Raw genomic sequence first — 57,671 nt, forward strand, 5'->3', positions numbered from 1 at the left:
CGTCGATCGGGATCTACCGCCGGGTGGTCGAGGGCGCGGCCGACCGGATGGACGCCGAGATCAGGGCGGAGCTGCCGGAGCTGCTCTGGCTGCTGTCGATGGGCGTGGTGCTGTTCTGGGTGCACGACGACTCGGCGGGCTGCCGACGGACCCACCGGTTCATCGAGCTGACCGTGCCGCTGGTCGACCGGCTGGTCGGCCTCTCCCATCTGCCGGGTCTGCGGGGCGTGGCCAGGGACTTCATCGCCGGGGTGCACGAGCTGCGTTCCTGACGGTCCCCTCCTTCTGCGCCGCCCCCTCCCCTGACATACCGTCCGGTTGGTACGGTCAGATCGTTGACATCCCCCCGGTCGGGTACGGCAAGCTGGAACAGAATTTCATTCTGTACGGTGGCAGTGCAGTGCAGTGCGGTGGCAGGGATAAGGGCGCAGTGCAGTGCGGTGCGGTGGCAGGGATAAGGGCAGGGGCGGGACCGCGGCGTGGACCGCGGGGCGGAGCCCGGGCACGGAGCATGGGAGGCACATGATGGCGACGGGTGCACGCTGGGGGATGACGGTTCCCTTCTACGACCGCTCGCTGGCGAGCTCGAAGGACCTGGTGGCCGAGCTCCCCGGCCTCGGCTACACCGACGTGTGGTCGGCCGAGGTCAACGGCGTGGACGGCTTCACCCCGCTCGCGCTGGCCAACGAGTGGGCTCCCGGCCTGCGCCTCGGCAGCGCGATCGTCCCCGCCTCGACCCGGGGCCCCGGCCTGCTGGCCATGTCCGCCGCGACGCTCGCCGACCTCGCCCCGGACCGGTTCGTCCTGGGCATCGGGGCCTCCTCCCCGGCCATCGTCGAGCGCTGGAACGCCGGGGAGTTCACCCGGCCCTTCTCCCGGACCCGCGACACGCTGCGCTTCCTGAAGAAGGCCCTGGCGGGCGAGAAGGTCACCGAGAGGTACGAGACGTTCGAGGTCAAGGGCTTCAAGCTGGAGCGCGCCCCCAAGGTCGCCCCGAAGATCGTGCTGGCCGCACTGCGGCCCCGGATGCTCCACCTGGCGGCCGAGGAGGCCGACGGCGCGATCACCAACTGGCTCTCGCCGGAGGACGTCCGGCGGGTCCGTGCCGAGATCGGCCCGGAGACCGAGCTGGTCGCCCGGCTGTTCGTGTGCGTCAGCGAGGACGCGGAGAAGGTCCGGGAACTCGGCCGGTGGATGCTCGCCGGCTACCTGACCGTCCCGGTCTACGCGGCCTTCCACGACTGGCTGGGGCGCGGCGAGGTCCTGCGGCCGATGCACGAGGCGTGGGCCGCCGGGGACCGGCAGGCGGCCCTCGCGGCCATCCCCGACGAGGTCGTGGACGCGCTCATCGTGCACGGTGACGCGGCCACCTGCCGGGCCCGGATCCGCGAGTACGTCGCGAACGGCCTCGACACCCCGGTGCTCGCGCCCATCCCCGGCGGCGAGGTGCCGATCGCGCAGGCCGTACGGGATCTGGCGCCGGACGCGGAGTGAGCCGGGGCCGGTGCCGGACGCGGACGGGGCACGGCGCCGCGCGGAGGGCCCGGCCGCGCGGAGGGCCCGGCGGCGGGCGGATCCGACACGGGTCGGCGGGCGGCCGGTGCGGGGCCGTGGGAACCGGGAAGGATGATCACGCGTTATATCGTGAAAACGCGGGGTAGTGCGCGGTCCGGCGGACGCGTTCTGCGAGGAGGTTCCCGATGGCGAAGGCAGCACGGGCGGCACAGGCGTGGCGGGTGTACCGGGACGTGTCGAAGCCGGGGTCGCCCGGGCTCGGCGCGCGGCTGCGGGCGATGCCGCGGCTGGTCCGGTCGGCGATGGGCGGCCGGTACCCCGGCATGGGCCGGGGCAGGCTGGCGATGATGGGCCTCGGCGTGCTCTACATGGTCTCGCCCGTCGACCTCGTCCCGGACTTCCTGGCACTGGTCGGGGTGGCCGACGACTTCGGCGTCTTCCTCTGGCTGATGGGCTCGCTGCTCGGGGAGAGCGGGCGCTACGTCGAGTGGGAGCGCCGCGCCCTCACCGGGGCCGGCGGTCCCGCCGGGCGGATCGGCGGCTAGATCTGCTCCATTCTGAGCCACGCCCGGGACGGGAGCGGGTGGCCGAACAGGCGGGCGGCGTTGCCGTAGGCCACCCGGGCGATGTCGGCGGGCGGGAGGCTGCCGAGGTTGCGGGCGAGCGCCTGCTGGGTGTCGGGCCAGGTCGAGTCGGAGTGCGGGTAGCCGCTCTCCAGCAGGACGTGCTCCAGTCCGACCGCCAGGCGCACGCCCGACAGCGCGTGGTCGTCGAGCGTGCCGAAGAAGAAGTTGCGGCGCAGGACCTCGCTGGGCTTCAGCCCGCCCTCCCAGGCGGCCTCCCCGGCGACCGGGTGGTCCAGCGCGTAGTCGGCCCGCTCGGCGAGCATCGGCAGCCAGCCCACGCCGCCCTCCACGATCAGGATCCGCAGCGCGGGGAAGCGCAGCGGCACTCCCGACCAGAGCCAGTCGGCGCAGGCGAACATGGCGCTGGCCGGCATGAGCGTGGTGATCGCCTCGACGGGGGTGTCGGGTGAGGGCACCGGGGTCCAGGAGCCCGCGCCGGTGTGCAGGCAGACGACCGTGCCGGTCTCCTCGCAGGCGCGGAAGAACGGGTCCCAGTGCTCGCCGTGGATCGACGGCAGGCGCAGGCGGGTGGGGAACTCGGGGAACAGCACGGCCTTGAACCCGCGTGAGGCGTTGTCCCGGATCTCCTTGGCCGCGAGCTCGGGGTCGGTCAGCCACGGCAGCTGCAGGGCGATGATCCGCTCCGGGTAGGTGCCGGCCCAGACGTCGACGTGCCAGTCGTTCCAGGCCCGCAGGACCGCCAGGCCCAGCTCCTGGTCGCGGGTGCGGGAGAAGACCATGCCCGACTGGCCGGCGAGCATGCCGGGGAAGCAGAGCGCCGCCCAGACGCCCGCGCGGTCCATGTCCTGGACGCGGGCCTCGATGTCGTGGCAGCCCGGGCGCATCTGCTCGAACCGGACGGGGTCGAGCGTCCACTGCTCGCGCGGCAGGCCCGCGCCGACGTCGAGGCCGGCGCACGGGTAGGTGGCCCCGCCGTACCGCCAGACCTGGTGGCCCGACTCGGTCTCCACGACCTTGGGCGCGACCTCGGCGTACTTCGCCGGGAGGCGGCCCTCGAACAGGTCGGGCGGCTCGATCAGGTGGTCGTCGGCCGAGATGATCACATGGTCCCGCCGCCTGGGCTCGGGGTCGGGCAGTAGCGGCGCAGTCACGCGGTCAACGGTACGGCGTTGGCGTCACGCTGGACAAGCGATGGGGTCTCGTGTTGATCCCGAAGGTCAAGCGTTTACCGGCGGCCGGTGTCCGCCCGGCCTTCAGGACCCCTTCAGGACCCCTTCAGGAAGGGGACGCGGTCAGCGTCCCGGCGGTCTCGCGGGCGGCCTGCGCCTTCAGGTCGGCGGCCTCGCGGCGGATCAGCAGGGCCCATCCGCCGACGGCGACGCCGATGAACAGCCACCACTGCACGCCGTACGCCAGGTTGAGCCCGCCGCCCTCGCCGACCTCCGGCTCGGGCACCGGCGCGGGCGCGGCGGCGGCCTCCGGGGACTGCCGGACCAGCTCCACGAATCCGCCGAGCAGGCGGTACGGCAGGCCCGCGCCGAGCGTGGCGGGGTCGATCATCATGATCTGCCCGGAGGGGAGCCCTTTCAGGTCGCGGATGCCCGAGGTCTCCTCGGTCTCGGCGGGGCGGAGCCGTCCGGTGACGGTCACCCGGCCGGGGGCGGGCGCGGGCACCTCGGGGAGGGCGTCGGCGGTGGCGCCGGCCCGGACCCACCCCCGGTTCACCAGGACGGCCCGGCCGTCGCCGGTGACCAGCGGGGTGACCACGTAGAAGCCGACGGCCCCGTCCTGGACGCGGCGGCGGACCAGCAGTTGGTGGGCGGGGTCGAACGTGCCGGTCGCCGTCACCGTGCGGTACTTGTCCTGATCGCGCACGGTGCCGCCCACACCGGTGAGGGCCGTGACGGGGACCGGCGGCGCCTGGAGGTTGGCCGTGGTCCGGTCGCTGCCGGCCGACCGCTCCTCGTAGCGCCCGAACTGCCACCGGCCCAGGAGCACGAAGGCGGGGATGACCAGCAGCACCACGATGTGGAGTGCGATCCACCGGCGGGTCAGAAGGAAGCGGTACACGCCACCAAGGGTAGGCACCGCACCGACCGCCCCGTCCGCCGAGTGGCCCTCAGGGCGTGTCACCGCCGTGCGGAGGGGGTCCGTCAGGCCCCGCGCCCGTCGTCCGGTCCGGTGCGGCGGCCGGTGCGGCGGGCCGCGCGCCGGGGCCCGGCAGCGGGGTGACCTCCCGGGGGCCGGCGACCTCGTGGCCCTCGGCGCACCGGAAGTGCTGCTCGACGGGGGCGCCGCAGTCGCGGTGGGTGAGGAGCACCGGCGGGCCGTCGGAGCCCGACCGGTAGCGGTCGCCCCAGTGCATCAGCGCGACCATGATCGGATAGAGGTCGCGGCCCATCTCGGTCAGGCGGTACTCGTCGCGACGGCGCTGGCCGGGCTCGCGGTAGGGGACCTTGCGGAGCAGCCCTTCGTCCACCAGCCGGGCCAGCCGGGCGCTCAGCACCTGCCGCGGCGCCCCGGTGGCGGCCTGCATGTCGGCGAAGCGGCGCACCCCGCCGAAGGCCTCGCGGAGCACCAGGAAGGTCCACTTCTCGCCCACGACGGCCAGCGTGCGTTCGATCGAGCAGTTGTCCACCCGGAAGGGCATCGCGCCGAGGGTCGCCTCACTCATAGAGGCATCGTAGGCGGCCGTCGCAGCACCTCCAACGGAGCTAAGTCTATTTGACAGACTTAGATGATCCGGGAATTCTGAGTCCATGATGCGAACTCAGCTGGTGCGCCCGTACCGCGACCCGTCGCCGGCCGTACGGCCCGCGGTGCGGAGGGCGGACGCCGGGGATCGGCGGCCGGGGGCGGACGTCGAGGTGCGGAGGGTGGACGTCGAGGTCCGGCGGCCGGGGGCGGACGTCGAGGTGCGGCCGGCGCGGACGGACGACGAGGAGCGGATCCGCCGGTTCCTCGCCGGCCTGTCGCCGCGCACGCAGACCCTGCGCTTCTTCACCGGCCTGGGCCGTCCGGCCGCGAGCCTGGTCCGCGCCCTGCTGGTGGTGGACGAGCGGCGCGACGTGCTGCTGGCGGTCTGCGGGGACGAGGTGGTCGGGCATGCGATGAGCTCCGGCGACGGCGGTGCCGCGGTGGAGATCGCGGTGGTGGTGGCCGACGGCTGGCAGGGGCTCGGGCTCGGCTCCCGGCTGGTCCGCAGGCTGCTGCGCCGGGCGGAGGCGAAGGGGGCGCGGACGGTGGGGATGGACGTCATGGCGGAGAACCGCGGGGTGCTCGCCATGATCGGCAGGAAGTGGCCGGACGCGACCCTGCGGTCCTCCCTCGGGACGGTGGAGGTGACGGCGGCGGTGCGACGGGAGGTGCGGTAAGATCGCCGAGGTCCGGGGCGGTGGGCCGGCATTTGCGGAACAAGGTTCTGTTGCCGCACCATTGACCTCGTGAGGAATGCCAAGAACGGACGTGACGGCCGGACCCGGATCGTCGAGGGAGCCCTGCGGCGGTTCAGCCAGGACGGTGTCTCGGCGACCACGCTGGCCAGCCTCCGTCAGGAGAGCGGCGTCAGCGTCGGCAGCTTCTACCACCACTTCGCGAGCAAGGAACACGTCTTCGGCATGCTCTACGCCGAGACGCTGACCATGTACCAGGACGCCTTCCTGGCGGAGCTGCGCAGCCACGAGGGGGCGCGCGAGGGCGTCGAGGCCATCGTGGCGCTGCACATGTCCTGGTGCGGTGAGCACCGCGAGCGCGCCAACCTGCTGATCAGCGAGCGTCCGCCGAAGCGGGACGAGCCGGGCGGGCCGGAGGTCGCCGAGTCGCGCCGGGCCTTCTTCCGCAACGTCGCCGACTGGTGGCGGCCGCACATGAAGGCGGGCGTGCTCCAGCCGGTCCCTCCCACCATGTGCTACGTGCTCTGGCTCGGTCCGGCGGTGGAGATGTGCCGCCTGTGGTTCGCGGGGGCGCACCAGCCCACGGAGGAGGAGATCGCCGCCATGTGCGGAGCCGCCTGGCAGAGCCTGCGCAGGCACCCCTCCTGACGGCGGGGCCCGGCCGGTCCGGACCGTTCCACGGGGTTCGGGGAGGCGGCGCGGGGCGGAACGGGTGGCGCCGTCGGGCCGGCTGACGGGCGCCTACGGAGCGGCGCCGTCGGGCCGGCTGACGGGCGCCTACGGAGCGGCGCCGTCAGGCCGGCTGACGGGCGCCCACCAGATGGCGCCGTCCGGTGGGGACCCGCCAGACCTTCTCGTCCAGGGAGATGTCCAGGCGCAGATCCTGCCGGTGTCGCCGGAGGCCGGGCACGCGGACGCGGTCGCTCACGTCGAACCTGCCGCTCCGGGGGTAGCCGAACCCGAGCTCCCCGGGCAGGACGCGTAGTTCGTCCTGGTTCCCGCAGCGGGGGCAGGTCCAGGCGACCATGTCCCGCCCGCGGTTGTAGTCGTGGCAGGCGCGGAAGTACTCGTCGGGGCGGAAGCGGGACTCACAGGCCAGGCAGGGGATCAGCATGAGGGATCCTTCTGGGGTCGTGCGTGCGGGTACCAAGGATTACCGCCAAGCGCTTGAGGCCCGCTTACAGATCGCTTACCACTTTGCGTAACGATTTGGTCACTCTGAGTTCCATATGGTGAATGGTGGGACCATGGAGCCGTGAAAGATCCGCTGGTCCGGTTCCGCGAACTGCTGCTCGCGACCGGTTACACCATCGACGGCGTCCGTGAGCGTCTCGGCGACGTCGCCGCCGCCGCCCTCTCCCGCGAGGAGCTCGTCCCCGCCCTGCGCGCGACCCGGGACGGCGATCCGCTCGGCACACTGATCCGGCTGTGGTGGCTCGGCGTCCCGGTGGAGGGCTCCGCCCTTCCCCCGGGTCTGCCCGCGACCGAGCTGGCGGCCGCGGGTCTGCTGGCCGCGGACGGCTCCCGGATCGTGCCGCGGGTCCACCTGCAGCCGTGGGAGACCGGCGGCTACGTGGTCTCCGACCGGAAGGTCCGGCCCGGCGACCCCGCGCTCCGCGCCGACCACGTCGTCGGCGCGGGCGGGGCCTCGGCGAACCTCGCCCAGCTGGTCTCGCGCCGCCCGGTGGAGCGCGCCCTCGACCTGGGCACCGGGTGCGGCGTCCAGGTGCTGCACCTGGCCGGCCGGGCCGAGCGGATCACGGCCACCGACGTCAACCCGCGCGCGCTGGAGCTGGCGCGGCTGAGCTGGGCGCTGTCCGGGGTCGAGGGCGTGGACGCCCGGGAGGGGTCGCTCTTCGACCCGGTGGAGGGCGAGCGCTTCGACCTGGTCGTCTCCAACCCGCCCTTCGTGATCTCCCCTGCCGGGCGGTTCGCCTACCGGGAGTCCGGCTTCGAGGCCGACGGCTTCTGCCGCGACCTGGTACGGCGGGCGCCCGGCTTCCTCGTGCCCGGGGGGACCTGCCAGCTCCTGGCCAACTGGCTGCACGTCGAGGGGGAGGACTGGCGCGACCGGGTCGGCGGCTGGCTGGCCGGGACCGGGTGCGACGGCTGGGTGGTCCAGCGGGACGTCCAGGACCCGGCCGAGTACGTCGAGCTGTGGCTGCGTGACGCCGCCGAGCAGGGCACCGCCCGCTACCGCGAGCTCTACGACGACTGGCTCGGCTGGTTCGAGGAGATGCGCGTCACGGGCGTCGGCTTCGGCTGGATCACCCTGCACGACTCCGGCAGCCTCGACCCGGTCGTCCGGGTGGAGGAGTACGGCCGGCGGGTGGAGCTCCCCGTGGGCGGCTACGTGGAGGACGTGCTCGGCTCGATCGCCGCGGCGCACCGGGCCTCGGACGCGGAACTGCTGGCGGCCCGCCTGGTGGCGGACACGGGGCTGCTGGAGGAGCGGACCGGGGCGCCCGGGGCGGAGGACCCCGCCGTGATCGTGCTCCGGCAGACGCGCGGGCTGCTGCGCAGCGTGCGGGTGGGGACGGTGGAGGCGGCCCTCGCCGGGGTCTGCGACGGCGACTATCCACTGGAGCCCTTGCTGGCCGCGATCGCCGACCTGACCGGGGACGACTCCGCCGAGCTGCCGGTGAAGACCCTGGAGCGGGTCCGCTCTCTGATCGCCGAAGGGTTTTTCCACATATCCACAGGGCGATGATCCACAGGCTGTGGATATCCCGCGATCGGTTGTTGATCGGACGTTGAGCGGGGGGCGGGATGCTCTGCGGGTGGGCACGGATCCGGGGGAAAAGGACCCGTGCCCGCGTCCGGCCGGTCGTCGTGAGAGGCGGCCGGTCACCGTCCGGCGCACCGGTTGATCCCGGGCCCCCTGCGCGCCGCACGGCGACCTGACGACCGGCCGGACCACGTCCCCCGCACCGCGTCGACCCGACCGCGAGGGGGCTCCGGCGCCTGGACCGAGGAGCGAAGGAGCCCGCGAGGGGGCTCCGGCGCCTGGACCGAGGAGCGAAGGAGCGCAGCGGATGAGCGACGAGGGAAGGCGGCGGTCACCGGCCCCCGAGCCGCGGCGCGCAGCGTCGCCGTCGGCACAGGGCGGAGCCCGCCCGTGATCAATCATGTGTGGATGACGCGCCTCGACGACGCCCTATACGACGGGCTCGGCCCCGTCGTCGACCTGGCCGCGGTCGAGCAGGGTGCGCAGGTCCCCGGCCTCGGGGGCGCCCAGCCGGGAGAAGAGGTCGTGGGCGCGGACGAGGCAGGCGCGGCTGCGCCGGGACTCGCCGAGCCCGGAGAGCGCCCGGCCCAGCACCCATAGGGCCTGGGCCTCGCCGTACGGATGGCCGATCTCGCGGCTGACGGTGAGGGCCTGCTCGGCGTGGCGGGTCGCGTCGGAGAAGCGCCCGGCGGCGATGAGCGTCTCGGCCAGGCGCGAGCAGACCCGCTGCTCCCAGACCCGCTGGTTGCCCGCCCGGAAGAAGGCCAGGCACTCGGCGTGGTGGTGGACCGCCTCGTTCAGCCGCCCGACCCGGGACAGCACGATGCCCAGGTGGTAGCGGGCCCGGGCGGTGCCCGCGGCGGAACCGATCTCGCTGAAGACCGCCAGGCCCTGTTCGGCGGCGGCGATCGCCTCCTCGGGCTGGCCGAGGAACAGGTGGTCGCGAGCGGAGTAGCTGAGCGTCAGGGCCGCACCGCCCGGCGCGTCGTTCTCCCGGAACTCCGTGCGGGCCGCGTCGAACCAGGACAGGGCCTCGGTGTGGCGGCGCTGCCGTCCGACCACCACGGCCAGCGCGTTGAGGGCCTCCCCGGTGACGATCCGGTCGCCGTCCGCCGACAGCTCCAGCACGGTCCGGAACTCCTGCTCGGCCTCGGCCAGCCGGTTCGCGCCGAACAGCAGTCTGCCGTTCAGGTAGCGGCAACGCAGCTCGGCGGAGGTCGCGTCCACGCGGCGGGCGGCGGTGAGCACCTCGCGGATCCGCAGGTCGAACTCGCGGACGTGGCTGCCGGACTCCAGCAGCGGTTCCATGGCGAGCAGCAGGTCGGCGGCGGGAAGCAGGCCGGCGGCGTCCCGCGCGCCCGCGGAGGCCTGGGAGATGGACGCGAACAGCCCCTCCGCTTCGGCCGAGAGCCAGGTCACGGCCTCGTCGGCGGAGGAGAACACGTGCCCGCTCCCGGAGACGGCCAGCCGGTCGGCGACCGTGCTGCCCTCGTAGGCGAGCCGGTGCGCCGACCGTGCGGAGGCCAGGTAGAAGCCGAGCAACCGCCGCAGCGCCGCGGCACCGGACTCCGCGCCGGATTCCGCGCGGGGGTGCGCACCGGATTCCGCGCCGGATTCCGCACCGGATCCTGTGCCGGCCTCCGCGCCGGCCTCCGCGCCGGGCTCCGTCCCGGACCCGGTGCCGGACCCGGGACCGGACCCGGTGCCGGGAAGCGCGCCGGAGACGCGCTCGGCGGTCCGGCGGGCGAAGAGCTTGAGCAGGTCGTGGAAGCGGTAGCGGCCGGGGGCCGGGGCCTCCAGCAGACTGGCGTCCACCAGCGACTCCAGCGCGTCCTCGGCGTCCATCGGGTCCAGGTCCAGGACGGCCGAGGCGGCGGAGACCGAGATGTCCGGCCCGCCGGGCAGGGAGAGCAGCCGGAACGCCCGGGCCTGGGCCGGGGTGAGCTGGCCGTACCCGAGGGCGAAGGTCGACTCCACCGCGAGGTCGCCCACCCGCATCTCGTCCAGCCGGCGGCGCTCGTCGGCCAGCCGGGGGACCAGGGAGGCGACCGTCCAGGTGGGGCGGGCGGCCAGGCGGGCCGCGACGATCCGTACGGCCAGCGGGAGGAAGCCGCACGCGGCGACCACGTCCATCGCGGCGGCCCGCTCGGAGTCCACCCGCTCGGTCCCGGCGACCGCGCGCAGCAGCCCCAGCGCCTCGTCCGGCTCCATCACGTCGAGGTCGATCAGGCGCGCCGCGGGCAGGTCGGCCAGTTTGTGGCGGCTGGTCACGATCGCCGCGCATCCGGAGGATCCGGGGAGCAGGTGGCCGACCTGCGCGGCGTCGCGGGCGTTGTCGAGCAGGACCAGCATCCGGCGGTCGGCCAGCAGCGAGCGGAACAGCGCCGAGCGCTCGGCCAGGCCGTCCGGGATGACGTCGGGGGGCAGTCCCAGTCCGCGCAGGAAGGCGGCCAGCGCGGACTCCGGCGCGGTCGGCTCGTCGCCGTACCCGCGCAGGTCGGCGTAGAGCTGCCCGTCGGGGAAGCGGTCGTGCATCGCGTGGGCGACGTGCACCGCCAGGGCGGTCTTGCCGACGCCGCCGATGCCCGAGATGGCTGCGACGGGGACGCCCTCCGGGCCGCCCGTGCCGTCCTGCGCGGAGAGCAGGACGCGGAGCCGGTCGATGATCTGGCGGCGGCCGGTGAAGTCGCCCACGGCCGCGGGCAGCTGCGCCGGGCGGGGCAGTTCCGGGGGATCGAACCCCCCGTCCTTCCCGGAGGCGGAGCCGGTGACGGCCGCGGGCACGGGTGCGGGCGCGGGTGCGGCGGACCGTACCGGGGCAGCGGGAGGGGCGGTGAGGGCCGGGTCGCCGGAGAGGATGCGCCGGTGCAGGGCGGTCAGTTCGGGGCCGGGGTCGATGCCGAGTTCGTCGACGAGCGCCTGGCGGGTGTCGGTGAAGACCGCCAGGGCGTCCGCCTGCCGCCCGCACCGGTAGTAGGCGAGCATGAGCTGGGCGCGCAGCCGCTCGCGGAGCGGGTGGTCGCGGGTGAGCGCGAGCAGGTCGGAGACGACCTCGGCGTGCCGGCCGAGCTCCAGGTCGAGGTCCGTCAGGGTTTCCAGCGCGCTCATCCGGCACTCCGTCAGCCGGTCGCGCTGGTGCTCGACGTAGGGGCCGACGGCTCCGGCCAGCGGTTCACCGGTGCACAGCGCCAGGGCCGCGCGCAGGATCCCGGCGGCCCTGGCGGGGTCCCCGGCGCGGCGGGCCGCCTCCGCCTCCTGGATCCCGGCCTCGAAGCGGTTCAGGTCGAACCAGGCCCCGGCCAGGCGCAGCGCGTAGCCGCGGCCGACCGAGGTGAGCAGCGCCGGCGGGGTGCGGGGGGAGCGGTCCGGTTCGAGTACGGCGCGCAGCCGGGAGACGTAGGTGCGCAGCGCGCCGAGGGCGCGGGGAGGGGCCTCCTCGCCCCAGACGCCGTCGATCATCTCGGTCGGTGTCACGGCCCGGCCCTCGCGGACCAGCAGCATCGCCAGAATGGAACGTTGCAAGGGGGTTCCCAGATCCAGTTCGGCGCCGTCGCGCCATGCCTGGACGGGGCCGAGTACGGCGAAGCGCAGGCCGTTGTCGCCGTCCTGTGCAGCCATGTCCGGTATCTCCACCCTAATGGGAAGTTTTGTGCCCAAATAATAGATCCTTTGCCGCTCGCCCCATAGTTCGCCGGGACGACCGGCCGGTCGGATCGTTGATCGGCCGTTGATCGGGCGTTGAATCCCGGACGGGATGCTGGTGCCGCAGCCGAGCACGGCCCCTACGGGGGCGGCCGTGCCCGGCCGATGGGGGCGCGAAGGCGGCAGGGGGTGCCGCCGACGGAAAAGGCCCGCCCGGGAACGATTTCCGGGCGGGCCTTTTTCCGTTAATTCGAAGGTGCGGGGACGTTCACGCGGCCTCGACGAGTCCGAGCCGCGCGTGCAGGCGTTCTCGCACGAGCGGCCATTCGGAACTCAGGATCGAGTAGAACGCGGTATCTCGGACCGTGTCGTCGGCGCCTCGGCTCTCCGCCCGCCGCACACCGTCGAGGTGTGCGCCGAGGGCCTCGATGGCGGCCCGGGAGCGGACGTTGCGCACGTCCGCCTTGAGGGTGACGCGGTGGACCTGCCAGGTCTCGAAGGCGAGCGAGAGCATCAGGTACTTGCTCTCCCGGTTGACGCCGGTGCCCTGGGCCGAAGCGGCCAGCCAGGTGTAACCGATGTCCGCCACGGACGGGACCTCGCCCACCGCTCCACGCGCGCCCGGCGGCCAGGGCATGGGCCCCTGCCAGTACTCCAGGTTCATGAGACGGGTGGCACCGACGATGCGGTCGGTGTGCAGCCACCGGATGGCGAAGGGCATCGTGCGGCCCTCCGCCTGCTCAGCCAGAGCGGCCTCCACGTAGGAGGCCATCTCGTCCCGGCCATGGGGGACGCGGGTGAACCCGTACGTCGTACGGTCTTCACCCGCCGCGGTGACGAGGTCGTCGACGGCCGCGAGGCTGAGCGGTTCCAGGCGCACGAGGCGCCCGGACAGGGTGACAAAAGCGGGCATGAGCACATGATGAGGGCTCTCTGTGACGCTCAATGCCAAATGGCGCGGGACATCTCCGTGAGCATCCGGGAAAGCGTGCGTCTCCCGGACGGAAGGCCAGCTCAGGAGGGATGAGGCGGACGGTGGGACGGCGCCGCCCGGCTCCCGGTTGCCAAACTGAGACGTGCGGTCCGGCGGAGCACCGCGGCGGGAGGCGGGCGACCTCTCACGCGGCGGCCCCCGGCGCCGCGGACCGGCCGCCGCCGCGGGTCACCGGACGGCGGGCGCGGCGGATACGGCGGGCGCGGCGGACAGGGCGGACAGGGCCTCGCCGAGGTGGTCGAGGGAGGCGGCGATCCAGGGCAGCGCGAGGGGGTCCGGAGCGCTCAGCGCGGCCAGCCGCTGCTCGGTGGTCTCGCCGTACAGGAGGCTGGTCGCCAGCCGGACCCGGAGCGCCGCGGGGTCGTCGCCGAAGGCGTGCCCCGGGAGCACGCCGACGTCGTACGCGTCGAGCAGGAGCGCGGCCAGCCCGGCGGAGGTGGAGACGTCCGCGCCGGGGCCGGCGGGGTCCAGGCGGCCGGTGAGGTCCGGGTAGAGGTAGAAGCCCCCCTGCGGGGCGGCCACCCGCACGCCCGCCCCGGTGAGCCGGGCGTGCGCCGCCCGCGCGACCGCGGCGTGCAGCCGCCTGCTGCGGTCGATCCGCTCGGCGAGCTCGGGCGGCTCGGTGTAGGCGTAGGCCGCCGCCTGCTGGACGGGGGCCGCCGGGCTGGACCAGATCTCGCTGGCCACCGCGAGCAGCCGGTCGCGCAGCCCGGCGGAGGGCAGCCGGGCCACCCCGATCCGCCAGCCGCCCAGGGCCAGGCTCTTGCTGAGCCCGCTGGTGACGACGGTGCGCTCGGGCGCGGCCTCGGCGGGGCTGAGGAAGCCGGCGTCCGGGTCGTGCACGAGGTCGCGGTAGATCTCGTCGGAGATGATCACCAGGTCGAGCGCGCGGGCGATCCCGGCGAGGGCCTCGACCGTGTCGGCTCCCGCGAGCGTCCCGCTGGGGTTGTCGGGGAGCGTGACCAGCAGCGAGCGCACGTCCCGGCCCGCGGCGCGCGCCCGCAGGACGGCGGGGACCACCCGCTCCGGGTCCGGCGCGCCGCCCTCGCCGGGGCACGCCGGAACGGGCACGGAGCGCGCCCCGGCCAGTTCGGCCTGGGCGGCGTAGCTGACCCAGCTCGGCACGGGCAGCACGACGTCGCCGCCGATCGCGAGCAGCAGGCCGTACAGCAGGGGCTTGCTGCCGGGGCCGCAGACGACGAGGCCGGGGTCGGTGGGCAGGCGCCGGCGGGTCCAGTAGCCGGCCGCCGCCTCGCGTAGCGCGGCCGCCCCCGCGACCGGTCCGTACCCGTTCTGCCCGGCCGCGGCGGAGAGCCGTTCCTGAAGGGCGGGGTGGACCGGCAGGCCCGCCTCGCCGAAGGCGAGGTTCAGCACGCGCCGGCCCGCGCGTCGTCTCCGGTCGATCTCCTCGTTCGCTGCCAAAGTGGCGGAAAGTGTGATGTTCATGGCGATTCCCCCCTGTGTTGCGGAACGTTCCCAGCGTGGTGGGATGGAGGCATCAGGACAAGCTTCGATTCGTGTGGGTGGGCGTAAGGAGATCCGATGCTCGATCTGCGCCGACTGATGGTGATCTGCGAATTCGCCCGGAAAGGGAGCATCGCCGCGACCGCCGCCTCCCTCGGATACAGCCCGTCGGCGGTCTCTCAGCAACTGGCCGCCCTGGAGCGCGAGGCCGGCGCCACGCTGATCGACCGGACCGCCCGCAGCGCCGAGCTGACCGACGCCGGCCGCCGGCTCGTCGAGCACGCCGAGCGCATCCTGGCCATGGTGGAGGCCGCCGAGTCCGACCTGTCCGCCCAGGCGGGCACCCCGTCGGGCCGGGTCACGGTCACGGCCTTCCCCACCGCCGCCGTCGCCTTCGCCCCCGCCCTGGCCCGGCTGCTGCGCCGGCACACCGCGCTCACCCTGCGGATGGCGCAGGGCCGCGCGGGGCGGGGGGCCCGCGAGGTCCAGTCGGGCACGGCCGACATCGCCGTGGTGGACGACTGGTACGGCCGGATGCGCGAGTCGGAGACCATGCGGGTCTTCCCGCTGCTGCGCGACCCGCTGGTGCTCGTGGTGCCGCGCACGCACCGCCTCGCCTCGCCCGGCGAACCGGTCGACCTGGCGGAGCTGCGCGACGAGCCGTGGATGGCCACCCCGGACGGCGAGCCCTCCCGGATGGCCGTCGACCAGATGATGGCCGCGGTCGGCGGGGTCGGGCCGGTGCCGTGGGAGTTCGAGGGGCTGAGCACCATCCTCAGCCTGGTCGCCCGGGGCGTCGGCATCGCCGCGGTGCCCGCCCTGGCCCTGGCGGCGGGCGTGCGCGGCATCGCCGTCCGGGAGATCCCCGGCACCCCGGCCGGCCGTGACGTGCACGCGGTCGTCCGCGCCTCCAGCGTGCACCGCCCCGCCGTCGCGGTGACCCTCCGGGCGGTCCACACCGCCGCCCGCTACCTCGCCGCCGACCTCACCGCCCTCGAACCCGCGGCCAGGTGACCGGAGGCCGGAGCGGTACGCGCGCCGGCGAACGGGCGGCGCCGCATTAGACTCCCCACGTGCCCCCCTCCTACGCGCTCGAGAAGCTGCTGTCCGACGGCGGGTCGAAGCCGGTGGCCGGGATCGACGAGGTCGGCCGGGGGGCGTGGGCCGGGCCGGTGGCGGTCTGCGCGGTGGTCACGGACCTGTCCGAGCCGCCCGCCGGGCTCACCGACTCCAAGCTGCTCAGCCGGGCCCGCCGCGAGGCCATGGTCGCCGAGATCACCGGCTGGGCCGTCGGGATCGGGTACGGCGAGGCGTCCCACGAGGAGATCGACGTCCTGGGCATGACCGAGGCGCTGCGCCGGGCCGCCCGCCGCGCCCTCGCCGAGCTGCCGGTCCGGCCCGAGGCGGTGATCCTGGACGGCAGGCACGACTACCTGGGCCCGCCCTGGCAGGTCCGGTGCGAGATCAAGGGCGACCTGTCCTGCGTCTCCGTCGCCGCCGCCTCGGTGATCGCCAAGGTCCGCCGCGACGCCTACATGGCCTCCCTCGGCCTCGACGCGTACGGCTTCGCGAGCAACGCCGGCTACCCCTCCCCGGTCCACCAGCGGGCCCTCGCCGAGCACGGCCCGACCGAGCACCACCGGCTGTCCTGGTCCTACCTCGACAAGCTGCCCCGCTGGCGCCACCTGAGAAGGCACCGCGACGCCGCGGCGGGCGCGGGCCAGCTCGGGCTCTTCGGGTAGCCGGGGCGATGGAGGCGACCGGGGCGGCGGGGGTGGCCGGGCCGATGCGGATCGGCGTCTTCCTGGTGGCGGCGGGCTTCCCCGGCCGCGCGCCGGGCGAGGTGCTGCGGGACACGGTCGAGGCGGTCGCCGCGGCGGAGGAGGCCGGGTTCGACGACGCGTGGATCGCCGAGCACCACTTCATGTCGTACGGCGTGTGCCCGTCGGCGGCGACGCTGGCCGGGGTGGCGCTGGGCCGTACGAGCCGGATCCGGGTGGGGACGGCGGTGAGCGTGCTGTCCACCCGGCACCCCGTCGACCTGGCCGAGCAGGCGGCGGTCCTCGACCAGGTCTCGGGCGGGCGCTTCCTGCTGGGCGTGGGCCGGGGCGGGCCGTGGGTGGACCTGGAGGTGTTCGGCACCGGGCTGGACCGGTTCGAGCGGGGCTTCGCCGAGTCGCTCGACCTGCTCTGCGCGGCGCTGGAGCGGGGCGAGGTCGCGGCCGACGGGGAGTTCTTCCGGTTCCGCCGGGTGCCGGTGGTCCCGGCGGCGCGGCTGCGGCCGGTGGTGGCCTGCACCTCGCCGGGGACCGCGGCGCTGGCCGCCGCCCGGGGACTGCCGATGCTGCTCGGCATGCACGTCGGCGACGAGGAGAAGGCGGCCATGATCCGGTCCTACGACGCCGCCGTCCCCGGACGGGCGGACGCACCGACACCAGGCCCGGCGGGACCCGGCCCGGCGGCGCGCGGTGCGGCGGGACGGCGGGACCCCGGGCACGTCGCCGCCGCCGTGGGCTACGTGGCCGACTCGACGGCGCAGGCCGTACGGGAGCTGAGGGAGAGCATGCCGCGCTGGCTGGAGCCGGGGCTGGCGGGATACGTGCCGGTGGACGGGCGGCCTCGGCCGCGCCGGGACGTCCCGGCCTACGTGGACTTTCTGTGCGCGACGCACCCGGTCGGCTCGGCGGACCACTGCGTCGCGTCGATCGAGCGGACCGTCGCCGCGACGGGCCTGCGGCACCTCATCCTGATGGTCGAGGGCGCGGGCGAGCAGGCCCGGACCCTGGAGAACATCAGACGCCTCGGCGCCGAGGTCCTGCCCCGGATCCGCTGACCGGTCACCGCGTCACGGCCCGTCCGGGCCGATCGGTCCTGCGGGCGGGAGTCGGGTCCGGCGGCGCGCAGTGTCGCGGGTGGCCGGGCGGTGCCTCCGCGCGGAGGCGGGAGTCGGGTGGAGGCGCGCGCCCTGACGCGGGAGTCGGGTGGAGGCGCGCCAGGACGGGGGAAGCGGCTCCGGGCCCGCGGGGCACCGCCCGGCGGGCCCGGAGCCGTGGGGGTTCAGCAGTCGACGAGCTCGGGGGACTGGTTGAGGATCTGGGAGCGGGCGGTGGTGAACTCGGCGTGGGCGGCGGTGGCGGACAGGTCGAAGACCGCGACCCGGTGGCAGTTCTGGAAGGCCAGCTTCACTCCGAAGTGGCGCTCCAGGGCGCCGCGCATGGCGTCGCTGGCCAGGCAGCGCAGGAGCTGGCCCGCGGGCCTCCTCGCTGGGCGGGGGGACGGTGTTGTCGGTGAACTCGGCGCCGGTGCGCGTCCGCTCCCGGACCAGGCCGTCGATCAGGGACCAGGCGTAGGGCAGGGAGTCGCGGACGCAGGCGACGAACGCCGCGTCGTCCACCTCGCCGGCCTCGGCCTGGTCGAGAAGGTCCTTGGAAACGGTCAGCGACATGCTGCGTTCTCCTCTCGGGAAGGGGATCTTTCAGACACTAGATCGGGTCCGTCCGCCGCTCCACCTAGCGCTGGAGCGACACTCGTGTGGGCCCGAAGACGAAATCCGGGTCGACCTGGGCGGCGAGGTCCTCGCCGATGGCCCGGTTCGCCCAGGCCCGGGCGTTGCGCAGGTGGAACTCGACGGTCTGGCGGCCGAACCGCTCCCAGTCCTTCTCCTGGGAGTCGACGTGCTTGAGCAGCACGCCGAGGGCCTCGGCGTTGGCGGGCTCCAGGTCCTCCAGGGTGAACGGCCGGCCCTGCTCCATGGCCCGCACCGCGGCCGAGTGCTCCAGGCAGACGAGCAGGTCGTCGCCGACGTGCTCGCGTAGGAAGGCGACGTCGCCGGGGCCCTGGACCTTGTTGCCGACGACCGCGAGGGGCACGTCGTAGTCGGCGGCGTACTCGCGGTACTGCCGGTAGACGCCGACACCCTGCCGGGTCGGCTCGGCGACCAGGAAGGTCATGTCGAAGCGGGTGAACAGGCCGGAGGCGAAGGAGTCGGCCCCGGCGGTCATGTCCACCACGACGTGCTCGCCGTGGCCGTCGACGAGGTGGTTGAGGTAGAGCTCGACCGCGCCGACCTTGGAGTGGTAGCAGGCGACGCCGAGGTCCTCCTCGCTGAACGGGCCGGTGACCATCAGGCGGGGGCCGTCCGGCGTCGCGGTCGAGAAGCGGGCGTGGACCGGGTCGTCGGCCGGGTCCAGGCTCAGCAGCCGGGAGCCGCGGCCGGGCGGGGTGGTCTTGACCATGGCGGCGGCCGAGGTGATGCGGGGGTTGTCGCCGCGCAGCCACTCCTTGATCTCGGTCAGGTGGGAGCCCATCGGGCGGGGCGGCGCGCCCTCCGCCACGCCCAGGACCATGCCCAGGTGCTGGTTGATGTCGGCGTCGACGGCGACGACCGGGCCGCCCTGACGCGCCGTGTATCTCGCGAACAGCGCCGACAGAGTCGTCTTGCCGCTGCCGCCCTTGCCGACGAATGCCACCCTCACGACGACGATCCAATCTGATTATGAAAACCATTGCAAGCTCTGTGCGTGGCCATCATGCCACGGCGGGTGAGGTCCCGGTGCGGGTTGGCGGAAAGAGGAGCGCGTCATGACCCCTCCTGGGGGCACCCCGGATGCGGACCATACGGCACCGTATGGAATCGTCTCCCGTGGCGACCCGGAGGGGTCCGCCGGGCCGGGACCTCCGGGAATCCGGATCCGGCCGCCCCGCCCTCCTACTCTCCGATCGGGAGCGACCATGCCGTACGCCGTCGAATGGCCGGAGCTCCGCGCCCTCACCGAGGACGCGGACCACGTGGACGTCAAGACAGTCGAGGGGGAGGTCGCCCTCAGGGAGTTCCTGGCCGGCTTCATCTCCTACGAGCCGGGCTGGATCCGCCTCCTCTACCGCGTCCGGGCGGGGTTCGTCCGGCTGCTCGGCATGCGCCAGGACGAGCAGCCCTCGACCGCGGGGACGCGTCCGGAGGACATCCCGTTCACGCCCGGGGAGAAGCTGGCCTTCTTCACCGTCGCCGAGGCCGAGGAGGAGCGCTACTTCGTGGCGGGCGCCACGGAGTCGCACCTGACCGCGTGGGTCGCGGTGGTGGCCGAACCCGGCCGCTTCCACGTCGTGACCGTCGTGAAGTACCACCGCTGGACCGGGCCGGTCTACTTCAACGTCATCCGCCCCTTCCACCATCTGGTCGTCGCGGGCATGGCCAGGGCGGGCGTCGCGCCGCGGGCCGGGACGGCGCGCCCGTAGCGCGGGCCGCCCGCGGAGCCGCCGGTGCTCAGGGGCAGGTCTCGTCGAGGAAGACGGTCTCCTGCGGTGTCGGTGTCGGTGTCGGTGTCGGTGGCGGGGTGGGCGTCGGGGCCGATCCGGAAGCCGGTGCGGGATCCGACGGCGCCGATGCCGATCCCGATCCCGATGCCGATCCCGATCCCGATTCCGGCGCCGATGCCGATGCCGATTCCGGTGCGGCCGACGTCGCCGGTGTGCGTGCCCGGGTCTGCGCTGGTGCCGCCGGTGCCGCCGCCGATGCCGTGGGCGGAGGGGCGGGAGCGGGGACGGGGGCCGGCCGCGCCGCCGGTCCGGGTACGGCGGTGGCGGCCGGGGGAAGCGCGGCGGTGACCTTTCGCCTGATCAGGGCGTAGTCGGGGACGACGGGGTCGATCACCGGCGGGACGAACTGCAGGCTCCTGATCCGGGTGCCCTTCACCTTGTCGGCCAGGTCGACCAGGTGGGGCAGGAGCGCCCGGGGGACGTCGGTGGAGACGGTGTCCAGCGCGGCCTCCGCGATCTCCTCGAAGCCGCCGATGACCGTCACCGGGTCGGCCTGCTTGGCCACGGCGTTCAGCAGGCACTTCTGCCGGCTCATCCGGACGTAGTCGCTGGTGTGGGTGCGGGACCGGCCGTACCAGAGCGCCTCCTCGCCGGACAGGACGCGGGTGCCCGGCCGGACGAGGCCCTCGTTGCGCCTGCCGTACACGATGGGCTCGGGCACGGTGAGGCGCACACCGCCCATCGCGTCGATCATCTTGGCGAAGCCCCGCATGTCGACCATCGCGTAGTAGGGCACGTCCAGGCCGAGGACGTCGCCGACCGTCCTCTTCAGCAGGATGGGACCGCGCTCCCCGTCGGGGGTGCCGGGGACCGTCTCGGGGTGGTCCTCGGCGTACTGCCAGATCTCGTTGAGGATCCCCGGCGTGTGCGGCGGCTCGCCCGTGAAACCGCGCGGGAAGCGGTCGCGGGCCGGGCCGGCCGGCAGGGGGACGTGCGCCAGGTTGCGGGGCAGGCCGAGCAGGACCGTGTCGCCGGTGCGGGTGTCGACGCTCGCCACGGTCACGCTGTCGGTGCGCACGCCGTACCGGCCGGTGGCGGCGTCCGCGCCGACCAGCAGGAGATTGAGCCGCTCCCGGCCCCGCCACGGATCGGCCGGGACGGGTGTGGAGCCGGCCGCGAACAGCGAGGTCATCACGTGCTGGGAGACGTGGGCGAGCCGGGCGGCGTACGCGGCGGGGAGCATCACCAGCACGCAGAGCAGGCCCACGGCGGAGGCGGACAGGCGGCGGGCGGCCCGGCTGAGGCCCTGCGGCCGCAGGAGCCGGTAGGAGCTGATGACCACGGCCACGGTGACGGTCGCCAGCAGCAGCGCCACCGCCCCGAAGGCCTGCAGCCAGCCGGGCCGCACGGCCAGGGTGAGCAGGAAGGAGTCGGCGGTGAGGACCGCGGTCGCGGTCATCGTGATCACGGTCAGGGAGGAGGCCATGAGCAGGGCGCCCGTCCTGCGCCGCCCCGCCCGCAGATGGGCCAGACCCCACAGCACCGCCGAGCCGAGCGTGAACGCCAGACTCGACCCGATGCCCGGACGACGCCTGTGACCTGCCATCTGTTCACTATTCCCGGTCCGTCCCCGGGACTGCCGCAGGTTAGTGCCCGATATTGGCTTATTAAGACATGTATACGGTCATATCCAAATCAGGCGCTGTCGAGGTTCTGCCGGAGGCGCCGGGCCTCAACCGGCCCCGCCGGGCCTCAACCGGCCCCGCCGGGGCCTCAACCGGCCCCGCCGGGGTCCTGTCGAGGTCATGCCGGGGATGCGGACGCCTCCGGGTGCCCCGGTCCGCGGGGCCGCCTGCCCCCCGCTTCGCGGGCGGCCCGGCTCACCAGTCCGCGGCGCCCGCGAACGACGTCGGCGCCGGGCGGTAGCCGAGCACCTCGCGGGCGGCGGTGGTGTCCAGCGTGCGCTCGACGGCCAGATGGCCGACGGCGTACCGGGTCAGGCGGGGTGGACGCGTCCGCCCGAGCAGCCGGGCGGCCGTCTCGGCGACGGCGGCGACGGGTTCGGCGAGCCGGAGCGGCAGGTAGTACGGCTCCGCGGCGACACCCCGCTCCCGCAGGATCGCGCGCAGCGCGTCGTCCAGGACGACCGGCTCGGCGTCGGCGACGTTGAAGACGCCCTGGACGCCGTGGACGCCCTGGACGCCGTGGACGCCGTGGACGCGGTGGTCGCGGTGGACGCGGTGGTCGCCGTGGTCGCGGTGGTCGTCGTGGTCGCCGTGGACGCGGTGGTCGTCGTGGTCGCCGTGGACGCGGTGGTCGTCGTGGTCGCCGTGGACGCGGTGGTCGCCGTGGTCGTGGTGGTCACCGCGGCGTACGGCCTGGGCCGCGAGCAGGCAGGCGCGGGCCAGGTTCCCCACCGAGGTGAGACTGACCCGCTGCCGCCCGTCGCCCACGGCGACCAGCCGTCGGCCCCGGACCGCGCCGAGCACGCGGGGGAGCAGCGTCGTGTCCCCGGGGCCGTAGACGGCGTGCGGGCGCAGGACGATCGTCCGGCCCGGGGCCGCCTCCGCCGCGGCCCGTTCGGCGGCGGCCTTGGACGCGCCGTAGGCGTTGACGTACCGCGCGACCGGGGCCTCGTCCTCGCGCGCCATCACGGTCGGCCGGAACGGGTCGTAGACGCTCGCCGTGCTCACGTGCACGAACCCGGCGCGGGGGAACGCCTCGGCCGCGCTCCGGGTCCCGGCCACGTTGGCCGCCCAGATCTCCGCCGGAGGCCCCCAGTCGGTGACGCCGCCCGCGCAGTGCACCACCGCGTCCACCTCGGGCGGTCCGGGTCGCAGGCCGTGCCCGCCGAGCAGATCCCACGCCAGGTACGGCGCGCCGCCGACGTGGGCGGGCTCCACCGCGGGCCGCCTGCCGAAGGCGTGCACCTCCCAGCCCTCGGCGCGGGCCGCCCGGCACACCGCGCCGCCGACGAACCCGGACGCGCCCGTCACCGCGATCCTCACCGGGCCACCAAGGCGCGGAGTGCGGCGCGGTCGAGCTTGTCGGCGCGGCCGGAGCGGGGGAAGGCGTCGAGCGCGACGATCCGGTCGGGAAGGGCGCCGGCGTCCACCAGGTCCGGCAGGGCTCCGCGCAGCCGTGCCTCGTCGTACCCCGGGGCGGGGACGACGGCGAGCACGACCTCCTCGTCGCCGGTCCCCGGATCGGCCAGACCGACGATGGCGGCCTCGGCGACGCCGGGCAGCGCGGTGATCGCGGGCTCGTAGAGGCCGGGATAGATGTTGAACCCGTCGCGCAGGATCATGTCCTTCTTCCGGCCGAGCAGGACCAGGCGGCCATCGGAGATCCTGACGAGATCACCCGTGGCGACCTCGCGCAGCGGCTCCCCGCCCAGGTAGCGGTCGGCCAGGTGCGGCCCGGAGACCAGCAGCTCGCCGTCCCCTGCCAGGCGCGTCCCCACCCCCGGCAGGGGAGCCCCGAGCAGGTCGCCCTCGGCGCCCGACGCGGTGTGGGAGAGCTTCTCCTCCGCCGAGGCGATCGCGATGGGCAGCGCCTCGGTCATCGCGTAGACCGACAGCACCTCCGGGCCCGCCCCGACCGCCCGGCGGAGCACTCCGGCGGGCGCGGGGGCGGATCCGAGCAGCAGGTGACGGAGCGTCCTCGGCAGCCGGGGCGTCTCGCGGAGCAGCCGGTCCAGGCGGACCGGGACGGCGAAGGCGTGGGTGGCCCCGCGCTCCGCCAGTTCCGCGGCGAGGGGCCCCCGGCCGGGCAGCGACCAGGTGGCCCCGGCCATCAGCGCGGGCAGCCCCAGCATCAGCTGGTCGGTGTGCACGACGTCCCCCGGCCCGAGCGGGAACGCGCCGCGGAACAGCTCCAGTCCCGCCGCGAGCGACCCCCGGGTGTGCACCACCCCGCGCGGACTGGCCGTGGTCCCCGACGTGAAGATCACCGCGGCGGGCTGCTCCGCCCGGGACGGCCGCGGCCCGAGCCCGTCCGGAGGCGCCGGCAGGCGGCTCAGCCGCAGCGCGCCGCGCGGCACCCCCGGCAGCCAGGGCCCCGCGTACAGGTGGCGGACCGGATGGCCGGGGAGGGGGTCGCGCAGGTCGGGCAGGAGCAGGCCGCGGCGGCGGGCCAGGGGTCGGAGCGGCCCGCTCAGGGTGTGCAGCAGCGACTCGGTGACCACCCACCTGGGCCGGGTGGCGGCCATCCGGGCGGCCAGCACCCCCGGCGCCAGGCCGGGATCGGCCAGTACGAGCGTCCCGCCCGCGGCCACCGCGCCCAGCGCCGTCACCACCGCGTCCACGCCGGGCCGTACCGCGAACAGCACCCCGTCCCCCGGCTCCAGCCCGTCCATGGCGGCCCGGACCGCGTCCACCCGGCGGGCCAGCGCGCCGTAGGCGATCTCCCGGCCGCGGCCGTCGACGAGCGCGGTCCGGTACGGCTCCCGCCCGGCGGCGGCCATGATCCCGGTGACGATGTCGTTCATGGAGCGGCGGTCCAGGGGGTGGTAGGGGCCCCGGCGGGGTCCGCGGAACGGCGGACCGGCGGGTTCGGACGGTGCGGAGAGCGCAGGACGTTCATGCGGCGGTGATCCACAGGTGCTCGTAGGTGGGGAGGAGGACCCCGCGGGCGGCGCGCCGCCCCGTGACGCGGATGTCGCGGGACAGCACCGTCGAGGCCACCGCGCGGATCTCCGCCAGCGCCAGGGGATAACCGATGCAGAAGTGCGGGCCCGCGCCGAACCAGAGGCGGCGCAGCTCGGGCGGGTGCGGGCGGGACGGGTCGAAGGGACCGTGGGCACGGGTGCAGTTGTGGGTGACGATCAGCACCCGGTCGCCGGGCCGTACCGCCACCCCGCCGACGCGGGCGGACTCGGCGACCGAGCGGAGCATCAGCGGGGTGGGGGTGGTGATCCGCATGGCCTCGTCGATCACCCGGTCCAGGTCCTCCAGGACGGCGCGGCGGTCGAGGCCGTGGTCGGAGACCAGCGCGACCAGGCGGGGCACGAGGGTGGCGACGGTCTCGGTCCCGGTCAGGAAGAACGCCCCGGCCGCGCCCCGCGCCTCGGCCGCGGACAGCCCGAGCTCCCGCATCCGGCCCATCACCGTGGACGGGTCCCCCGCCTCGTAGGCGGCCTGGGCGATGTCCCCGATCCGGTCCAGGACCCGCCGGGCGACCGCGACCTGCCGGTCCGACAACCGGCGGGAGCGCAGCGAGACCATCGAGACGACCCGCTCTCCCTCGGCGAACAGCTCCCGGGCCCGCGCCTCGGCGACCGCGGCGGACCCCGGGCCCGAGCCGGAGTCGGGGCCCGAACCGGAGTCGAGGTCCGGGCCGGAGTCGGAGCCGGAGCCGGGGCCCGAATCGAGGTCCGAGCCGGGGCCCGAGCCGAGGTCCAGCCCGATGACCCGGCAGATGACGGCTCCGGCCATCACCCGCATGGCGTCCACCAGGTCGACGGTCTCGCCGCGCGCCAGGCGCGCGTCCAGCGCCGCGAGGGGCGCGCGCAGCACCTCGTCCACCAGCCCGGCCACGTAGGCCGGGGTGAACAGCGGCATCAGCTTCCTGCGCAGCGCCAGGTGGTCCGGACCCTCCATGTTGAGCAGCACGGACGGCCCGAGCACCGGTGTCCACAGGTCGCCCGGCGAGCCGGGGCCGTCCTTGCGGAAGCGCCCGTCGGTCAGCACGGCGCGCGCCACGGAGGCGTCGTTGACCACCACGCCCAGTCCCGGCACCCGGACCACCGGGCCGCACCGGGCCAGCAGGCGCATCAGCGGGTAGGCGAACGGGTGGGCGGCCAGGTAGAGCCGCGTCTCGTGGTCCACCGGCCGCCACCGCCACGGCCGCCTCACCGCGCGCTCCACCGGCCGCCACCGGCGTTCCGTCGGCCGCCTCACCGGATGTCGACCACGTCGGGCCGGTAGCGGTGGTCGGCGTACCAGGCCAGGGTGCCGGCCAGGCCGTAGGCGCGCAGCCGCCGGACCGAGCCGTGCACGACGACGTCGCGGCGGGAGCCGTACGCGGCGGTGACCTTCCTGACCCGGTTGACCAGGGCGCGGTCCTCGTGGACCTCCTCGATCGCGGTGCGCGGGAAGCCGCCCGCGCGCTCGTAGAGATCGGCGGTGATCGCCAGGTTGCAGCCGGGCATCATCACGTACGGCCCCTTGTGGAGCGGGTCCCGGTTGCCCGGCCGGAACCGGCCGAACGCCGCCGCCACGTCGATCACGAACGGGATGAGCCGCCGCTCCCAGAACCTCAGCGGGAACTCGTCGGTCCGCGGCACGAGCCGCCCGCCGACCATCTCCAGGCCGTCGCCGAACGCGCGGCGGATGTTCCGCACCCAGTCGGCGCGCGGCAGGCAGTCGGCGTCGGTGCGGGCGACGTGGGTCGCCCCGTGCGCGACGGCGTGCCGCACGCCGGTGTCGGAGGCCGCGCCGGTGCCCTTCCGGGGTTCGGAGACCACCTGCACGCCGTGCCGCCGGACGACCTCGGCGGTGCCGTCGGTGCTCGCGTTGTCCACCACGAGCAGTGTGAAGTCGCGGTCGTCCTGCGCCGCCAGCGCGCGCAGCGTCGCCTCGATGCCGGCGGCCTCGTTGTACGCCGGGACGATCACCCACAGGTCCATCACATCTCCGCCAGCATCACGCCCATGCTGATCCCGCCGCCCAGGCCCAGCAGCGCCACCCGGTCGCCGGGCTCCCAGGAGCCCAGCGCGAGCTGGAGCGGGAGCGTGGCCGAGGCGCAGTTGCCGTGCTCGGGCAGGCTGACGACCAGCCTGTCGTCGGGGATGTCCAGCACCTCGGCCAGGAACCGCAGGTACGGCATCGCGACCTGGTGGACCGCCACGACGGCGAAGTCGTCCCAGGTCAGGCCGGTCCGCTTGAGCGCGTTGAGGAAGATGTCCGGGCCGATGCGCTCGAAGGCCTCCTTCAGCCGCCGCCCGTCGCCCTGGAAGTAGGAGTGCTCGGGGTCGCGGGGATGGACCGAGCCGCCGCCGGGCAGGGTGCCGACCGCCCACGCGGCGGAGTCGGCGGAGAAGTCGCGGTAGAAGACGCCGCGCTCGGCGTCCGCCTCGACCAGCACGGCCGCCCCGCTGTCGGAGAGCGTGTACCCGGCGAAGGAGTCCGCGAACTGCGCCCGGTCCCGGACCCGCCACCGGATCGCCCGCGACGGGGTCTCGCCGGAGCAGACCAGGACCGTGCGGTGCGCCCCGGACAGGATCAGCGCCTCGGCCACCTGGAGGCCGTTGAGCAGGCTGTTGCAGGCGTTCTTGACGTCGAACACCGGGCACGACAGGCCCAGTTTGGCCGCCGCGATGTGCGCGGTGGCGGGCTCGACCATGTCCTGCGAGGCCGAGGCGAAGATCATGAGATCGGCGTCGGAGGCGGGCCGGGGGAGTCTCCGGACGGCCTCCACCGCCAGGTCGGACGCCTGCTGGTCGTCGCGGGCCACGTGCCGCCGCCGGATCCCCGTCATGCGCTCGACGATCCCCCGGCGGGGGGCGTATCCCTCGATCCGGCGCTCCACGTCCGAGCTGGTCAGCGTCCGTTCGGGCAGATACGTCGCGACGCCCGTGATACGGGCCTTCATCGCGCCCCCTCATCCGGTCAGGTCTCCCAGTGCCTGCGCAATGTATAACCCGAAATGGCATTTCTCCTAGTCAGGAGGAGGGAGGAAGCCGGTCGGGGTGTCCGCCGCCGTTCTCGGGGCAGACGTTGATACGATACTCATTATCATTTGAGCAACTGTTCAGGAGTTCATCCATGGAAGTCGTCGCCGGTCTGGACGCGTGCACGACGGTGGAGCCGGACGAGGCGAAGGTGGCGGCGACCCGGGACCGCCTGGTCACCGCGGAGGAGGCCGTACGGCTGGCCGAGCTGTTCCGGCTGCTCGGCGACCCGACCCGGGCCCAGCTCCTCTACGCGCTCCTGGAGGCCGGCGAGCTGTGCGTCTGCGATCTCACCGAGACGGTCGAGGTCAGCGACACGGCCGTCTCCCATGCCCTCCGGCTGCTGCGCACCGCGGGCATCGTGGCCAGCCGCCGGTCCGGCCGGATGATCTACTACCGTCTCGCCGACGCCCACGTGCGCATGCTCCTCGACCTCAGCCGCGAGCACCTGCGGCACGGCTGACCGCGCTTCCGGGGCATCGGGCCCCGCGGGAGCGGCGGACCCGCCCGCCGGAGGCCGGGAACGCGGGCGGCGGGCGGCGGGCGGAAGCGCGGGGTGGAGATCGGGAATGCGCGGGGTGGAGATCGGGAACACGGGCGGCGGGAGACGGAGCCCGTCAGGCACCCGTCAGGCGCCCGCGCAGGAGTCGTGGGTGGCGTCGAATCCCTTGATGCCGTCGGTGTCGTTCGGGTGCGGTTCCCTGACCCCCCGCCAGTCGTCGCCGATCACGAGGACCAGCCTGCCGGTCGTCCCGGCGGGGACGAGCCGTCCGGCGGAGGTCAGCAGGTCGCGGCTGAGGACCGGCGCCCTCGTCGCGCCCCGCGGCGAGTAGACGACCGTGGTCCGGGGCCGCGGCTTGCGCGCCGTGTCGCCGATCCTGGAGACGTGGTAGCCCCGCTCCTCCAGCCGGGCCGCGACGAGTGTGCCCAGCCCGGAGCGCCAGGTCCCGTTGCGCACCTCGACGGTGATCTGCGAGCGCGGCACCGTGGCCTGCCCTCCCCTGATCCCCGACCCGGTGAGCGGCCGGTCGTGCGCGACGGTGCGGAACAGCTTCGTGCTCAGCGGCTCGACCCACTCCACCTTTCCCGGGTGGACGAGCGAGTAGCGCCACGGCGTTGTGACGAAGCGGATCCGCCCCGCGGCCAGCCCCCTGGCGCTGAGCGCGAGGTCCTTCATGACGGCGGGGGTGAGACCGGGATCGGTGGTGACCGACCGGGTGGCCGCGTCCAGGAAGCCGAAGAGCCGGGCGGGGTCGGTGAGCGTCTCGCCGCTCATCACCTTCTTCAGCATCGAGGCGACGAACATCTGCTGCCGCTGGATGCGCCCGATGTCGGAGCCGTCGCCCAGGCTGTAGCGGGCGCGGACGTAGCCGAGGGCCTGCTCGCCCCGGAGCGTCTGCCGTCCGGCGTCGAGGGTGAGCAGGGCCTTGGTGTCGTTGACCGGCGCGGGCAGGCAGACCTCGACCCCGCCGACCGCGTCCACCATGTCCTTGAACCCGGTGAAGTCGACCTTCACGAAGTGGTCGATGCGGATGCCGGTGAGCGTCTCGATCGTCTTCCAGGTGCAGGCGATGCCGCCGTAGTTGAACGACTCGTTGATCATCCCCACATGGGGGTACTGGCCGGGCAGCCCGTGCCGGGCCCGGCAGGCGGGGAGCGGGACCATCGAGTCGCGCGGGAAGCTGACGACCACCGCGTTGTCACGCCTCGGCGAGACGTGCGCGAGCATGATCGTGTCGGTCCGCTCGCCGGGGAGGCGTCCGTACTTCGCGTTCCTGCCGTCGCGCTGGTCGGAACCGACGATCAGGACGTTCACCGCCTTGGTCGCGGCCCTCACCGGGCGCGGCCCGAGATCCTCCGTGCCGACCTCGACGTGCCGGACGTTCCCGGACAGTCTGACGTACGCGCCGACCACCGTCGCGCTCACCCCGACCGTGACGGTCGTCACCGCCGCCGCCAGCCACCATATCCACCGGCGCCGCCGCCGGGGCCTCACCAGGTCCGCGGGCCTCGGAGGCGCGTCGGTCGATCCACTGCTCACCAGTTGTCTCCAGCCTGGAGGGACCGGCCCGCGGGCCGGTCCCTGACGTGACTCCGGAAGGGGACGGGCCAGGGGCGTCCGCCCTGGCAGGGGAGCCGTGCTCCGGCTGCCGCCGAGTCTACTGAGCGCTCCGCGGAGTTCGGTGAAACTCCGTGCGCCCCGCTGACGTGGCGTGATGGCGGAACACGGCTCCTGTTACCATCCGCCGATGGTTATCCGAGATGGTGGCCCTGATGACGTTCGGGCCGTTCTGGGGATGTTCGACAGCGCGGTGGCGTGGCTGACGGCGCAGGGCCGTACCGGGCAGTGGGGCAGCGAGCCGTTCTCCACCGATCCCGCCCGCGTGGCGCGGGTGGGCGAATGGGCGGAGAGCGGCGGGATGCGCATCGCCGAGCTCGACGGCGAGCCGGCCGGCTGCCTCGTCCTCGGACCGGCGCTGCCGTACATCACGCCCGCTCCCGAACCCGAGGTCTACGTCCGCTGCCTGGTCGTCGACCGGCGCTTCCCCGGCCGGGGCGTCGGCGCGGCGCTGCTGGAGCGGGCCCGTGCCGAGGCGGCCGAGCAGGGGATCGCGCTGGTCCGGGTGGACTGCTACGCCGGTGACGACGGGCGCCTGGTGAGGTACTACGAGAGCCAGGGCTTCACCAGCGCAGAGCCGTTCACCGTGGGCGAGTGGCCGGGCCGGCTCCTGGAGATGCGGCTCTGACGGCCGGCCCCTCCGCGGAGGGGCCGACCGGGTGACGCGCCCGTTCGCCTTCGCGGCCCGCCGGCCTTCGCCGGTCCGTCCGCCCGGTACGGTCGTCAGTCGCCGGTCCTCATCGGGTAGATGCGGACCCAGTCGACCTCCATCCACGCCTCCCCGTTGCCGCCCTCGCCGGGGAACCAGTCGAGCTGCAGGCAGAGCGACATGGGGCTGCGGGTGGAGTGGGTCGAGCGGAACCACTCGCGCCCGTCGAGGTAGCCGACGACCCCGGCCGGGCTGTTCTCCACGGCGTAGGTGTGCCAGCCGGTCATGTCCACGTCGGCGTATCCCAGCTCGTGCCCGCCCTTGGGGGTCTCCAGGAAGAAGTCCGCCCGCTGCCGGTTCGGGTCGTTGTAGACCCCCATGAAGTCGATCTCCTCGCGGGTGGCGCTGTACTCGCCTCCGCCCCCGCCGTTCGGCCAGAGCAGGGCCATCGGCCGGTAGGCGCCCGCACCCCGGTACAGGCGGATACGGGTCTCCCAGCGGCCGTACGACTGGGCGTGGCGGGCGCCGAGCCCCGCCGTGGTCCCGTCCGCCAGGCCGTGCAGGTAGAGCGCGCCGTTGCCCAGGTAGAGCTCCTTGGACGTGCGGCGGCCCTTGCCCGCGTGCCCGGGGGTGTCGTAGAAGACCCAGTCGGACGAGTCCAGGTACTCGTCCTCGAACTCGGCGCACCACACCGGCGCCCCCCAGCCGCGGGCCTTGGCGGCGCTGGAACCGTCGGGGGAGGCGGGGCAGGCGGACGAGGCCTCGGCGGGCGCGGTGCCGAGGGCGGTGCCCAGGGCCAGCATCGTCACCATGCTGAGAACGGCTGTCCTGGCGCGGGAACGGAGGATCATGGATTGCTCTCCTGGAATCTGGCGCAGAGCGTGGGTGGGCTGAAGGCCCAGCAACCAACCTGAGCGGGGGCCGAACGGCCCTTGGCAGACGGGTCCGCCGTCGAGGCCGCGGGGAGTGCGAAGACCCATCGAGGCGTCGCCGACGTCTGCTGCCCATCATGCTCCGCCGCAGGTGAGCTGTCAGGAGAATCGGTGGTACGGCCGTGCCAGGGAGCGAGATTCCAGCAGGTCGCGGCGGTGCCGGAGGGCGGACAGAGCTCCTGGGACGACGGCAGGGCAAGCGGCATGACGTCCGGTGCCGCCGGTGGTCCGGATGTGTACGACAGCGGGGACCGGGCCGGAGACGCGCTCTCCGGCGGGACCTCGGCGGCGGTCGTCGGCGAGGGGGGGAGGACTCTCCTCGAAGGGGCCGGATCCGGAGCGGGCCGCGGGGCGGTGGGTCGCGGAGCGGGCGTCCGCGGTCTCGCCGAGGAGCCGGTGCCCGGGGTGGGCCGCCGCGTGCCGGACGGACCGGGCGAGGGCTTCGCGGCGGTCGCGTCCGGTACGGGGTTCGCATCCGGTACGGGATTGGCCGTCCCCTTCTGCGGCTCCTTTCCCGGGTTCTGTCGCGGACCCTCGTCCGTCCCCTTCTGCGGTTCCCTGTCCGGGTTCTGTCGCGGACTCTCGTCCGGGTTCTGCTGCGGTTCCCTGTCGGGCTTCCCGTCCGGTTCGCCGTCCGGGTTCTGCTGCGTGCCGCCCGGCGGCCTGCTCGGCTCCTCGTCCGGCTTCCGGGGGGCGTTCTCGGTGGGCGCGGTGCGCTGAGAACGCGCTGCGCGCGCGGGATCGGACGGTTTCGCCGGGGGCGGGGTGTCATCGGCCCGGCTCCGGGCCGTGTCCCGGGAGGGGGCGTTCCTCCGCTTCTCCGGCGCGTTCCCGGCCCGGTCGGTGCCGGGACCGCGTGTCGAGGCCGGCGGCGTCGAGGGCGCGTCGGCGGGGGGGACGGGCGCCGGATCGTCCGCGCCCTTCGGCGACGGCTCCCGCTCGGACCGCTCCTCGGGAGCGGACTCGGACTCGGGTTCGGGCTTGTTCTCGGGAGCGGGCTCCGACTCCGGTTCGGGCCTGTTCTCGGGAGTGGGCTTGTTCTCGGGTTCGGGCTCGGGCTCCTTCTCGGGCGCCGACTCCGGTTCGGGCCTGTTCTCGGGCTCGGACGCCGGCTCCGGCTCCGCCGGAGGTTCCGGGTCCACCGGGATCGGCAGCGGATCGTCCTGGGCGGCCGACGCCGGTCCGGGGGCCGCCGCGGCGACCCAGGGCTGGGCGATGAGGGCGCCGGCCGTCGCGGACACTCCCGCGAGGAGGAGTCCGGAGATGAGGGCGCGGCGCCGGGGGGAGCTACGTGGGGGCATGAGGGCTCTTCCTCGATCTGTCACGACATGAGGCGGATCGGTCACGGGATCGGGCCGGTCGCGAGGCGGGACCGGCCGGGGCGGATCCGGTCCGGGCCGGACGCGGCGGGTCCGGACCGGGCGGGTGCGCGATCACGGGGTGGGACCGGCGACGGCTTTCCAGCCGGCCGCGGTGAACTCGGGGGTACCGGGAAGGGAGACCTGGGGCACGACCGTGGGCAGCGGGTCGGGCGTGTTGACCCAGTCCCCCGCCCCGGAGCGGACGGTGGGATGCCAGACCATGAGCACGCTCATGGCGACGGGGCTGGAGTACGCCGGTCCGTCGTCCTCGGTGCCCTTGGTGGCGGTCACCCGCACCAGGAGGGAGACCTGAACCTGGTCCTGCGCCCGCCTGTGCCACTGCACGGCGATCGTCTCCGTCCGCAGGGCCGCCCCTTCGGGCAGCTTCCCGTCCGCGGGGAGGCCGATGGTCTCCCGCCAGCCGCGGACGGTGGCCGCGGCGGCCTTGCGGGCGTCGTCCTGCTGCTCCGGCGGGGCGTACAGGACCGCGGCCTGCTCGGCCTGGGCGGAGTCCAGCGTCCAGGCGGTCTCCAACGCGGCCGCCGCCGCCGAGGCCGCGCCCAGCTCGGTACGGGGGAACCCGACGGGGTAACCGGCGTCGCCCTGGTAGGCGGAGGGCGAGGCGAAGGTGACCGTGGCCGGGGCGGTGGCGGACGGCGAGGCGGCGGCGGGCGGCGGAGCCGTACCGGAGCGCAGGAGACGCCACCCCGCGGCAGCCGCCACGATCAGCCCGACGACCGCCAGGACCACGATGACCCTCCGCCGGGAGGCGCGTCCCGGCGGACCGAGGTCGACGTCGAGCACGGAGTCCTCGACGGCCGGCGGCACTAGTGGCTCCGGTCGGGGTGCAGGCTGAACGCCTGGCCCGCCGCCGCGGCCAGCCGCAGGTAGGCGCCCCGGGTGGTGGGTCGCAGGCGGGCCAGGTCCACCTCCGCGCCCTCCTTGAGGTGGGGGTCGTACGGAATGCGGATCACGGTGCGGCACCGGGTGGCGAAGTGGCGTTCCAGCAGGTCCAGGTCCACGTCGGTCTTCGGCTCCACCGCGTTCAGCACCACGATGGCGTTGCGCGCCAGGTCGGCGTGGCCGTGGGCGTTGAGCCAGTCCAGGGTGGCGGCGGCCGAGTTGGCCCCGTCCACCGCGACCAGGCTGACCAGCACGATCTGGTCGGCGAGGTCCAGGGTCGCGCCCATGGCCCCGTGCAGCAGGCCGGTCCCGCAGTCGGTGATGCAGATCGAGTAGTAGCGCTCGATCAACCCGGCGACCGTACGGTAGTCCTCGGCGTTGAACGCCTCGCTGACGGCCGGGTCGGTGTCGGAGGCGAGGATCTCCAGCCGTGCCGGGGACTGCGAGGTGAAGGCGCGGGCGTCCGCGTAGCGGAGGATGTGCGGCGCCTCGGCGAGCAGGGTGCGGATGGTCGCGGCGGTCTCCGACTTGACCTTGAGGCCGAGCGTGCCCCGGTCGGGGTTGGCGTCGATGGCGATCACCCGGTCGCCCCGCAGGGAGGCGAGGGTGTTGCCCAGGGCCGCGGTCGTCGTGGTCTTGCCGACCCCGCCCTTGAGACTCATGACCGCGATCCGATGGTGCCCCCGCGCGACGGGTGTCTGGGCCTGGGCGATCAGCGTGCGCCGCTCGATCTCCGCCGCGGACTCGGAAGGGATGATCTTCTTTCCGGAGAGCAGCCAGACGAGCCGCCGCCAGCCGCCGGAGGGCTCGGACCGCCGGTTGGTGAGCAGGTGCTCCGCGGTGAGCGGGACCGACTCCAGCTGCGCGTCGGACGGGGTGGGCGGGGTGGAGTGGATCTGGGGGGAGGTCTCGGTCATCGTCGGGAGTCCTTTCATGCGGAACGGTGCCGGCGCGGGGGCCGTCAGCAGGTGCGCCAGCGCACCGTCGTGGAGATCGAGTCGTCGGGTCCGTGGAGGGTCAGCGGAACGGTGACGAAGGGGGCGGGGCCGCACCAGTGGCGCACCCGCAGGGCGCGCAGGGTGATCACGCTCGTGTCCCCCCGCTCCAGGGTCCCGCTGGACGGGCTCACCACCAGTCCGGGAGCGGCGGCGCGCCAGGTCAGCGGGTCGCCCGAGGTGACGGTCAGGGTCATACGGCCCCTGCCGTACTCGTCCAGCGTCACCTCGACGGGCAGGGGCACCCGGGCGGCGAGCGTGCCCGCCGCGGCGGTGAGCGTGCTCTCCTCGGGGAAGGCCGCGGGCGGCGGAGACGGCGCGACGGTCGTGGCGGCCCGGGGCCCGGAGGAGGGCAGGGCCCCGGTCGGGCGCTCCCCTCCGGCGGGGCCCAGGAGGTTCATCCCCGTCAGGGTCCCCGCGGTGCCGGCGACGACGATGACGATGATCTTCAATGTCGTCGTCCGGAACCTGTCCCCCGCCCACGTGAGCGCCTCGGCGAAGCGCACCCTCATCCCGTCATGGGGGTGCTCGGGGTCGCGGGCCGTACCGGGGGGACCGGTGGAGGAGGGGATGGAGAGAGGGACGTCGAGGTTCGCGCGCCCGGTGCGGGAGGCGATCTGGGAGAGCAACGCGTCGTAGAGCGGGGTGTCGTGCTCCCGGCCCGCCGGGGGCGCGGGCGCCGGGGGGGACACCGGGGCGGCGAGGGGAACGGTCCTTTCCCTCTGCGGAGGGACCTCCGCGGACGACTGCGGCGGCGTGGTCCGTGCCGGGGACGGTTTTCCGGACCGTGCCGGGTACGGCGGCGTGGTCCGTGCCGGGGACGGTTTTCCGGATCGCGCCGGGTACGGCTTCGTGTACGGCGCGGTCCCGCGACGCGGTGCGGGCAGGCCCGTGCCCGACGGGTCCGCGCGTGACGGGTCCGCGCCCGACGGGTCCGTGCGTGACGGGTCCCTGTATGGGGGGCCCGTACGCGGTGCGTTCGCGGGCGGCGGGTCCGCGGGTGGCGGGTCCGTGGCCGCGGACGGGACGGAGGCCGCGGACGGGACGGAGGCCGCGGACAGGGCGTTCAGGATGCGGGTCCCGGCCTCGGGGGTGAGCGGCGGGAGCGGCGGATGGGAGATCATCTGCGGGACCGTGTAGCGGATGTTGATCGGCCGCGAGCAGGACGGGCACCTGACGATGTGCGCCAGCAGTTCCTCCCGCGCGTGACCGGACGCGCCCGCTCCACCGGACGCGCCGGCCCCATCAGGGCCGGCAGGACCACCATGATCACCGGACCCGCCGGGCCCGCCTGATCCATCGGACCGCTCCGGAGGGCGGCCGGGGAACGCGGAAGCGGCCAGCACGCGGAGTTCGGGGCAGGTCGGCCGTCCGTGGGCGAGGCCGTCCAGTGCGCTCACGAGCGTCTCGATGATGTCCTGGGTCCTGGTCGCCAGCCTGTCGACCTCCTCCACCGGGAGGGCCAGCACGTGCGCGAGGTCCTCGGAGGTCAGCTCGTGGCGGAACATCAGCCGCAGCGTCTCGGTGCCCAGCGGATCGGCGAGCCCCCACCCCTGCTCGATCACCGGGGCGCCCGGCATGCCCGGCCCGGTGCCCGGCACGTATCCGTCGCGGTGGCCGGGCCGGGTGAAGCAGTCCCGCCGCAGGACGGCCAGCATCCGGGCCCGGACCGAGACGTTCCCCGGGGCGGACCGCGCGCCGCACGCGGCGACGGCGGCGGCCACCGCCGCCGTCGCCTTGTCCGGACCGAGGTGGTAGGCGGCGTAGTCCAGCAGGTGCGCGCCGTGCTCGTTCACCCATGCCCTCCACTGGCCGGGGCCGAGCACGGTGTTCCCGGTTCCGGTGGATGAGTTCACGGGCCTGCGTACCCGGCCGGGTCCGGGGCGGGCTGGCCGTAGCCCGGATCGCCGTAACCGCCGGAGTCGCCGTAACCGCCGGGGTCGCCGTAGCCGGGCTGGGCGGGCGGTACGGAATCGAGGCCTCCGGGATCGGACTGCCCGGACGGGGCGGGCTGCTCCTGCCCACCGGACCGTCCCTCGGGCTGTGCGGGCTGAAGGAACGGGTCGGTCTGGTCGCCCTGTTCGTTCTGGCCGGTCTGTTCGCTCTGTTCGTTCTGGCCGGTCTGACCGTTCCGGTCGGTCTGCGGGATGCCGGACTGCGCGGGGGGCGGGTCCGTCACCACGAGTTCCAGACTCTGCTCGGAGAGGCCGGTGAACTTGGTCCAGTTGCTGACCTCGCCGGGGGCCGGGTCGGCGAAGAGCCAGCGGAGGAAGGCGGGCCACCGGCACGAGTCGCGGGGGACGGCGTTCTCGGGAAGGGCCGTACGGCCCTGGGAGGAGCGCAGTTCCGCCAGTTCGGCGGCCGAGTAGTTCCGGCAGGGAGGAGTGCCCGGCGGAGCGATGTTGAGATCCCACACGCCGTTGGCGTCGGTGTACCGCATGTTCCGGTCCAGTCCGAGGGCCTCCTGCGCGCGCCGGAGGAGCTCGGGGTCCCGGAAGACCGGAAGCGAGACGCCGACGTCCGGAGAGTTCTGCCCGGCGGGGGGCGGTGCGTCCCCGTCACGGTTCCCGGACCCGTCCGGGGCCTGGGTGTCAGGGTTCCCGGACCCGCCCGGGGCCTGGGCGGACGGGGCCCGGGTCTCTCCTGGAACGGGTGCCTGGTTCTCCGGGTTCTCCCTGCCGTCCTCGGGCGCGGCCGTCTGCGTGTGCTGTGGCGCGGGTGAGGTCCCGGTGTTCCTGCGATCCGGTGAGTTCTCGGTGTTCCTGCGGTCCGGCGGGGACTGGGCTCCCCGGGAGGGCCGTGCGGGCTTGAGCGTCCTGACGGAGGGCGGTGCGTTCTCGCCCTTCTCCGCGGGCGGCTCGGGATTCGCGGTCCGGGTGGGCTGTTCCGCCGGGTGCGTGGCCTTCCCCGTCTCCGCAGGCTTGTCCGCGGACCTCCGGTTCTCCGCCGGTGTGCTCCTCGGCTTCTTCGTACGGTCGCCCGTACGGCCGTCCGGCGGGGTGGACCGGCGGTCGTCCGTACGGCCGTTCGTGCCGTCCGGCGGGGTGGACCGGCGGTCGTCCGCGGGCGCGCCGTTGCCGTGGGGGTTCATGGTGCCGCGAGGGGAGGGGAAGGTGCGGCCGGACGGTTCCTTCGCGGGCACCTCGACGGCCTGCTTGCTGGCCGGAGGCTGCACGATCCTGCTGCCCTCCCCCAGGTTGTTGCTGATCTGCTTCGTCGGCTTCGGCGCGGGGGCGGGGTCGGAGTTGCCCGACCGGTTCTGCGGCGCGTTCTGCGCGGGTGGGGCGACGTTCTGCCGCCGCGGGGCCGTCTGCTGGGAACCGGAGTTGCCACCGGAGGTGCCGCTGGAGCCCGAGTCACGGGGCTTCGACTCGGACGACTTCGGCGGGTCGGCGGGCTTCTCGGGCGGAGCCGGATCGCTGCTGGGGTTGCCGGGTCGTTGTGCGGCGGCGAGGGCGATGCCGACCGAGGAGAGGGTGGTGCAGCCCTCCCCGCCGCCGTTGACCACCCGGCCGTCCGGGGTGAGGGCGAGGCAGACCCGGGTGTCGGTGGCGGTCGCCGTGCCCGGGTCCCCGGCCGCGACCGGCGCTTCCCCCTGCTCCGGGGACAGGGCCGCCCACGTGCCCGTCCGCGCGTCGAGGAGGTAGGTGCCCGTGCTGAGCCGCACCTCTTCGGCCTCGGCGGGCGGGGAGAGCGCGGAGACGGCGGCCCCGAGCCCGGTGCCGGCCGCGAAGACCCCGATCGCGATGCTCGCAGTGACCACCGTCGCGCGCGAGGGCTTACGTGATGGTGTCGTCATGGATGTTCCTCTTCTTCCGGTGGGAACGTCAGGTGCCGTGGCTCTCCAGAACTTCGGACCACTCGCCGAGCACACGGACCCGTTCGTTGGAACCGGCGGGCGGGATGTAGGCCGCGTACATGCGGCCGTACGTCACACCCGCCGAGTGGGAGAACGCCTTGTTGCCGGTGCGGACCGCGGCCGCACCCTTCAAGGTGACCAGCGCGCCCACCCGCCGGGCGGTGCGCAGGTCGGTGGAGCGGGCGGCGTACCAGACCAGGGCGCCCCCGTCGCTGGTCATGAGGGAGCGCACCGGGCCTTCCTGCCGGTAGGACAGCGAGAGCCGCCACCCGGCCCGCTCCAGCTGGGCGCGCTCCTGCCGCCAGAACAGCGCGGCCTCGCTGGTCCACGGGCCGTCGGCGAACCGCGCGTCCGGCCGGGTGCTCTCCAGGCTCGCCAGATGGGCCCGGGCGACCTGGCGCGGGGTCGCGCGCAGGCCCGTGGCGTTCTCCGGCAGGCTCGTGGCGTAGCCCTCGGCGTCGGTGGCGATCTCGGGCAGCGGCGCGGGGACGGGGCGGGTGTCGGCGGTGGAGCCCACCAGCCGCCAGCCGGCCGGGGTGGAGGCCATCACGTCCATGATCCGGGCGACCTTCTGCTGGTGGGCGACCGCGACGAACCAGTCGGTGGTCCCCGCGGAGTCGCGGGGCACCCAGAGCCTCGGGCGGGGCCACAGACCGGCCGCCACCTGCGTGCCCTCCAGGCGGGCGGTCGCGAACGCCGCCCGTGACATCTCCAGGGCGAGGCCGTGCTCCAGTCGTCCCATCGCCTTGGCGTCCATCTTCGTCTGGGCGATGGACAGCTCCCGGGCGTATCGGCCGTGGATGCGGCGCGCGTCCTTGGCGGTGATCCGCGTCGGCAAGACGTCCGCAGGGGACTCGGGCGCGGACGCGGTGGGCTCCGTGGTGGTGGTCGGGCTTTCCGGAGCAGCCGGGGTGGCGGCCGGATCCGTCGGGGGCTCCGCGGCCGTGGTCGGATCGGCCGGAGTGATCACTTCTCCGGGTCCGGCCTTCTCCGCGGCGTCGGCCGAGGGGGGAGTGCCGGGCGGGAGCACGCCGCCGGCGGAGGGGCCGCCGGACGGGAGCACGCCGCCCGACGGGGGCGGGACCGCCGCCTCCCATGACGTCCTGCTGGGGGCGGGCGTGGTGTGGGCGAGCAGGGTCCGGGGACCGGAGGAGCCGGACAGGACGATCCAGACGCCTACACCGGTGAAGACGGTGACGGCCGTCCCGAACACGGCGATCTTGCGCCATCCGACCGTGGACAGCCGTTCGGGCTCCCAGAGGCCGTCGTCGAAATCCTGTGCGGCAGGGGCATCCATGCGCTGGGAGAGCCAGACTCGCCTGCCCGGGGAATCTGATGCATGCCGCGACATAGATCCCGATATTAGACTGACAATGATCCTGGGGGAAGGTAAAGGGACAGGGTTATTAGCGCTTAAAGCTTCTGTCATATAAATGGCATAACGCCCAAAATCCGGACTATCCGAAACCTGGGATTCGGCGAACGCTCAGAGAGCGGAGATCGTTCTCACCAGGACATCTCTAGAGATTCGTTCCGTCGTCGAGTCCCAGGAAGGCGGCTCCGCAGAGTCCGTTCCGCCGTCTCCGGAGATCCTTCCGGAATCTCATGATCATTACAGGACGTATGACATGAATGCCATTCGTATGTTCATGGCGATCGATGGGGTTGTTCGTATATACGCATTATGGGCCGTCCGTTACTCGGGAGCTCATCGGTGGCCACGTCGATGAGGCACCGAGCGGGATCGGCCCGTCGAACGGTGAGCGGGATCGGCCCGTCGAACGGTGAGCGGCCGGGCGGTGGGAAGGCCGCGCTCCGGGTGTACGGGGCGTTCCGGGTCTCGGCAGGGGCGGCCTGCCGCTGCCGCCCAGAGGCGCGAACACGAGAACGGCCGCACGCTCCCGGATCCGGTGATGCGCGGATCCGGGAGCGTGCGGCCTTCGGCGCCGCCGTGAGACGGCCGTCGGCGATGGCGTGAGGACGCCTGCGGGTGGGCCGTCATCGGCGTGAGGACGCCTACAGGTGGGCCGTCATCCGGTCGGAGCCCTCCGTCTCGCCGGTGCCGTTCGCCCGGGCCGGCAGGAGCAGGGCGGTGACGACCACGGCCACCGACAGGACCGCACTGATGACGAAGGCCAGCCGCATGCCGTCGAGGGCGGCGAGCGCCTCGGTGGTGCCCGTGGACCTCAGGGCATCGGCCCGCGCGCTCATCACGGTGATCACGAGTGCGGTGCCGATGGCTGCGAAGACCTGCTGCAGCGTGCTCAGGATCGAGCTGCCGTAGGAGTAGAGGTGCGGGGGGAGCGATCCGAGCCCGAGGGTGAACACCGGCGTGAAGGTCGCGGCCAGACTCACCATCAGCAGCGCGTGCAGGCCGAGGAGCTGCCAGTACGGCGTGGTCATGGTGATCTGGGTGAAACCGGCGAGCGCGAGCGTGATCCCGACCGCGCCCGGGATGACGAGGACCCGGCCGCCGAACCGGTCGAACAGGCGGCCGACGACCGGTCCGAGCAGACCCATCGCCAGGCCGCCCGGCATCACCAGGAGTCCGGCCTGCAGCTCGTTGAGCCCGCGGAGGTTCTGCAGGTACAGCGGGAGCAGGATCATCGACCCGAGCATCGCCATGAAGGCCACCGCCATCAGGACCAGCGCGACGGCGTAGGTGCGGTGGCGCAGGGTGCGCAGGTCCATCAGCGGCGTGCCGCGCTTCTGCAGCGAGAGCTGGCGGAGGACGAAGACGGCGATGGTGGTCAGGCCGGCCGCCACGATCGCGGCGGCGACGCCGGTGTCACCGCCCTCGAACCGGCTGAGCCCGTAGACCAGGCCGCCGAACCCGATGGCGGCGGTCGCCACGCTGAACCAGTCGATGGTGCCGGCCTGGGGCTCGCCGACGTTCTGGAGCTGCTTCAGGCCGCGCCAGGCGATCAGGGCGGCGATGGGGAGCACCACGGCGAACAGCAGGCGCCAGGACCCGAACTGGAGGATCACCCCCGAGACCGCCGGGCCCATCGCGGGCGCCACCGAGATGGCCAGGGTGACGTTGCCCATCACCCGGCCCCGTTGCGCCTGGGGCACCACCTGCATCAACGTGGTCATCAGCAGCGGCATCATCACGGCCGTCCCGGACGCCTGGACGATGCGCGCGCCCAGCAGCACCTCGAACGACGGCGCGACGGCGGCCAGCGCCGTGCCGAGCAGGAACAGGCCCATCGCGGTGGCGTACGCGGTGCGGGTGGACACCCGCTGCAGGAACCACCCGGTGATCGGGATGACCGCGGCCATGGTCAGCATGAAGGCGGTCGAGAGCCACTGCGCGGTCTGCTCGGTGATGCTCAGCGCACGCATCAACCGCGGGATCGCGTTGATGAGGATCGTCTCGTTGAGGATGACCACGAACGTGGCGAGCACCAGCAGGCGGATCACGGCCGGCGTGCGGCCTGCACCGGCGGCCGCTGGTCGGGCGGGTGAGTCGAGCAGTCGGCTGGACACGGCACCTCGATCGGGGTAGTCGGACATGACGTGGTCAACGGCCGGCGTTCCGGCCTTGACGTGACGAGAGGACATGGCCGAACAAGAGTGACGTACGCCACCGACAGAATTCGTCGACCTCGTCCAACCTTCGGGGAGGTGATCCGAAATGTCACCTGGTTTTCCCGTTCGCGCTGTCCGCGACCGGCGCCCGAGCCGGCCGCCGCACTCCCGGGTGGGGACCGACAAGCCGCCGACGGCCCCGAAGCTGAGGACTCAGCCCCAGCACCACACGCAGCCTGATGTTCCGACCCGTTCGACTGGTGCCGAGGGGTCCTCGACCGCGGCCAGACGCGGCTTGTCCGGGAAAACAAAAGTGAGGGCCGAGGTGAACCTCAGCCCTCACATAGTGAAAGGGTACGTGTCCGAGGGGGGACTTGAACCCCCACGCCCCGCAAAGGGCACTAGCACCTCAAGCTAGCGCGTCTGCCATTCCGCCACCCGGACTTGGTGCCTGCACGTGAGACCGTCATCCCTCGTCGGCGGACCCAGGTTAGCAAACCTTTGAGCACACGTCATATCGGTTACCGCCGAGGTCCCCGGGATGCCGGCGGGACTCCGGCGGCGGCAGGATGGGAGACGCAAGCCGTACCGAACCGAAGGAGTCGACATGACCGCGCTCAATGGTGAGGACGAGGTCGTCGAGCTGTGCCGCGACCTGATCCGGATCGACTCGACCAACGCGGGCGACAACACCGGGCCGGGCGAGCGGGCCGCCGCCGAGTACGTCGCGGAGAAGCTGGCCGAGGTCGGCCTGGAGCCGCGGATCCTGGAGTCCGACGGCCGCCGGGCGAACGTGGTCGCGCGCATCGCCGGGGAGGACTCCTCGCGTGCGGCGCTGCTGCTCCACGGGCACCTCGACGTCGTCCCCTTCAACGCCGACGACTGGACCCACCACCCGCTCAGCGGAGAGATCGCCGACGGGTGCGTCTGGGGGCGCGGTGCGGTCGACATGAAGGACATGGACGCGATGATCCTCGCGGTGGTCCGGCAGCGGCTCAGCGAGGGCCGCCGCCCGCCGCGGGACGTGGTGCTGGCCTTCACCGCCGACGAGGAGGCCGGCGGTTCGTACGGCGCGCAGTGGCTGACCGACAACCACGCCGACCTCTTCGAGGGCTGCACCGAGGCGATCGGCGAGGTCGGCGGGTTCAGCGTCTCCCTCGACGAGGCCCGCAGGCTCTACCTCATCGAGACGGCCGAGAAGGGCATCGCCTGGATGCGCCTGACGGCCCGCGGCCGGGCCGGGCACGGTTCCATGCTCAACCACGAGAACGCCGTCACCGAGCTGGCCGAGGCGGTCGGCAGGATCGGCCGCCACGAGTGGCCGGTACGGCTGACGCAGACCGTCAAGACCTTCCTGACCGAGGTCTCCGAGGCGCTGGAGCTGGAGCTCGACACCGACGACGCCGAGGCGACCGTGGCCAAGCTCGGCCCGCTGGCCCGGATGATCGGCGCCACCCTCCGCAACACCGCCAACCCCACCATGCTGGCGGGCGGCTACAAGGCCAACGTCATCCCGCAGACCGCGACCGCGCACGTGGACGGGCGCTTCCTGCCCGGCTACGAGGACGAGTTCTTCGAGACGATCGACCGGCTGCTCGGCCCCAACGTGACCAGGGAGTTCGTCTACCACGACATCGCGATCGAGACGGGCTTCGACGGGCCCCTGGTGCGCGCGATGGCCGACGCGCTCTCCGCCGAGGACCCGGGGGCGCTGGCGGTGCCGTACACGCTGTCGGGGGGCACCGACCTGAAGGCCTTCAGCCGGCTGGGCATGCGGGGGTTCGGGTTCGCGCCGCTGCGGCTCCCTGCGGACTTGGACTTCTCCGGGATGTTCCACGGGGTGGACGAGAGGGTCCCGACCGATTCGCTCCGATTCGGGGTGCGTGTTCTTGACCGGTTCCTGGACCGCTGCTGAGGCGTTCCCGGAAAAGCCATTGCGCTGACTCGACGTAGTGCTAGCGTAACTCTCCGTTGAAGGGCGGGCCGCGTTCGCGTGGCCCGCGCCAGGAGCTGGGGAGGTCGCGTGGCGCGCACGACGGAAGGGCAGCGGGGGGTTCTCCCGCCCGCCGTCCCGTGCGCGCCCGTGCTCCTCTCCATCGGCGCGCCCGTCGTCCGGGACCCCCGGACCACGCCGTTCACGACGGGCGCCCGGCGGATCGCCGGACGGGTCCTCGCGGCCGGCGGGCTGCTCGCCGCCGGGTGGCTGTTCGCCGTCGTCCTCGGACTCCTCTGCGCCGCTCCGGCGTCCGCGGGCACCACCGCGGAGGCGGCGCCCCCGGTCGCGGGTTCCGGCCCTCTCGACACCGCCGCTTCCGAGCCGATCTCCGAGATCGGTGACTTCCCCACGGAAAGCGGTGACCTGCCGGCGGAAGGAAACGCCGAAGCAATGGCCGGGCGCGGCGTCGACGGGCTCACCAGCCAGTCGGCTCCGGGATTCCCGGCACCCTCCACCGCCGATCACAACGCCGGGGCGAACGGATTCGTGCCCCAGACGAGCGGTGGATCCGGCGCCTTCGGGCCGGGTGTGGGAGACGTCACGCGGTTCGACCACGACCCGCGCCTCAGGGCACAGCGCGCCCCGCTCGCCGGGGTGCTCCCGCCCGTCGTCCGCACAGCGGCGGACGACCCCTCCTTCTCTCCCGACTGATCCCGTCCCATGGACCGGCCGTGTTTCGCGAGACGAAAACGCCGGTCGGGCGGAACGCGCCCTGGTCCTTCTGACGGAGGAGCCGTTCCGCATCACGGGTGATGAGCGATCCCCGTTCTCGTGCCGGCCGCCCGGGCGTCCGCTGTGCGGTCTCCCGCAGGGATCCCGCCTGCCCGCGCGCCTCATGCACGAGATGTCAGGTACCCCCATGAATGAACCACAAGGAGCTTCAAGCATGCGTACGTGGGTTAAGAGCACGACCCCCGCGGCCCTTCTCGCACTGGGCGTCATGTCCCTCGGCACCGGTACGGCCTTCGCCGACGACACCTCGGGCGACGGTTCGATCGGCGGCGGCAACCAGGTCAACCTGCCGATCACCCTGCCGATCGACATCAGCGGCAACTCCGTCGCCGTGATCGGCGAGTCGGAGGCCGGCTCCGTCGGCGGCGCGTCCGTCGAGCAGTCGGGCAAGGGCTCCGGCGCCGGCGGCAACCGGACCAGCGGCGAGCGCAGCATCCTGGGCGGCAACCAGGTCGTGGCGCCGATCACCGCGCCGGTCAACGTCTGCGGCAACGCCGTCGCCGTCATCGGCCGCTCCGCCGCCGGCTGCAAGGGCGGCGCGTCCGTCGAGCAGTCGGGCAAGGGCTCCGGCGCCGGCGGCAACCGGACCAGCGGCGAGCGCAGCATCCTGGGCGGCAACCAGGTCGTGGCGCCGATCACCGCGCCGGTCAACGTCTGCGGCAACGCCGTCGGGGCGGTCGTCGGCCAGGCCTTCGCGGGCTGCAAGGGCGGCGCCTCGGTCAAGAACGGCGGCAAGCCCGGTCACGGCTACCACGGCGGGCACGGCAAGGGCTCCGGCGCGGGTGACAACCGGACCAGCGGCCGTGGCAGCGTCCTGGGCGGCAACCAGGTCGTGGCGCCGATCACCGCGCCGGTCAACGTCTGCGGCAACGCCGTCGGGGCGGTCATCGGCCAGGCCTTCGCGGGCTGCAAGGGCGGCGCCTCGGTCAAGAACGGCGGCGCAGGCGCCGGCGGCAACCGGACCAGCGGCGAGCGCAGCATCCTGGGCGGTAACCAGGTCGTGGCGCCGATCACCGCGCCGGTCAACGTCTGCGGCAACGCGGTGGCCGTGCTGGCCGACGCCGCCGCGGGCTGCCTCGGCGGCGCGCACGTCGGCAGGCCCGGCCACGGACACGGCGGCCACGGGTACGACGGTCACGGCCACGACAAGTGGGGCAAGCGTCCCGGCAAGCACACCGCCGGCCTCCTCCCGGCGCTGCCGGTCGTCCCGGCGCTGAACGGCGCCCAGGACGCCGGCGCCGCCCAGGCGATGCGCGGCGCCTCCTCGTCCGCCCTGCCCGCGGTCGACGGCGTGCCCGGCCTGGCCGAGCTGCCGAACCTGTCCGAGACCGAGAAGCGCGGCGCCCGGCACACCTCCGCCCCGGCGGACGGCCTGCGCGACGCCGTTCCGGGCCTCGACGGGATCGGCCTGATGAGCGCCGCCCAGCCCGCGGGGGTGACCGGGATGACCTCCGGTTCGCTGCTGGCCCTGGTGGTCGGCGCGATGGCGGCGGCCTCCGCCACGCTCTTCGCGACCACCCGCCGGGTCCGCTTCGGCAAGCACAAGGCCTAGCCTCGGCAGGCTCACGAGAGCAACGGCACGATGAGGGCCGGGGAGGCGGAGACCCGCCGAACCGGCCCGCCGATCCGGCTCCCGCCGGGTGGGGCGAGCGGCGGCCGGTCGCTCGCCGTACCGCGCGGCGCGGGGCGTCCCCGGACCTGCCGGGGAGCACAGACGCTTTGCCCGTTCCGGGGGCGTGGCCCGGGACGGGCAAAGCCATGTCCGGAGTCAGGTCAGGAAGGACCCGGCCGGCGACGCGCATCCGGCCCCGGTCGCCGGTCGGCCTCGGTCGCCTGCCGGCGACGCGCACGCGGTTCCGGTCGCCGGTCGGCCTCGGTCGCCGGGCGGTGGCGCGCGCCCGGCCGCCGGCCCGTTCGCGGGCGCGGAGGAGGCGGAGGGACGCGCGGAGGGACGGCCTGTCCGTGACGGCGGACGATGTCCGATTCCGGACAGAGGCGACAGGGTCACATCGTCCGCGTCGCGCGTATGATCTTCCGACGCAGCCGGACGTCCCGGCGGCCGTCGGGATACAGTCGCAGGCGGTCGAGCTCCCAGCCGCCGTATTCTGCGTGTTCGGTGAGGATCTGCCGGGCGGCGTTCCTGGAGGTGCCGCGCGGGAGATGAAGAACCAAGTAGGAGTAGTCGAGCACAGCGGTTAGTCTCCGAGAGGTGGGCTGGGGGACGTCGGTACTCATCGGGCTTTATTCTGCGTCCTTGCGGCTTTCCTCGGGAGTGCCTCCGACCAGGATCGGGTAGCCCGAGAGGGAAGTGAACGGGGAACGAATGCGAACAGCGAGGTAGGAAGCAGCGTGCCAGCCAAGAACGGCAACGCCGGCGGAACCCGCCTGGTGATCGTCGAGTCGCCTTCCAAGGCGAAGACCATCGCCGGGTACCTCGGCCGCGGCTATGTCGTGGAGTCCAGCATCGGCCACATCCGCGACCTCCCGCAGGGCGCCGACGACATCCCCGAGAAGGACAAGGGCAAGCCCTGGGCCCGTCTGGGCGTCAACGTCGACCACGAGTTCGAGCCGCTCTATGTCGTCAACGCCGACAAGAGAGCCCAGGTCAACAAGCTCAAGCAGCTGCTCAAGGACGCCGACGAGCTCTATCTCGCCACCGACGAGGACCGCGAGGGCGAGGCGATCGCCTGGCACCTGCGCGAGGTGCTCAAGCCCAAGGTCCCGGTCCACCGGATGGTGTTCCACGAGATCACCCCGCGGGCGATCCAGGAGGCGGTGGCCAACCCGCGCGAGCTGAACCTGCGGCTGGTCGACGCCCAGGAGACCCGGCGCATCCTCGACCGCCTCTACGGCTACGAGGTCAGCCCCGTCCTGTGGAAGAAGGTCAAGCCCCGCCTGTCCGCCGGCCGCGTGCAGTCGGTGGCGACCCGGCTGGTCGTGGAGCGCGAGCGCGAGCGGCTGGCGTTCACCAGCGCGAGCTACTGGGATCTGCAGGCGCTGTTCGACACCGGCCGCGATGAGGTCCCGCGCGAGTTCACCGCCACGCTGACCGGCGTGGACGGCAGGCGCGTCGCCCAGGGCCGCGACTTCGCGAGCACCGGCGCGCTGAAGAACCCCGGCGTGCTCCACCTGGACGAGGAGGCCGCCCGGGCCCTCGCCGGACGGCTCTCGGGCACCTCCTACACGGTCGGCTCCGTCGAGCGCCGGCCGTACACCCGCAAGCCGTACGCCCCGTTCCGGACGACCACGCTGCAGCAGGAGGCCAGCCGGAAGCTGGGCTTCTCCGCGAAGTTGACCATGCAGATCGCCCAGCGGCTCTACGAGAACGGCTTCATCACCTACATGCGGACCGACAGCACCACGCTGTCGGCGACCGCCGTCGCCGCCGCCCGCAGCCAGGCCGTCAAGCTGTACGGCGCGGCGTACGTCCCGGACAAGCCGCGCGTCTACGCCGGCAAGGTGAAGAACGCGCAGGAGGCGCACGAGGCGATCCGCCCCTCGGGCGAGGAGTTCCGCACGCCGGGCGAGACCGGCCTGAGCGGCGACATGTTCCGGCTGTACGAGCTGATCTGGCAGCGGACCGTGGCCTCGCAGATGAAGGACGCGGTCGGCGAGTCGGTCACGGTCAAGGCGGGCGGCGCCTCCAGCGCCGGCGAGCGGGTCGAGTTCAGCGCCTCGGGCCGGACGATCACCTTCCACGGCTTCCTCAAGGCCTACGTCGAGGGCGCGGACGACCCGTCCACCGACCGCGACGACTCCGAGAAGCGCCTGCCGAACCTGACCGAGGGCGACCGGCTCACCGCGCGCGAGCTCGCCACCCTGGGGCACGCCACCAAGCCGCCCGCGCGCTACACCGAGGCCTCGCTCATCAAGGAGCTGGAGGACCGGGAGATCGGCCGCCCGTCGACCTACGCGTCGATCATCGGGACGATCCTCGACCGGGGCTACGTCTTCAAGAAGGGCACCGCCCTGGTGCCGTCCTTCCTGGCGTTCGCCGTGGTCAACCTGATGGAGCGGCACTTCGCCCACCTCGTCGACTACGACTTCACCGCCGAGATGGAGAAGGTCCTCGACGACATCGCCAACGACCGGGCGGAGCGGGTGCCCGAGCTGCGCCGGTTCTACTACGGCAGCGGGGGTGCGGCGGGATCCGAGGGCGACGAGGGCCTGAAGGAGCTGGTCAGCGACCTCGGCGAGATCGACGCCAAGGAGATCAGCTCGTTCCCGATCCGGGGCACCGACATCGTGATCCGGGTGGGCCGCTACGGCCCCTACCTCGACCGCGACGGCGCCCGGGTGAACATCCCGGAGGACATGGCGCCCGACGAGCTCACCGCCGAGGTGGCCGAGGAGCTGTTCTCCCGTCCGACCGGCGACCGCGAGCTGGGCAGGGACCCGGTGACCGGGAACATGATCGTGGCCAAGGACGGCCGCTACGGGCCGTACGTCACGGAGATCCTGCCCGAGGAGCCGCCGCCGGCCGAGGGGGCGAAGAAGCGGACGAAGAAGGCCGACGCCCCCAAGCCGCGGACCGGCTCGCTGCTGAAGTCGATGTCCCTGGAGACCGTCACGCTCGAGGACGCCGTGCGGCTGCTCTCGCTGCCCCGGGTCCTGGGAGAGATCGACGGCCAGGAGGTCACGGCGCAGAACGGCAGGTTCGGCCCCTACCTGAAGAAGGGCACGGACTCGCGGTCGCTGGCCTCCGAGGAGGAGATGTTCACGGTCACGCTGGAGCAGGCCAAGGAGATCTTCGCCCAGCCCAAGACCCGCGGTCGCCGTGCCGCCGCGGCGCCGCCGCTGCGCGAGCTGGGTGAGGACCCGGTCTCCAAGAAGCCGATCGTGGTCAAGGAGGGTCGTTTCGGCCCGTACGTGACCGACGGCGAGACCAACGCCTCACTGCGCAAGGACGACGACGTCGAGCAGATCACCACCGAGCGCGCCGCCGAGCTCCTGGCCGACCGCCGCGCCCGCGGCCCGGCGCCCAAGCGCCCGACCCGCGCCAAGGCGAAGGCCAAGACCTGAGCCGGAGCTCCTGAGGCGAAGGCCAAGACCTGAGCCGGAGCTCCTGAGGCGAAGGCCAAGACCTGAGCCGGAGCTCCCGACCGGCCCGCGGACCTGAGGCAGGCCTCCGGCCCGGGGCTGAGAATCCTCTCAGACCTGCGGGAACGCATCCGTCGTTCCGGGCGTTCTGGACCAGGACGCGCCGGGTGCGGCGGGCGGGTGCGAGAGGCGAGTGGTGGCGGTCATGGGTTTCGTGGTGCTGGTCTTCGGGGTGGTGGCGCTGGTCCACTACTACCTCTGGCGCCGTCTGGTGAAGGCGACCACGCTTCCCGGCCGGACCCGCCGGGTGCTCACCTGGGTCCTGCTGGGCCTGGGTGCGCTCGTCCCCGTGACGCTCGTCGGCTCCCGCGCCGGGTGGGGCCACCTCCTGGCCTGGCCGGGGTTCTTCTGGATCGCGGTCATGTTCTACCTCCTGGTGTTCCTGGTGGTCCTGGAGGTTCCCCGGGCGCTGGCCCTGTTCGTGCTGAATCGCCGGAGCCGCGGCGGGCCCGAGGCGACGCCCGCCGGGCACCCGTCGGACCGGCGCCCGACCCGCGCGGCCGAACCGGTCCCGGTGGATGAGCCGGTCCCCGCCCGGACGGGCGCGCGCCCGGCGACGGCTCCCGCCGCGGAGCCCCCGGATCCGGCGGAGCCGTCCGCGCGCGGCGGAGAGCCCGAGGCGATCGGCCGCAGGCTCTTCATCGCGCGCACGGCCGCCGCCGTCGCGGGCGTGGGCGCGCTGGCCACGGTCGGGTACGGCGTGCGGACGGCGCTCGGCGATCCGGTGATCGAGTCCGTCAGGGTGACGCTGCCCCGGCTGGACCCCCGGCTGGCCGGGCTGCGGTTCGCGGTGGTCAGCGACATCCACCTCGGCCCGCTCACCGGCCTGGGACACTCCGAGCGCATCGTCCGGATGATCAATTCGCTCCAGGCCGACGTGGTCGCGGTCGTCGGCGACCTGGTCGACGGCACGGTGGCCGAGCTGGGCCGGCTCGCCCGCCCGCTGGCGAACCTGGAGTCCCGCTACGGCTCCTACTTCGTCACCGGCAACCACGAGTACTACACCGCGAACGGTCCGGGCGAGTGGATCGAGGAGCTCGGCGGCCTGGGCGTCCGCGTGCTGCGGAACGAGCGCGTCGAGATCGCCCACGGGGGAGCGGTCCTCGACCTCGCCGGGGTGGACGACGTCACCGGTGGCGCCCCCGGTGGTGTCCCCGGCGGTTCCTCCACCGGCGGAACGGGCGCCGCCGGCGGGCCGGACTTCGAGCGGGCGCTCGGCGGACGGGACCGCTCGCGGTCCGTCGTCCTCCTGGCCCACCAGCCGGTGCAGGCCGTGCAGGCGGCGGAGCACGGCGTGGACCTGCAGCTGTCCGGGCACACGCACGGCGGCCAGATGGCCCCCTTCAACCTGGTCGTGCCGGTGCAGCAGCCGGTGGTCGCGGGACTCGGCGAGGTCGGCGGCACGCAGGTCTACGTCACCCGTGGGGCGGGGTTCTGGGGCCCGCCGGTCAGGGTCGGCGCGCCTCCGGAGATCACCCTGCTCGAATTGCGGTGACGCGCGGGCCGATATATCAGTCCGGCTCACGTTTCCCCCGTCCGGCGGGCACCCGGATACCCTGGCGTCATGACCTCCCCTGGCCGGAGCACCGCGCGCCGCAAGCCCCCCCACGTGCTGGCCAACGCCCCGTTCCGCAAGCTGTGGACCGCGATGTCGGTGTGCAGCCTCGGCGACTGGCTGAACCTGCTGGCGCTCACCGCGCTGGCGGGCAACCTCACCGCCGCGGACGGATACCAGACGCAGAGCCTGGCCATCGGCGGCGTCTTCGTCGTGAAGATGCTCCCGGCCATCGTGCTGGGGCCGCTCGCGGGCGCGTTCGCCGACCGGTTCGACCGGCGGCTGACGATGTTCGCCGCGGACCTGGTGCGGTTCGCGCTGGTCCTGTCGATCCCCCTGACGGACGCCGGCTACCAGTGGCTGCTCGTCGCCACCTTCCTGGTCGAGTGCGTCAACCTCTTCTGGGTCCCGGCCAAGGACGCCACGGTGCCCAACCTGGTGCCCAAGGAGCGGCTGGAGGAGGCCAACCAGCTCAACCTGCTGGTCACGTACGGCACCGCCCCGGTCGCCGCGCTGCTCTTCGCGGTGCTGTCGGTCGCGGGCGACGCGCTGGGCGCCCTCGTGCCGTACTTCGCCGCCCGCGAGACCTATCCGGCCCTGCTGGTCAACGCCCTGGCGTACCTCGTCTCGGCGTTCCTCATCTTCACGCTCCGGGACATCCCCCGCAGGAACGTCGCCGCGGCGACCACCCCGTCGGTGCTCCGGCAGATCGTCGAGGGCTGGCGGTTCGCCGGCGGCGACCGGCTGGTCCGCGGGCTGGTCATCGGCATGATCGGCGCGTTCGCCGCCGGCGGCGCGGTGGTCGGCGTGGCCAAGATCTACGTGGAGGCGCTGGGCGGCGGCGACGCGGCCTACGGCGTGGTGTTCGGGGCGGTCTTCGCCGGCATGGCGTCGGGCATGTTCTTCGGGCCCCGGCTGCTGCGCGGGCTCTCGCGGCGCCGGATGTTCGGGCTCTCGATCGTCGCGGCCGGGCTGGTCCTGGCCGCGACCGCGCTCATCCACAACCTGGTCATCGTGGTCCTGCTGGCCGTGCTGCTCGGCGCGTGCGCCGGGATCGCGTGGATCATCGGCTACACGATGATCGGGCTGGAGGTGGAGGACCACCTGCGGGGCCGGACGTTCTCCTTCCTGCAGTCGCTCGCCCGGGTCACCCTGCTCCTGATCGTCACGGTCGCGCCGGCGCTGGCCGGACTGTACGGCGAGCACACGATCTCGATCGGCGGCGAGCCGGTCTACCGGTTCGACGGCTCCAACCTGGTGCTGCTGGTGGGCGCGCTGCTGGCGTCCGGGGTGGGCCTGCTCGCGCTGCGGCAGATGGACGACCGCCGGGGCGTCCCGATCATCGCGGACCTGGCCGCGGCGGTGCGTGGGAGGCGGCCCGCGCCGGAGGGCGCCGAGGAGCCGCACGGGATGTTCATCGCGTTCGAGGGCGGCGAGGGCTCGGGGAAGACCACGCAGTCGCGGTTGCTGGCGATCTGGCTGCGCGACCAGGGCTTCGACGTGGTGCAGACGCGGGAGCCGGGGTCGACCAAGGTCGGCATGCGGCTGCGGGCGATCCTGCTGGACGCCGTGCACCAGGGGCTGTCGGCCCGCTCGGAGGCGCTGCTGTACGCGGCCGACCGGGCGGAGCACGTGGAGAAGGTCATCCGACCGGCGCTGCGCCGGGGGGCGATGGTGGTCTCCGACCGGTACGTGGACTCCTCGCTGGCCTACCAGGGCGCGGGCCGGGCGCTGGAACCGGAGGACGTGGCCCGGGTCAACGAGTGGGCCACCGGCGGTCTCGTGCCCGATCTGACCGTGCTCATCGACACCCCGCCCTCGGTCGGTCTGACCCGGCTGGGCGGGGCCGCCGACCGGATCGAGTCCGAGCCGCTGGAGTTCCACGAGCGGGTCCGCCGCGAGTTCCGCACCCTGGCCGCCGCCGACCCGGCCCGGTACCTGGTCGTCGACGGGACGCTGGCGCAGGACGAGATCTCCCGGCTCATCCAGGACCGGGTGCGCGAGGTGCTGCCCGACCCGGTGCCCCGGGAGGCCGAGGACGTCACCGGGACCATGCCGGCCATCCGCGACTGACCCGTCCGCCCCGGCTCGCGTGGTCGGCGATCCCGGCGGATCCCGGCGGATCCCCGCGACGCCGGCGGTAGGTTTGACGGCGTGGGAGTCTTCGATGACCTTGTGGGCCAGGAGCGGGCGGCCGGGACGCTCCGCCGGGCCGCCGCGGCCGGCGCCGAGCTCCTGGCGGGGGGCCGCGGGTCGGGGATGACCCACGCGTGGCTGTTCACCGGGCCGCCCGGGTCCGGCCGGGAGGAGGCCGCACGGGCCTTCGCGGCCGCGCTGTTCTGCCCGGACCAGGGCTGCGGCCACTGCGACGTGTGCCACCAGGTGGCGATCGGCTCCCATCCCGACCTGGAGGTCGTCCGCCCCCAGGGGCTCTCGTACGGTGTCAAGGACACCCGGCGGCTCATCCTCCGCGCGGCCGGGGCCCCCACGCTGGGCGGCTGGCGCGTCGTGCTGTTCGAGGACGCCGACCGGGCCACCGAGGGCGCCTCCAACGCCCTGCTCAAGGCGATCGAGGAGCCGCCGCCGAAGACGGTCTGGCTGCTCTGCGCGCCCTCCCCGGACGACATGATGATCACCATCAGGTCCCGCTGCCGGGTGGTCACGCTCGTCACCCCGCCCACCGCCGCCGTCGCCCACGTGCTGGCCACCCGGGAGAACGTGCCGCCGGAGACGGCGGCCTCCGCCGCGAGGGCCGCGCAGGGGCACCTCGACCGGGCCCGCAGACTGGCCCTGGACGCCGAGGCCCGCAGGCGGCGCGAGGACGTGCTGTCCATCCCCGCGTCGCTGACCGGGGTGGGCGAGTGCGTGGCGGCGGCCGAGCGGCTGGTGAAGACCGCCGACGAGGAGGCCGCCGCGGTCACCTCGATCCTCAACGAGGCGGAGACCGCCGAGCTGCGCAAGGTCTACGGCGAGGGCTCCACCGGCAAGGGGCTCAACAAGGGGCTCGTCCGGGGCGGCGCCGGGGCGATGAAGGACCTGGAGGACCGGCAGAAGTCACGGGCCACCCGGACCAAGCGGGACGTCATCGACGCGGCCCTGCTCGACCTGGTGGCGCTCTACCGCGACGTGCTGGCGGTGCAGTTCGGCGCGCCGGTGGAACTGGCGAACGACGACCGCCGGGCCGAGCTCGACGCGCTGGCCCGCTCCTCCTCTCCGGAGGACACCCTGCGCAGGATCGACGCGATCATGCTGTGCCGGCGGCGGCTGTCCGCCAACGTCAATCCGCAGATGGCCGTGGAGGCGATGACGCTCTCCCTGCGGAACCCGCGTCTCTGAGGGGCCCATGTCTCTGAGGGGCCCGTGTCTCTGAGGGGCCCATGTCTCTGAGGGGCCCGTGGCTCTGAGGGGCCCGCGTTTCTGAGGGGCCCCGAGCTCGTCCGCAGCACCTCTGCAGGCTGAACGTTCATCAGGAAAGGGACCGTCCGTTACCGGATGGTCCCTTTTCGTATTTTCTCAGGAAATGGAACCAATTCGGGTCGACTTCCCTCAAAGCACAGGAAGAGATCGTTAGAATCCGATCAAAACTATACTGATTCGTTATAAATCAATCTGAGGCGTGTCTGCTCTACGGGGACGAGCGGAGAGGACCAGGGGGCTGTTGGTCGGCATGGGAACGCGTCGCGAGGTGGGTCCGCCCGGAGTGGGGCGGGCGGTCACGAGCCGGGTGGACGACGACGACACGTTGAGAATCGAATGGTGGGAACCGGGTGACGGGGAGATCCTCCTGCGGCATGCGGAGACCGGTCAGGAACGGTCCGGCACCGACCTGACCGGGCTCGCCGCGGGGACGTGGACGGTGGCGAGGAACGGCATGCCCGTCGCCACCGACGACCCCGGGTTCTCGCTCGACGGGATGGTCGCCTATGCCGCGAGGCCGCGGGACAGGGAGATCCGGGCGTTCCGGACCCCCGTGGGAACCCTCGCCCTGATGGTCCGCGAGGTCCGGCCGTACGTCGAGGTGACCCGGGTCGACCCGGAGGACGGGACGATCGTGGTCGAGGGGGTGCTCGCCTACGGCGAGCCGCCCGCCGGTCCGGCCCGGCTCGTGGCCGTGGCCAGGAAGGGGCCGGAGGCGGACGGCGGCGCCGCGCTCTCCGGGCGGCGTTTCACCGGGGCCCTGCGAATCGGGCCGATGGCCGCCGGGCAGGCGAGGCGGCGGGTCTTCTGGGACCTGTTCGCGCAGGTCGGAGAGGTACGGCTGCCGCTGGCCGCCCGGCTCGACGACATCCCGGGCAAGAAGGAGAAGGTGCGCTTCCCCGCCCAGCGCGTGGACCGGGTGCGGGTCCGGCCGTACTTCACCGACACCGACGCGCTGGCCGTCGCCTGCACGGTCGAGGAGGGGGAGGACGCGTGAAGGTCTCGTTCCTGATCCTCAACGCTTACGGCATGGGCGGCACGATCCGCGCCACCTTCGACCTCGCCACCGAGCTGTCCGCCCGGCACGACGTCGAGGTGATCAGCGTCTTCCGGCACGCCGATGAGCCGTTCCTCCCGCTCGGCCCGAAGGTCCGGCTCCGCGCGCTGGTGGACCTGCGGGAGGGGGCCCGGGTGCGCTGGCCGTACACGAGGAAGGCGGAGCGGCTGAGCGGGGAGCCCAGTGCGCTGGTCCACCCGGAGGAGCGCGCCTACGCCTCCTTCAACGCCTGGAGCGACGAGGTGCTCCGGCGGGAGCTGCGCCGGCTCCGCACCGACGTGCTGGTGACCACGCGGGCCGGGCTCAACATCATGGCCGCCCGGTTCGCGCGCCGCCGGGTCGTCACGATCGCTCAGGAGCACCTGCACTTCGAGGCCCACAAGCCCGGCCTGTTCGAGGAGATCCGGCGGTGGTACCCGGAGCTGGACGCGGTCGTCACCCTCACCGAGGCCGACGAGCGGGACTACCGGGCCATGCTCGGCGGGTCGCGGACCGGGGTGTTCACCATCGGCAACGGGCTGGCCGGCGGGCCGCGCCCGCGCTCCCGGCAGGAGAACCGGATCGTGCTGGCCGCGGGGCGGCTGGTGCCGGTCAAGGGCTACGACCGGCTGCTGAAGGCGTTCGCCCGGGTGGTCGAGGTCCGGCCGGACTGGCGGCTGCGGATCTACGGCGAGGGCCGGGTCTCCGACAAACTGGTCCGGCTGGCCGTGAAGCTGCGCCTGCACAACAACGTCACCTTCATGGGCCCGACCGGTGACATCGAGGGCGAGCTGGCCAAGGCCTCGATCCACGCGGTCAGCTCCCGCTTCGAGGGCTTCGGCATGACCATCATCGAGGCGTTCGCGTGCGGGGTGCCGGTGGTCAGCTTCGACTGCCCGCGGGGGCCGAGGGAGATCATCACCCCCGGCCGCGACGGGCTGCTCGTCCCGCCGGACGACGTCGACGCCCTCGCCGAGGGGCTGCTGACGATGATCGAGGACGAGGAGGGCCGTCACCGGATGGCCGCCAACGCCGTGGAGACGGCCCGCGGCTACGACATCGCCAGGATCGCGGACCGCTGGGAGAAGACCTTCGCGACGCTGGCGGGCTGAGCCGGCGGGCCGGATCGACGGGCTGAGCCGGGGGGCCGGTCCGCAGGCGTCCGATGGGCGGAGGCCCCGGGAGTTCCGGTGGGTAAAGCAGCAGACGGGCCGGTCCGGCGTCTCTGTGACGTGACCATGTCATTGTCGGGGACGACCCCGGAACCCGAGATAGAGCTGCTCTCCCACGGGGAGCCGCTGGCCAGGGACCGCGTCGACGTCGCGGGGCTGTTCGCCGAACACCACCTCGGACTGGTGCGGCTGGCGCTGCTCATGGTGGGCGACCAGGCCACGGCCGAGGACGTCGTCCAGGAGGCGTTCACCCGGACCCACGCCGGCCGGCTCCGCCTGCGCGACCCGCACAGGGCGCTGGCCTACATCCGCTCGGCCGTGCTGAACGGGGCCCGTTCCGTGCTGCGCCGCCGGGCGGTCGCGTTCCGGCGGGCCGTGCCGTACGAGCCGCCGGTCTGGTCCGCCGAGCACGCCGCGCTGCTCGGCGAGGAGCGCCGGGAGGTGCTCCTCGCCCTGCGCGCCCTGCCCGGCAGGCAACGGGAGGCGCTGGTGCTCCGCTACTACCTCGACCTGTCGGACCTGGAGATTGCCGAGACCATGGGGATCGGCGCGAGCACCGCCCGGTCCACCCTCGCCCGCGGCCTCGCCGCGCTCGCCCGAAAGCTCGGGGAGGAATCATGACCGCCGCCGGAAACAGCCCGTCCGGGGAGGGCCTGACGCCTGCCGGAAACCGTCCGTACCGGGAGGGCCCGGCGCCTGCCGGAAGCAGCTCGTACCGGGAGGGCCCGGCGTCTGGCAGAAGCGGCCCGCACCGGGAGCGTCCGGTGTCCGCCATCGGAGACCGTCCGCCCGGGGGAGGCCCGGTGTCCTTCGCCGAGGAGCGGCTGCGCGACGCCCTGGCCGGGGCCGCCGCGACCGCCACCGGGATCCGTCCGCTGCCCGCCGTACCGGCCCGCCGCCGGATCAGGGGCCCGCTGCCGTTCATCGTCCCGTCCCGCCGGAGCCGGGTCCCAGTGCTGCTCGCCACGGCCGCGACGGTCGCCGCGGTGGCCGTCGCGGCCTTCACGGCGATGCGGGTGGTGCCGCCGGACCCGCCCGGCCCCCGGCTGACGAAGGAGCACATC

Annotated in this window: 46 protein-coding genes, 1 tRNA gene and 1 pseudogene (2 of these 48 running past the window's edge); 23 read left to right on the plus strand and 25 right to left on the minus strand. The window is 73.7% G+C overall.

What is annotated here, in order from left to right:
• From HS045_RS09450 to HS045_RS09460, 3 genes are all read left to right on the plus strand, one after another.
• A protein-coding gene (locus tag HS045_RS09450) for a TetR family transcriptional regulator (protein ID WP_307827434.1) crosses the window boundary here: on the plus strand, window positions 1-272 show its 3' end. The gene continues 403 nt to the left of window position 1, outside the view; 272 of the gene's 675 nt are visible here — the last part of the coding sequence; the start codon falls outside the window, past its left edge; its stop codon occupies window positions 270-272.
• A gap of 277 nt (window positions 273-549) precedes the next feature.
• A complete protein-coding gene (locus HS045_RS09455) occupies window positions 550-1,494 on the plus strand; it encodes an LLM class F420-dependent oxidoreductase (protein WP_374191369.1) in 945 nt (314 codons plus the stop codon).
• A 206-nt stretch (window positions 1,495-1,700) separates the two neighbouring features.
• Entirely contained in the window at window positions 1,701-2,060 is a 360-nt protein-coding gene (locus HS045_RS09460; protein WP_196450711.1) for a YkvA family protein, read from the plus strand.
• On the opposite strand, the gene HS045_RS09465 is transcribed toward HS045_RS09460, so the two are convergent.
• From HS045_RS09465 to HS045_RS09475, 3 genes are all read right to left on the minus strand, one after another.
• The gene (locus HS045_RS09465; RefSeq protein ID WP_196450712.1) at window positions 2,057-3,253 is read right to left on the minus strand and encodes an amidohydrolase family protein; all 1,197 of its coding nucleotides are present in this window, start codon (window positions 3,251-3,253) and stop codon (window positions 2,057-2,059) included. The two genes, HS045_RS09460 and HS045_RS09465, sit on opposite strands and share 4 nt — an antisense overlap.
• 124 nt (window positions 3,254-3,377) lie before the next feature.
• On the minus strand, window positions 3,378-4,172 hold the full coding sequence (locus HS045_RS09470) for an SURF1 family protein (RefSeq protein ID WP_196450713.1): 795 nt from the start codon (window positions 4,170-4,172) through the stop codon (window positions 3,378-3,380).
• A gap of 49 nt (window positions 4,173-4,221) precedes the next feature.
• On the minus strand, window positions 4,222-4,776 hold the full coding sequence (locus tag HS045_RS09475; protein ID WP_196450714.1) for a helix-turn-helix domain-containing protein: 555 nt from the start codon (window positions 4,774-4,776) through the stop codon (window positions 4,222-4,224).
• A gap of 85 nt (window positions 4,777-4,861) precedes the next feature.
• On the opposite strand from HS045_RS09475, the gene HS045_RS09480 reads away from it, so the two are divergent.
• Together HS045_RS09480 and HS045_RS09485 are read left to right on the plus strand one after the other, a co-directional pair.
• Entirely contained in the window at window positions 4,862-5,476 is a 615-nt protein-coding gene (locus tag HS045_RS09480; RefSeq protein ID WP_230883507.1) for a GNAT family N-acetyltransferase, read from the plus strand.
• Between the two features lie 69 nt (window positions 5,477-5,545).
• On the plus strand, window positions 5,546-6,142 hold the full coding sequence (locus HS045_RS09485) for a TetR/AcrR family transcriptional regulator (RefSeq protein ID WP_196450715.1): 597 nt from the start codon (window positions 5,546-5,548) through the stop codon (window positions 6,140-6,142).
• A gap of 145 nt (window positions 6,143-6,287) precedes the next feature.
• Here the strand turns inward: HS045_RS09485 and HS045_RS09490 are convergent, their stop codons facing one another.
• Complete coding sequence (locus tag HS045_RS09490) at window positions 6,288-6,608, minus strand: hypothetical protein (protein ID WP_196450716.1); 321 nt, start codon at window positions 6,606-6,608, stop codon at window positions 6,288-6,290.
• 141 nt (window positions 6,609-6,749) lie between these two features.
• Here HS045_RS09490 and HS045_RS09495 point away from each other — a divergent pair, with 141 nt between their 5' ends.
• Window positions 6,750-8,204 (plus strand): class I SAM-dependent methyltransferase, encoded by a 1,455-nt coding sequence (locus HS045_RS09495; RefSeq protein ID WP_307827435.1) that lies wholly within the window; start codon window positions 6,750-6,752, stop codon window positions 8,202-8,204.
• A gap of 447 nt (window positions 8,205-8,651) precedes the next feature.
• On the opposite strand, the gene HS045_RS34320 is transcribed toward HS045_RS09495, so the two are convergent.
• The 3 genes from HS045_RS34320 to HS045_RS09510 form a co-directional block, all read right to left on the minus strand.
• Complete coding sequence (locus tag HS045_RS34320) at window positions 8,652-11,840, minus strand: BTAD domain-containing putative transcriptional regulator (RefSeq protein ID WP_230883508.1); 3,189 nt, start codon at window positions 11,838-11,840, stop codon at window positions 8,652-8,654.
• 292 nt (window positions 11,841-12,132) lie between these two features.
• Window positions 12,133-12,777: a GNAT family N-acetyltransferase gene (locus HS045_RS09505; protein WP_196450717.1), complete on the minus strand. Its 645-nt coding sequence runs from the start codon at window positions 12,775-12,777 to the stop codon at window positions 12,133-12,135.
• Between the two features lie 249 nt (window positions 12,778-13,026).
• Window positions 13,027-14,304 carry a pyridoxal phosphate-dependent aminotransferase gene (locus HS045_RS09510; protein WP_196450718.1) on the minus strand — a complete coding sequence of 426 codons (1,278 nt, stop codon included), beginning with the start codon at window positions 14,302-14,304 and terminating at the stop codon, window positions 13,027-13,029.
• A gap of 96 nt (window positions 14,305-14,400) precedes the next feature.
• Between HS045_RS09510 and HS045_RS09515 the strand changes: the two genes are divergently transcribed.
• From HS045_RS09515 to HS045_RS09525, 3 genes are read left to right on the plus strand one after another with little or no spacing between them, the layout of a single operon-like run.
• Window positions 14,401-15,336: a LysR family transcriptional regulator gene (locus tag HS045_RS09515; protein WP_196450719.1), complete on the plus strand. Its 936-nt coding sequence runs from the start codon at window positions 14,401-14,403 to the stop codon at window positions 15,334-15,336.
• A 59-nt stretch (window positions 15,337-15,395) separates the two neighbouring features.
• Window positions 15,396-16,064, plus strand: coding sequence for a ribonuclease HII (locus tag HS045_RS09520; protein ID WP_196450720.1), 669 nt, complete (start codon window positions 15,396-15,398; stop codon window positions 16,062-16,064).
• 44 nt (window positions 16,065-16,108) lie between these two features.
• Window positions 16,109-17,155 carry an LLM class flavin-dependent oxidoreductase gene (locus tag HS045_RS09525; protein ID WP_196451134.1) on the plus strand — a complete coding sequence of 349 codons (1,047 nt, stop codon included), beginning with the start codon at window positions 16,109-16,111 and terminating at the stop codon, window positions 17,153-17,155.
• Window positions 17,156-17,379: 224 nt separating this feature from the next.
• On the opposite strand, the pseudogene HS045_RS09530 reads toward HS045_RS09525, so the two are convergent.
• A pseudogene (locus tag HS045_RS09530) lies at window positions 17,380-17,767 on the minus strand (SCO5389 family protein).
• 64 nt (window positions 17,768-17,831) lie between these two features.
• Window positions 17,832-18,797: an ATP-binding protein gene (locus HS045_RS09535; RefSeq protein ID WP_196450721.1), complete on the minus strand. Its 966-nt coding sequence runs from the start codon at window positions 18,795-18,797 to the stop codon at window positions 17,832-17,834.
• Window positions 18,798-19,053: 256 nt separating this feature from the next.
• Here HS045_RS09535 and HS045_RS09540 point away from each other — a divergent pair, with 256 nt between their 5' ends.
• The gene (locus HS045_RS09540; protein ID WP_196450722.1) at window positions 19,054-19,557 is read left to right on the plus strand and encodes a DUF2867 domain-containing protein; all 504 of its coding nucleotides are present in this window, start codon (window positions 19,054-19,056) and stop codon (window positions 19,555-19,557) included.
• 28 nt (window positions 19,558-19,585) lie between these two features.
• Here the strand turns inward: HS045_RS09540 and HS045_RS09545 are convergent, their stop codons facing one another.
• From HS045_RS09545 to HS045_RS09580, 6 genes are all read right to left on the minus strand, one after another.
• Complete coding sequence (locus tag HS045_RS09545; protein ID WP_196450723.1) at window positions 19,586-21,184, minus strand: LCP family protein; 1,599 nt, start codon at window positions 21,182-21,184, stop codon at window positions 19,586-19,588.
• Between the two features lie 274 nt (window positions 21,185-21,458).
• Entirely contained in the window at window positions 21,459-22,586 is a 1,128-nt protein-coding gene (locus tag HS045_RS34325) for an NAD-dependent epimerase/dehydratase family protein (protein ID WP_307827436.1), read from the minus strand.
• The gene (locus tag HS045_RS09560; protein ID WP_196450724.1) at window positions 22,583-24,067 is read right to left on the minus strand and encodes a class I adenylate-forming enzyme family protein; all 1,485 of its coding nucleotides are present in this window, start codon (window positions 24,065-24,067) and stop codon (window positions 22,583-22,585) included. Before HS045_RS09560 ends, HS045_RS34325 begins: the two co-directional genes overlap by 4 nt.
• Before the next feature lie 91 nt (window positions 24,068-24,158).
• Window positions 24,159-25,406, minus strand: a complete 1,248-nt coding sequence (locus HS045_RS34330) for a cytochrome P450 (RefSeq protein ID WP_307827464.1) — start codon at window positions 25,404-25,406, stop codon at window positions 24,159-24,161.
• A 68-nt stretch (window positions 25,407-25,474) separates the two neighbouring features.
• Window positions 25,475-26,206 (minus strand): glycosyltransferase family 2 protein, encoded by a 732-nt coding sequence (locus HS045_RS09575; protein WP_196450725.1) that lies wholly within the window; start codon window positions 26,204-26,206, stop codon window positions 25,475-25,477.
• Complete coding sequence (locus tag HS045_RS09580; RefSeq protein ID WP_196450726.1) at window positions 26,206-27,171, minus strand: 3-oxoacyl-ACP synthase III family protein; 966 nt, start codon at window positions 27,169-27,171, stop codon at window positions 26,206-26,208. The genes HS045_RS09575 and HS045_RS09580 overlap by 1 nt, the downstream gene beginning before the upstream one ends.
• Window positions 27,172-27,344: 173 nt before the next feature.
• Between HS045_RS09580 and HS045_RS09585 the strand changes: the two genes are divergently transcribed.
• Window positions 27,345-27,713, plus strand: coding sequence for a metalloregulator ArsR/SmtB family transcription factor (locus HS045_RS09585; protein WP_196450727.1), 369 nt, complete (start codon window positions 27,345-27,347; stop codon window positions 27,711-27,713).
• A gap of 165 nt (window positions 27,714-27,878) precedes the next feature.
• Here HS045_RS09585 and HS045_RS09590 read toward each other — a convergent pair whose 3' ends face one another.
• Window positions 27,879-29,291, minus strand: coding sequence for an LCP family protein (locus HS045_RS09590; protein ID WP_196450728.1), 1,413 nt, complete (start codon window positions 29,289-29,291; stop codon window positions 27,879-27,881).
• A 256-nt stretch (window positions 29,292-29,547) separates the two neighbouring features.
• On the opposite strand from HS045_RS09590, the gene HS045_RS09595 reads away from it, so the two are divergent.
• A complete protein-coding gene (locus tag HS045_RS09595; protein WP_307827437.1) occupies window positions 29,548-29,997 on the plus strand; it encodes a GNAT family N-acetyltransferase in 450 nt (149 codons plus the stop codon).
• A 95-nt stretch (window positions 29,998-30,092) separates the two neighbouring features.
• Here the strand turns inward: HS045_RS09595 and HS045_RS09600 are convergent, their stop codons facing one another.
• The 8 genes from HS045_RS09600 to HS045_RS09635 all read right to left on the minus strand — a co-directional run bounded on the left by HS045_RS09600 (window position 30,093) and on the right by HS045_RS09635 (window position 42,043).
• Window positions 30,093-30,869 carry a glycoside hydrolase family 16 protein gene (locus tag HS045_RS09600; RefSeq protein WP_196450730.1) on the minus strand — a complete coding sequence of 259 codons (777 nt, stop codon included), beginning with the start codon at window positions 30,867-30,869 and terminating at the stop codon, window positions 30,093-30,095.
• A 1,514-nt stretch (window positions 30,870-32,383) separates the two neighbouring features.
• The gene (locus HS045_RS09605; protein WP_196450731.1) at window positions 32,384-33,139 is read right to left on the minus strand and encodes a hypothetical protein; all 756 of its coding nucleotides are present in this window, start codon (window positions 33,137-33,139) and stop codon (window positions 32,384-32,386) included.
• Window positions 33,139-34,131, minus strand: coding sequence for a MinD/ParA family protein (locus HS045_RS09610; protein WP_196450732.1), 993 nt, complete (start codon window positions 34,129-34,131; stop codon window positions 33,139-33,141). Before HS045_RS09610 ends, HS045_RS09605 begins: the two co-directional genes overlap by 1 nt.
• A gap of 44 nt (window positions 34,132-34,175) precedes the next feature.
• On the minus strand, window positions 34,176-36,065 hold the full coding sequence (locus HS045_RS09615; protein ID WP_196450733.1) for a hypothetical protein: 1,890 nt from the start codon (window positions 36,063-36,065) through the stop codon (window positions 34,176-34,178).
• On the minus strand, window positions 36,062-38,008 hold the full coding sequence (locus HS045_RS09620; protein WP_196450734.1) for a hypothetical protein: 1,947 nt from the start codon (window positions 38,006-38,008) through the stop codon (window positions 36,062-36,064). The genes HS045_RS09615 and HS045_RS09620 overlap by 4 nt, the downstream gene beginning before the upstream one ends.
• 28 nt (window positions 38,009-38,036) lie before the next feature.
• Window positions 38,037-39,365 carry a hypothetical protein gene (locus tag HS045_RS09625; RefSeq protein ID WP_196450735.1) on the minus strand — a complete coding sequence of 443 codons (1,329 nt, stop codon included), beginning with the start codon at window positions 39,363-39,365 and terminating at the stop codon, window positions 38,037-38,039.
• A 719-nt stretch (window positions 39,366-40,084) separates the two neighbouring features.
• Window positions 40,085-41,557, minus strand: coding sequence for an MDR family MFS transporter (locus HS045_RS09630; protein WP_307827438.1), 1,473 nt, complete (start codon window positions 41,555-41,557; stop codon window positions 40,085-40,087).
• Between the two features lie 401 nt (window positions 41,558-41,958).
• Window positions 41,959-42,043: transfer RNA gene (locus tag HS045_RS09635), tRNA-Leu, on the minus strand.
• A 163-nt stretch (window positions 42,044-42,206) separates the two neighbouring features.
• Between HS045_RS09635 and HS045_RS09640 the strand changes: the two genes are divergently transcribed.
• From HS045_RS09640 to HS045_RS34335, 3 genes are all read left to right on the plus strand, one after another.
• On the plus strand, window positions 42,207-43,514 hold the full coding sequence (locus HS045_RS09640) for a M20/M25/M40 family metallo-hydrolase (protein ID WP_196450736.1): 1,308 nt from the start codon (window positions 42,207-42,209) through the stop codon (window positions 43,512-43,514).
• A 108-nt stretch (window positions 43,515-43,622) separates the two neighbouring features.
• On the plus strand, window positions 43,623-44,246 hold the full coding sequence (locus tag HS045_RS09645; RefSeq protein ID WP_307827439.1) for a hypothetical protein: 624 nt from the start codon (window positions 43,623-43,625) through the stop codon (window positions 44,244-44,246).
• Between the two features lie 235 nt (window positions 44,247-44,481).
• Window positions 44,482-45,879: a chaplin family protein gene (locus tag HS045_RS34335; RefSeq protein ID WP_230883509.1), complete on the plus strand. Its 1,398-nt coding sequence runs from the start codon at window positions 44,482-44,484 to the stop codon at window positions 45,877-45,879.
• A 452-nt stretch (window positions 45,880-46,331) separates the two neighbouring features.
• Here HS045_RS34335 and HS045_RS09670 read toward each other — a convergent pair whose 3' ends face one another.
• On the minus strand, window positions 46,332-46,517 hold the full coding sequence (locus HS045_RS09670; protein WP_068900476.1) for a DUF5703 family protein: 186 nt from the start codon (window positions 46,515-46,517) through the stop codon (window positions 46,332-46,334).
• Between the two features lie 159 nt (window positions 46,518-46,676).
• Here HS045_RS09670 and topA point away from each other — a divergent pair, with 159 nt between their 5' ends.
• From topA to HS045_RS36085, 8 genes are all read left to right on the plus strand, one after another.
• Entirely contained in the window at window positions 46,677-49,349 is a 2,673-nt protein-coding gene (gene topA / locus HS045_RS09675; RefSeq protein WP_196450737.1) for a type I DNA topoisomerase, read from the plus strand.
• Window positions 49,350-49,572: 223 nt separating this feature from the next.
• Window positions 49,573-50,922 (plus strand): metallophosphoesterase, encoded by a 1,350-nt coding sequence (locus tag HS045_RS35810; RefSeq protein ID WP_304609587.1) that lies wholly within the window; start codon window positions 49,573-49,575, stop codon window positions 50,920-50,922.
• Window positions 50,923-50,991: 69 nt separating this feature from the next.
• Complete coding sequence (tmk, locus tag HS045_RS09685) at window positions 50,992-53,055, plus strand: dTMP kinase (RefSeq protein WP_196450739.1); 2,064 nt, start codon at window positions 50,992-50,994, stop codon at window positions 53,053-53,055.
• A gap of 81 nt (window positions 53,056-53,136) precedes the next feature.
• Window positions 53,137-54,318: a DNA polymerase III subunit delta' gene (locus tag HS045_RS09690; protein WP_196450740.1), complete on the plus strand. Its 1,182-nt coding sequence runs from the start codon at window positions 53,137-53,139 to the stop codon at window positions 54,316-54,318.
• A gap of 331 nt (window positions 54,319-54,649) precedes the next feature.
• Complete coding sequence (locus tag HS045_RS09695; RefSeq protein WP_196450741.1) at window positions 54,650-55,396, plus strand: hypothetical protein; 747 nt, start codon at window positions 54,650-54,652, stop codon at window positions 55,394-55,396.
• Window positions 55,393-56,547, plus strand: coding sequence for a glycosyltransferase family 4 protein (locus tag HS045_RS09700; protein ID WP_196450742.1), 1,155 nt, complete (start codon window positions 55,393-55,395; stop codon window positions 56,545-56,547). Before HS045_RS09695 ends, HS045_RS09700 begins: the two co-directional genes overlap by 4 nt.
• Before the next feature lie 126 nt (window positions 56,548-56,673).
• The gene (locus HS045_RS09705; RefSeq protein ID WP_196451138.1) at window positions 56,674-57,228 is read left to right on the plus strand and encodes a SigE family RNA polymerase sigma factor; all 555 of its coding nucleotides are present in this window, start codon (window positions 56,674-56,676) and stop codon (window positions 57,226-57,228) included.
• A gap of 182 nt (window positions 57,229-57,410) precedes the next feature.
• Window positions 57,411-57,671 carry the start of a permease-like cell division protein FtsX gene (locus tag HS045_RS36085; protein ID WP_196450743.1) on the plus strand. Its footprint extends 405 nt past the window's final position, so 261 of the gene's 666 nt are visible here — the first part of the coding sequence; the start codon lies at window positions 57,411-57,413; its stop codon lies beyond the right edge, outside the window.

The organism is Planomonospora sp. ID82291 (genome assembly GCF_015711645.1).
Classification (GTDB): Bacteria; Actinomycetota; Actinomycetes; order Streptosporangiales; family Streptosporangiaceae; genus Planomonospora.

Excerpts from the sequence above, each read along its gene's own strand:
- HS045_RS09515 (WP_196450719.1), top strand. The coding sequence starts at position 14,401 with ATGCTCGATCTGCGCCGACTGATGGTGATCTGCGAATTCGCCCGGAAA.
- HS045_RS09705 (WP_196451138.1), top strand. The coding sequence starts at position 56,674 with ATGTCATTGTCGGGGACGACCCCGGAACCCGAGATAGAGCTGCTCTCC.
- HS045_RS09640 (WP_196450736.1), top strand. The coding sequence starts at position 42,207 with ATGACCGCGCTCAATGGTGAGGACGAGGTCGTCGAGCTGTGCCGCGAC.
- tmk (WP_196450739.1), top strand. The coding sequence starts at position 50,992 with ATGACCTCCCCTGGCCGGAGCACCGCGCGCCGCAAGCCCCCCCACGTG.
- HS045_RS09560 (WP_196450724.1), bottom strand. The coding sequence starts at position 24,067 with ATGAACGACATCGTCACCGGGATCATGGCCGCCGCCGGGCGGGAGCCG.
- HS045_RS35810 (WP_304609587.1), top strand. The coding sequence starts at position 49,573 with ATGGGTTTCGTGGTGCTGGTCTTCGGGGTGGTGGCGCTGGTCCACTAC.
- HS045_RS09620 (WP_196450734.1), bottom strand. The coding sequence starts at position 38,008 with ATGACGACACCATCACGTAAGCCCTCGCGCGCGACGGTGGTCACTGCG.
- HS045_RS34320 (WP_230883508.1), bottom strand. The coding sequence starts at position 11,840 with ATGGCTGCACAGGACGGCGACAACGGCCTGCGCTTCGCCGTACTCGGC.
- HS045_RS34335 (WP_230883509.1), top strand. The coding sequence starts at position 44,482 with ATGCGTACGTGGGTTAAGAGCACGACCCCCGCGGCCCTTCTCGCACTG.
- HS045_RS09545 (WP_196450723.1), bottom strand. The coding sequence starts at position 21,184 with ATGGCAGGTCACAGGCGTCGTCCGGGCATCGGGTCGAGTCTGGCGTTC.
- HS045_RS09580 (WP_196450726.1), bottom strand. The coding sequence starts at position 27,171 with ATGAAGGCCCGTATCACGGGCGTCGCGACGTATCTGCCCGAACGGACG.
- HS045_RS09510 (WP_196450718.1), bottom strand. The coding sequence starts at position 14,304 with ATGAACATCACACTTTCCGCCACTTTGGCAGCGAACGAGGAGATCGAC.
- HS045_RS09525 (WP_196451134.1), top strand. The coding sequence starts at position 16,109 with ATGCGGATCGGCGTCTTCCTGGTGGCGGCGGGCTTCCCCGGCCGCGCG.
- HS045_RS09505 (WP_196450717.1), bottom strand. The coding sequence starts at position 12,777 with ATGCCCGCTTTTGTCACCCTGTCCGGGCGCCTCGTGCGCCTGGAACCG.
- HS045_RS09585 (WP_196450727.1), top strand. The coding sequence starts at position 27,345 with ATGGAAGTCGTCGCCGGTCTGGACGCGTGCACGACGGTGGAGCCGGAC.
- HS045_RS09455 (WP_374191369.1), top strand. The coding sequence starts at position 550 with ATGACGGTTCCCTTCTACGACCGCTCGCTGGCGAGCTCGAAGGACCTG.
- HS045_RS09490 (WP_196450716.1), bottom strand. The coding sequence starts at position 6,608 with ATGCTGATCCCCTGCCTGGCCTGTGAGTCCCGCTTCCGCCCCGACGAG.
- HS045_RS09600 (WP_196450730.1), bottom strand. The coding sequence starts at position 30,869 with ATGATCCTCCGTTCCCGCGCCAGGACAGCCGTTCTCAGCATGGTGACG.
- HS045_RS09610 (WP_196450732.1), bottom strand. The coding sequence starts at position 34,131 with ATGACCGAGACCTCCCCCCAGATCCACTCCACCCCGCCCACCCCGTCC.
- HS045_RS09595 (WP_307827437.1), top strand. The coding sequence starts at position 29,548 with ATGTTCGACAGCGCGGTGGCGTGGCTGACGGCGCAGGGCCGTACCGGG.
- HS045_RS09575 (WP_196450725.1), bottom strand. The coding sequence starts at position 26,206 with ATGGACCTGTGGGTGATCGTCCCGGCGTACAACGAGGCCGCCGGCATC.
- HS045_RS09625 (WP_196450735.1), bottom strand. The coding sequence starts at position 39,365 with ATGGATGCCCCTGCCGCACAGGATTTCGACGACGGCCTCTGGGAGCCC.
- HS045_RS09480 (WP_230883507.1), top strand. The coding sequence starts at position 4,862 with ATGATGCGAACTCAGCTGGTGCGCCCGTACCGCGACCCGTCGCCGGCC.
- HS045_RS09460 (WP_196450711.1), top strand. The coding sequence starts at position 1,701 with ATGGCGAAGGCAGCACGGGCGGCACAGGCGTGGCGGGTGTACCGGGAC.
- HS045_RS09540 (WP_196450722.1), top strand. The coding sequence starts at position 19,054 with ATGCCGTACGCCGTCGAATGGCCGGAGCTCCGCGCCCTCACCGAGGAC.
- HS045_RS09475 (WP_196450714.1), bottom strand. The coding sequence starts at position 4,776 with ATGAGTGAGGCGACCCTCGGCGCGATGCCCTTCCGGGTGGACAACTGC.
- HS045_RS09695 (WP_196450741.1), top strand. The coding sequence starts at position 54,650 with ATGGGAACGCGTCGCGAGGTGGGTCCGCCCGGAGTGGGGCGGGCGGTC.